At 63.9% G+C, this 56,622-nt stretch carries 52 protein-coding genes and 1 tRNA gene (1 of these 53 only partly in view); 31 read left to right on the top strand and 22 right to left on the bottom strand.

Annotated features, from left to right (window positions below):
- On the top strand, window positions 1–1,235 hold the 3' portion of the coding sequence (gene recQ / locus F6X61_RS17460; RefSeq protein WP_153787662.1) for a DNA helicase RecQ. 913 nt of this gene lie to the left of the window's left edge; 1,235 of the gene's 2,148 nt are visible here — the last part of the coding sequence; its start codon lies beyond the left edge, outside the window; its stop codon occupies window positions 1,233–1,235.
- A gap of 138 nt (window positions 1,236–1,373) precedes the next feature.
- On the top strand, window positions 1,374–1,811 hold the full coding sequence (locus F6X61_RS17455; protein ID WP_153787661.1) for a MarR family transcriptional regulator: 438 nt from the start codon (window positions 1,374–1,376) through the stop codon (window positions 1,809–1,811).
- 93 nt (window positions 1,812–1,904) lie between these two features.
- On the opposite strand, the gene F6X61_RS17450 is transcribed toward F6X61_RS17455, so the two are convergent.
- Window positions 1,905–4,091 carry a patatin-like phospholipase family protein gene (locus F6X61_RS17450; RefSeq protein WP_153787660.1) on the bottom strand — a complete coding sequence of 729 codons (2,187 nt, stop codon included), beginning with the start codon at window positions 4,089–4,091 and terminating at the stop codon, window positions 1,905–1,907.
- A 66-nt stretch (window positions 4,092–4,157) separates the two neighbouring features.
- Between F6X61_RS17450 and F6X61_RS17445 the strand changes: the two genes are divergently transcribed.
- Window positions 4,158–4,439 (top strand): SelT/SelW/SelH family protein, encoded by a 282-nt coding sequence (locus tag F6X61_RS17445; RefSeq protein WP_153787659.1) that lies wholly within the window; start codon window positions 4,158–4,160, stop codon window positions 4,437–4,439.
- Here F6X61_RS17445 and F6X61_RS17440 read toward each other — a convergent pair whose 3' ends face one another.
- Complete coding sequence (locus F6X61_RS17440) at window positions 4,440–5,330, bottom strand: DMT family transporter (protein ID WP_153787658.1); 891 nt, start codon at window positions 5,328–5,330, stop codon at window positions 4,440–4,442.
- Window positions 5,331–5,497: 167 nt separating this feature from the next.
- Window positions 5,498–6,265: an AraC family transcriptional regulator gene (locus tag F6X61_RS17435; RefSeq protein ID WP_153787657.1), complete on the bottom strand. Its 768-nt coding sequence runs from the start codon at window positions 6,263–6,265 to the stop codon at window positions 5,498–5,500.
- 124 nt (window positions 6,266–6,389) lie between these two features.
- Here F6X61_RS17435 and F6X61_RS17430 point away from each other — a divergent pair, with 124 nt between their 5' ends.
- Entirely contained in the window at window positions 6,390–7,205 is an 816-nt protein-coding gene (locus F6X61_RS17430) for a UDP-2,3-diacylglucosamine diphosphatase (protein WP_153787656.1), read from the top strand.
- Between the two features lie 96 nt (window positions 7,206–7,301).
- On the opposite strand, the gene F6X61_RS17425 is transcribed toward F6X61_RS17430, so the two are convergent.
- The gene (locus F6X61_RS17425; protein WP_125465053.1) at window positions 7,302–7,613 is read right to left on the bottom strand and encodes a DUF962 domain-containing protein; all 312 of its coding nucleotides are present in this window, start codon (window positions 7,611–7,613) and stop codon (window positions 7,302–7,304) included.
- 153 nt (window positions 7,614–7,766) lie between these two features.
- Here F6X61_RS17425 and F6X61_RS17420 point away from each other — a divergent pair, with 153 nt between their 5' ends.
- Window positions 7,767–8,813: an AraC family transcriptional regulator gene (locus F6X61_RS17420; RefSeq protein WP_153787655.1), complete on the top strand. Its 1,047-nt coding sequence runs from the start codon at window positions 7,767–7,769 to the stop codon at window positions 8,811–8,813.
- Here F6X61_RS17420 and F6X61_RS17415 read toward each other — a convergent pair.
- Complete coding sequence (locus tag F6X61_RS17415; protein WP_153787654.1) at window positions 8,770–10,224, bottom strand: TrkH family potassium uptake protein; 1,455 nt, start codon at window positions 10,222–10,224, stop codon at window positions 8,770–8,772. The genes F6X61_RS17420 and F6X61_RS17415 overlap by 44 nt on opposite strands.
- Window positions 10,225–10,427: 203 nt before the next feature.
- Between F6X61_RS17415 and F6X61_RS17410 the strand changes: the two genes are divergently transcribed.
- Window positions 10,428–10,985 carry an NAD(P)H nitroreductase gene (locus F6X61_RS17410; RefSeq protein ID WP_153787653.1) on the top strand — a complete coding sequence of 186 codons (558 nt, stop codon included), beginning with the start codon at window positions 10,428–10,430 and terminating at the stop codon, window positions 10,983–10,985.
- A gap of 132 nt (window positions 10,986–11,117) precedes the next feature.
- On the opposite strand, the gene F6X61_RS17405 is transcribed toward F6X61_RS17410, so the two are convergent.
- The 6 genes from F6X61_RS17405 to F6X61_RS17380 form a co-directional block, all read right to left on the bottom strand.
- A complete protein-coding gene (locus F6X61_RS17405) occupies window positions 11,118–12,506 on the bottom strand; it encodes a HAMP domain-containing sensor histidine kinase (RefSeq protein ID WP_153787652.1) in 1,389 nt (462 codons plus the stop codon).
- A gap of 12 nt (window positions 12,507–12,518) precedes the next feature.
- Complete coding sequence (locus F6X61_RS17400) at window positions 12,519–12,935, bottom strand: Spy/CpxP family protein refolding chaperone (RefSeq protein ID WP_110991940.1); 417 nt, start codon at window positions 12,933–12,935, stop codon at window positions 12,519–12,521.
- Window positions 12,936–13,169: 234 nt separating this feature from the next.
- A complete protein-coding gene (locus F6X61_RS17395) occupies window positions 13,170–13,847 on the bottom strand; it encodes a response regulator transcription factor (protein ID WP_153787651.1) in 678 nt (225 codons plus the stop codon).
- 7 nt (window positions 13,848–13,854) lie between these two features.
- Complete coding sequence (locus F6X61_RS17390; protein WP_153787650.1) at window positions 13,855–14,247, bottom strand: translation initiation factor 2; 393 nt, start codon at window positions 14,245–14,247, stop codon at window positions 13,855–13,857.
- Window positions 14,248–14,445: 198 nt separating this feature from the next.
- Window positions 14,446–14,745, bottom strand: a complete 300-nt coding sequence (locus tag F6X61_RS17385) for a YciI family protein (RefSeq protein WP_110991937.1) — start codon at window positions 14,743–14,745, stop codon at window positions 14,446–14,448.
- Window position 14,746: 1 nt separating this feature from the next.
- Window positions 14,747–15,343 carry a septation protein A gene (locus F6X61_RS17380; RefSeq protein WP_153787649.1) on the bottom strand — a complete coding sequence of 199 codons (597 nt, stop codon included), beginning with the start codon at window positions 15,341–15,343 and terminating at the stop codon, window positions 14,747–14,749.
- Between the two features lie 67 nt (window positions 15,344–15,410).
- On the opposite strand from F6X61_RS17380, the gene F6X61_RS17375 reads away from it, so the two are divergent.
- From F6X61_RS17375 to F6X61_RS17350, 6 genes are all read left to right on the top strand, one after another.
- Window positions 15,411–16,271 carry a PHP domain-containing protein gene (locus tag F6X61_RS17375; protein ID WP_153787648.1) on the top strand — a complete coding sequence of 287 codons (861 nt, stop codon included), beginning with the start codon at window positions 15,411–15,413 and terminating at the stop codon, window positions 16,269–16,271.
- A gap of 13 nt (window positions 16,272–16,284) precedes the next feature.
- Window positions 16,285–16,914 carry an L-threonylcarbamoyladenylate synthase gene (locus F6X61_RS17370; protein ID WP_153787647.1) on the top strand — a complete coding sequence of 210 codons (630 nt, stop codon included), beginning with the start codon at window positions 16,285–16,287 and terminating at the stop codon, window positions 16,912–16,914.
- A 125-nt stretch (window positions 16,915–17,039) separates the two neighbouring features.
- Window positions 17,040–17,738, top strand: coding sequence for a ScpA family protein (locus tag F6X61_RS17365; protein ID WP_178125842.1), 699 nt, complete (start codon window positions 17,040–17,042; stop codon window positions 17,736–17,738).
- Window positions 17,739–17,750: 12 nt separating this feature from the next.
- The gene (gene scpB / locus F6X61_RS17360) at window positions 17,751–18,509 is read left to right on the top strand and encodes an SMC-Scp complex subunit ScpB (protein ID WP_125859564.1); all 759 of its coding nucleotides are present in this window, start codon (window positions 17,751–17,753) and stop codon (window positions 18,507–18,509) included.
- Window positions 18,510–18,755: 246 nt separating this feature from the next.
- A complete protein-coding gene (gene rluB, locus F6X61_RS17355) occupies window positions 18,756–19,820 on the top strand; it encodes a 23S rRNA pseudouridine(2605) synthase RluB (RefSeq protein WP_153787645.1) in 1,065 nt (354 codons plus the stop codon).
- 791 nt (window positions 19,821–20,611) lie between these two features.
- Window positions 20,612–22,030: an amino acid permease gene (locus tag F6X61_RS17350; protein WP_153787644.1), complete on the top strand. Its 1,419-nt coding sequence runs from the start codon at window positions 20,612–20,614 to the stop codon at window positions 22,028–22,030.
- 169 nt (window positions 22,031–22,199) lie between these two features.
- On the opposite strand, the gene F6X61_RS17345 is transcribed toward F6X61_RS17350, so the two are convergent.
- Complete coding sequence (locus F6X61_RS17345) at window positions 22,200–23,084, bottom strand: LysR substrate-binding domain-containing protein (protein WP_153787643.1); 885 nt, start codon at window positions 23,082–23,084, stop codon at window positions 22,200–22,202.
- Window positions 23,085–23,314: 230 nt separating this feature from the next.
- Here F6X61_RS17345 and F6X61_RS17340 point away from each other — a divergent pair, with 230 nt between their 5' ends.
- Entirely contained in the window at window positions 23,315–26,335 is a 3,021-nt protein-coding gene (locus F6X61_RS17340; protein ID WP_153787642.1) for an FAD-binding and (Fe-S)-binding domain-containing protein, read from the top strand.
- 130 nt (window positions 26,336–26,465) lie between these two features.
- Here F6X61_RS17340 and F6X61_RS17335 read toward each other — a convergent pair whose 3' ends face one another.
- The 6 genes from F6X61_RS17335 to phhA form a co-directional block, all read right to left on the bottom strand.
- Entirely contained in the window at window positions 26,466–27,656 is a 1,191-nt protein-coding gene (locus F6X61_RS17335) for an MFS transporter (protein ID WP_153787641.1), read from the bottom strand.
- Between the two features lie 98 nt (window positions 27,657–27,754).
- The gene (locus F6X61_RS27285; RefSeq protein ID WP_256671375.1) at window positions 27,755–27,883 is read right to left on the bottom strand and encodes a hypothetical protein; all 129 of its coding nucleotides are present in this window, start codon (window positions 27,881–27,883) and stop codon (window positions 27,755–27,757) included.
- 195 nt (window positions 27,884–28,078) lie between these two features.
- Complete coding sequence (locus F6X61_RS17330) at window positions 28,079–28,882, bottom strand: tyrosine-protein phosphatase (RefSeq protein WP_178125839.1); 804 nt, start codon at window positions 28,880–28,882, stop codon at window positions 28,079–28,081.
- A 180-nt stretch (window positions 28,883–29,062) separates the two neighbouring features.
- Entirely contained in the window at window positions 29,063–30,262 is a 1,200-nt protein-coding gene (locus F6X61_RS17325; protein WP_153787639.1) for an amino acid aminotransferase, read from the bottom strand.
- Entirely contained in the window at window positions 30,262–30,618 is a 357-nt protein-coding gene (locus tag F6X61_RS17320) for a 4a-hydroxytetrahydrobiopterin dehydratase (RefSeq protein ID WP_110991926.1), read from the bottom strand. Before F6X61_RS17320 ends, F6X61_RS17325 begins: the two co-directional genes overlap by 1 nt.
- Before the next feature lie 42 nt (window positions 30,619–30,660).
- On the bottom strand, window positions 30,661–31,449 hold the full coding sequence (phhA, locus tag F6X61_RS17315; RefSeq protein WP_153787638.1) for a phenylalanine 4-monooxygenase: 789 nt from the start codon (window positions 31,447–31,449) through the stop codon (window positions 30,661–30,663).
- Window positions 31,450–31,705: 256 nt separating this feature from the next.
- Here phhA and F6X61_RS17310 point away from each other — a divergent pair, with 256 nt between their 5' ends.
- Window positions 31,706–33,265 (top strand): sigma-54-dependent transcriptional regulator, encoded by a 1,560-nt coding sequence (locus F6X61_RS17310; protein WP_153787637.1) that lies wholly within the window; start codon window positions 31,706–31,708, stop codon window positions 33,263–33,265.
- A gap of 124 nt (window positions 33,266–33,389) precedes the next feature.
- Here the strand turns inward: F6X61_RS17310 and F6X61_RS17305 are convergent, their stop codons facing one another.
- The gene (locus tag F6X61_RS17305) at window positions 33,390–33,644 is read right to left on the bottom strand and encodes a DUF2790 domain-containing protein (RefSeq protein WP_153787636.1); all 255 of its coding nucleotides are present in this window, start codon (window positions 33,642–33,644) and stop codon (window positions 33,390–33,392) included.
- Between the two features lie 409 nt (window positions 33,645–34,053).
- On the opposite strand from F6X61_RS17305, the gene acs reads away from it, so the two are divergent.
- The 6 genes from acs to argR all read left to right on the top strand — a co-directional run bounded on the left by acs (window position 34,054) and on the right by argR (window position 40,722).
- On the top strand, window positions 34,054–36,015 hold the full coding sequence (acs, locus tag F6X61_RS17300; protein ID WP_110991923.1) for an acetate--CoA ligase: 1,962 nt from the start codon (window positions 34,054–34,056) through the stop codon (window positions 36,013–36,015).
- A 575-nt stretch (window positions 36,016–36,590) separates the two neighbouring features.
- On the top strand, window positions 36,591–37,376 hold the full coding sequence (locus F6X61_RS17295) for an ABC transporter substrate-binding protein (protein WP_153787635.1): 786 nt from the start codon (window positions 36,591–36,593) through the stop codon (window positions 37,374–37,376).
- A 91-nt stretch (window positions 37,377–37,467) separates the two neighbouring features.
- The gene (locus tag F6X61_RS17290) at window positions 37,468–38,157 is read left to right on the top strand and encodes an ABC transporter permease (RefSeq protein ID WP_110991921.1); all 690 of its coding nucleotides are present in this window, start codon (window positions 37,468–37,470) and stop codon (window positions 38,155–38,157) included.
- Window positions 38,154–38,852: an ABC transporter permease gene (locus F6X61_RS17285; protein WP_153787634.1), complete on the top strand. Its 699-nt coding sequence runs from the start codon at window positions 38,154–38,156 to the stop codon at window positions 38,850–38,852. Before F6X61_RS17290 ends, F6X61_RS17285 begins: the two co-directional genes overlap by 4 nt.
- Window positions 38,853–38,874: 22 nt before the next feature.
- The gene (locus F6X61_RS17280; protein WP_110991919.1) at window positions 38,875–39,639 is read left to right on the top strand and encodes an ABC transporter ATP-binding protein; all 765 of its coding nucleotides are present in this window, start codon (window positions 38,875–38,877) and stop codon (window positions 39,637–39,639) included.
- A 102-nt stretch (window positions 39,640–39,741) separates the two neighbouring features.
- The gene (argR, locus tag F6X61_RS17275) at window positions 39,742–40,722 is read left to right on the top strand and encodes a transcriptional regulator ArgR (RefSeq protein WP_153787633.1); all 981 of its coding nucleotides are present in this window, start codon (window positions 39,742–39,744) and stop codon (window positions 40,720–40,722) included.
- A gap of 10 nt (window positions 40,723–40,732) precedes the next feature.
- Here the strand turns inward: argR and F6X61_RS17270 are convergent, their stop codons facing one another.
- Genes F6X61_RS17270 through F6X61_RS17260 form a run of 3 tightly spaced genes read right to left on the bottom strand, consistent with a single transcriptional unit; the run spans window position 40,733 to window position 43,555 of the window.
- Window positions 40,733–41,935 carry a radical SAM protein gene (locus F6X61_RS17270; RefSeq protein ID WP_153787632.1) on the bottom strand — a complete coding sequence of 401 codons (1,203 nt, stop codon included), beginning with the start codon at window positions 41,933–41,935 and terminating at the stop codon, window positions 40,733–40,735.
- Entirely contained in the window at window positions 41,922–43,001 is a 1,080-nt protein-coding gene (locus F6X61_RS17265; protein WP_153787631.1) for a hypothetical protein, read from the bottom strand. Before F6X61_RS17265 ends, F6X61_RS17270 begins: the two co-directional genes overlap by 14 nt.
- Window positions 42,998–43,555: a hypothetical protein gene (locus F6X61_RS17260; protein ID WP_153787630.1), complete on the bottom strand. Its 558-nt coding sequence runs from the start codon at window positions 43,553–43,555 to the stop codon at window positions 42,998–43,000. The genes F6X61_RS17265 and F6X61_RS17260 overlap by 4 nt, the downstream gene beginning before the upstream one ends.
- A 384-nt stretch (window positions 43,556–43,939) precedes the next feature.
- Between F6X61_RS17260 and F6X61_RS17255 the strand changes: the two genes are divergently transcribed.
- The 11 genes from F6X61_RS17255 (at window position 43,940) to F6X61_RS17205 (ending at window position 56,444) form a co-directional block, all read left to right on the top strand.
- Window positions 43,940–45,160 (top strand): aspartate aminotransferase family protein, encoded by a 1,221-nt coding sequence (locus F6X61_RS17255; RefSeq protein ID WP_153787629.1) that lies wholly within the window; start codon window positions 43,940–43,942, stop codon window positions 45,158–45,160.
- A gap of 149 nt (window positions 45,161–45,309) precedes the next feature.
- The gene (aruF, locus tag F6X61_RS17250; RefSeq protein ID WP_153787628.1) at window positions 45,310–46,329 is read left to right on the top strand and encodes an arginine/ornithine succinyltransferase subunit alpha; all 1,020 of its coding nucleotides are present in this window, start codon (window positions 45,310–45,312) and stop codon (window positions 46,327–46,329) included.
- Window positions 46,330–46,384: 55 nt separating this feature from the next.
- A complete protein-coding gene (gene astA / locus F6X61_RS17245) occupies window positions 46,385–47,413 on the top strand; it encodes an arginine N-succinyltransferase (RefSeq protein ID WP_153787627.1) in 1,029 nt (342 codons plus the stop codon).
- A complete protein-coding gene (gene astD / locus F6X61_RS17240; RefSeq protein ID WP_153787626.1) occupies window positions 47,414–48,877 on the top strand; it encodes a succinylglutamate-semialdehyde dehydrogenase in 1,464 nt (487 codons plus the stop codon).
- A gap of 23 nt (window positions 48,878–48,900) precedes the next feature.
- On the top strand, window positions 48,901–50,250 hold the full coding sequence (astB, locus tag F6X61_RS17235) for an N-succinylarginine dihydrolase (RefSeq protein WP_153787625.1): 1,350 nt from the start codon (window positions 48,901–48,903) through the stop codon (window positions 50,248–50,250).
- A 15-nt stretch (window positions 50,251–50,265) separates the two neighbouring features.
- Window positions 50,266–50,556 (top strand): topoisomerase II, encoded by a 291-nt coding sequence (locus F6X61_RS17230; RefSeq protein WP_110991912.1) that lies wholly within the window; start codon window positions 50,266–50,268, stop codon window positions 50,554–50,556.
- 10 nt (window positions 50,557–50,566) lie between these two features.
- A complete protein-coding gene (astE, locus tag F6X61_RS17225) occupies window positions 50,567–51,574 on the top strand; it encodes a succinylglutamate desuccinylase (protein WP_110991911.1) in 1,008 nt (335 codons plus the stop codon).
- A gap of 405 nt (window positions 51,575–51,979) precedes the next feature.
- Complete coding sequence (gene alaS / locus F6X61_RS17220) at window positions 51,980–54,604, top strand: alanine--tRNA ligase (protein ID WP_145964611.1); 2,625 nt, start codon at window positions 51,980–51,982, stop codon at window positions 54,602–54,604.
- Between the two features lie 83 nt (window positions 54,605–54,687).
- The gene (locus F6X61_RS17215; RefSeq protein WP_153787624.1) at window positions 54,688–55,923 is read left to right on the top strand and encodes an aspartate kinase; all 1,236 of its coding nucleotides are present in this window, start codon (window positions 54,688–54,690) and stop codon (window positions 55,921–55,923) included.
- A gap of 169 nt (window positions 55,924–56,092) precedes the next feature.
- On the top strand, window positions 56,093–56,281 hold the full coding sequence (csrA, locus tag F6X61_RS17210) for a carbon storage regulator CsrA (protein WP_003254503.1): 189 nt from the start codon (window positions 56,093–56,095) through the stop codon (window positions 56,279–56,281).
- Window positions 56,282–56,353: 72 nt separating this feature from the next.
- A tRNA-Ser gene (locus F6X61_RS17205) sits at window positions 56,354–56,444 on the top strand.
- The last annotated feature ends 178 nt before the right edge of the window (window positions 56,445–56,622 follow it).

Genomic DNA, 56,622 nt, shown 5'->3' with positions numbered 1-56,622 from the left:
TGCCCAAGTCGCTCGAGGCCTACTACCAGGAAACCGGCCGTGCCGGCCGTGATGGCCTGCCGTCGGATGCCTGGATGGCCTACGGCCTGCAGGACATGGTCATGCTCAAGCAGATGCTGCAGAACTCCGAAGGCGACGAGCGCCACAAACGCATCGAACAGCACAAGCTCGACGCCATGCTGGCGCTGTGCGAAGAGACCCGTTGCCGCCGCCAGTCGCTGCTGGCCTACTTCGACGAAGTGCTGGAGCAGCCCTGTGGCCACTGCGACAACTGCGTAGACCAGATCCAGACCTGGGACGCCACCGAGCCTGCCCGCCAGGCACTGTCGGCGGTGTTCCGCACAGGCCAGCGTTATGGCGTCGGCCATCTGGTCGACGTGCTGCTGGGCAAGGACAACGAAAAGGTGCGCAACTTCGGTCACGAGAAACTCTCGGTATACGGCGTCGGCAAGGCGCTGGCCGAGGCCGAATGGCGCTCGCTGTTCCGCCAGCTGGTGGCCCGCGGCCTGGTGGACATCGATCTTGAAGGCTATGGCGGCCTGCGCCTGTCCGACAGCTGCCGGCCGCTGCTGCGTGGCGAGGTGAACCTGCAGCTGCGTCGCGACCTCAAGCCACAAACCGTGGCCAAGTCGTCCGGCAGCAGCGGTGGCAGCCCGGCCAGCCAGTTGGTGCGGGCCGAGGAGCGCGGGCTGTGGGAGGCGCTGCGCACCCTGCGGCGCAAACTGGCCGAAGAGCACAGCGTGCCGCCCTACGTCATCTTCCCCGACTCGACGCTGCTGGAAATGCTGCGCAGCATGCCCACCAGCCTCAGCGACATGGCCCAGGTCAGCGGCGTCGGCGCCCGCAAGCTGGAGCGCTACGGTCAGGCCTTCCTCGAAGTGCTCAATGGTGCCGGCGGCACCGAGGAGGCACCGAAAGTGGTGCTCGACCTGCGCCACGAGCTGGTCAGCCTGGCCCGCGCCGGCATGACCCCGGCGCAGATCGCTGGCCAGCTCAACTGCAGCGAGAAGAACGTCTACAGCCTGTTGGCAGAAGCCATCGGCCGACAGGAGTTGAGCCTGGAGCAGGCGCTCGACCTGCCCGAAGAGCTGATGATGGAGGTGCAGGATGCCTTCCTCGATGGCGAGGGCGAGCTGCCGCCGGTCTCGGCAGTCGCGCCGCTGTTCGGCCCACGCGTTCCCGAAGGCGTGTTGTATTGCGTGCGGGCGGCGCTGGCATCGGAGTTCGGCTTGTGATCGCTGGCATTTGTGCCATTTGCTGACCTTTGTCAGGCGATTACAGGATTATCGGATATTTCCCAAGCGCTGAACCTTGCCTCATGGGCTGGGGCATGGTTAGCTGACTAATAATTAGTTCTATTCATTGAGTTGCTTATGCCCCTGACCGACAACCAACACCGCTTCGGCATGCAGCTGGCCCAGATGTCCCGGGGCTGGCGTGCCGAACTGGACCGCCGCCTCGCCGGGCTCAATCTTTCCCAGGCGCGCTGGTTGGTGCTGTTGCACCTGGCGCGTTTCGACGATGCGCCAACCCAGCGTGAGCTGGCCCAGAGCGTCGGGGTCGAAGGCCCGACCCTGGCCCGCCTGCTCGACAGCCTGGAAAGCCAGGGCCTGGTGCGGCGTCAGGCGGTGGTGGAGGATCGTCGGGCGAAGAAGATTGTGCTGTGCCCACCGGCCAAACCGCTGATCGATCAGATCGAGACCATTGCCAATGCTTTGCGCGTGGAGCTGTTCAGCGGGGTGGATGAAGCCGATCTGGAAGTGTGCATGCGGGTACACGCCAAGATTCTCGGCAATCTCGAGAAGTCCTGAGTCGCAGCCAAATCGCGGGGCAAGCCCGCTCCCACGCAGCGTCCACAGCGTGGGAGCGGCGGTGCGCCGCTGCGACTTGCCCCGCGATGCGTTCTAGAAGGTGTGCCCCAGATTCAGGTACACCGCCTGCTCATTCGCATCGTTGGCCCCATAGCTCAGGTTGAGCGGGCCGAGCGGCGTCTCCAGCCCGAGGAAGATGCTCGCGGCATTGATGTAGCCACTGTCGAATTCATTGTCGTTGTTCCACGCCCGACCTCTCTCCAGCGACCCGCCCACGTAAAGCGGGAAGTCCAGCGGCAGGTAGGCGCGTGGCGTCAGGCGGCGGTAATAGACCATGCGCAGCAGGCTCATGTTCTGCCCGGAAATCGAGTCCTGGCGAAAGCCCGACAGCTGCCGGGCGCCGCCGAACACGAAGCTCGATGTCACCACTTCGGCATCATCCAGCGTGCGCCCGTAGCGCCCACCCAGCACCAAGGTATTCGGTCCGCTGCTGAAGGCCTTGTCCAGGTTGAACAACCACTGCCGGTAGTCCTGGTCCGAATCCAGCGATTGGTCGTACTTGCGCGCGGTCAGGCCGATTTCCTCGCCGCTATGGGGGAAGTAGACATTGTCGAAGGTGTCGTACGAGTACTTGAGCTCGTAGAAGCCCTCGTTGAAGCTGACCTTGGGCAGGCTCTGGTCGCCGATGCGCACCTCGGCCTGGCCCCAGGCCTTGCCCACGCCCAGGCGCACTTCGCCGTAGGTGCTGATCTGCCGCCCGACGTTCAGGCCAAAGCCGTAGCGCTCCAGGCGGTATTCGGCCACCGGGTCGTTGTCCAGCGTGGCCTCGACGTTCTGTGAACCGAGGTCCAGATACGGGGCGATGAAGTAGCGCGAGCCAACGTCCAGCGGCTGGTAGAACTCGCTGTACAGCTCCTGCTGGTCGCCGATCTGGGCGCGGGTCAGCCATTCGGCGCCCAGGCGGTTGATGCCGTTGACCCGGTAGCTGGCGCCCAGGTTGAAGGCGCTGTCGCCGCGCAGGTCATCGGACAGGTTCAGGCCCAGGCGCAGGTAGTCGGTGCCGCCGCGCCGGCCGCGGGCCTTGATCACCAGGGTGTTGGCGTCGCCCTTGTGCACCACGCGGTATTGCACCTGGTCGAAATAGTCCAGGCCGTACAGGGTGCCCATGTCGGTCTGCAGGCGATCGAGTTGCAGCGGCTCGCCGATCGGTTGGCGGATGTAGTAACGGATCACGTCGTCGCTGACCTTGGAGTCGTTTTCCACCTTGATCGCAGTGATCACCGGGGTGCGCTGGCCGGGTGAGCGGGCCACCGCCAGACCGGCATCACCTTCGGCCTGGCGCAGCGCCGCCAGACGCGGGTCAAGGGCCCGAGTGGCGCGGTAGCCGGCGTCGATCATGTCGCGGGCGCGGCCGAAGTCGGTGACGCCGAAGCTGGCCAGCGGCGGCTGCACCAGGATGTCGTCGCGGGCCAGGCTGGCCAATTGTTCCTCGGAGTTGCGCCGGGTCATCAGGGTGATCGACTGGTTGAGCACGTCGACCACCGTGGCCAGCTGCTTGCGGTTGCGCAGCGGGGTGCCGATGTCGACCACGATGGCGATGTCGACACCCATCTCGCGCACCACGTCCAGCGGGATGTTGTCGGTCATGCCGCCGTCCACCAGCAGCCGGCCGTCCAGTTCCACCGGGGCGAACACCGCCGGGATCGACATGCTGGCGCGGACCACCTGGGGCAGGTGGCCGCGGCGGAACACCACTTTTTCACCGGTGGTGATGTCGGTGGCCACGGCGCGGAAGGGAATGGGCAGCTTGTCGAAGTCGCGGATGTCGGCGGTGTGCGCCAGCTTGCTCTCCAGCAGCAGCGAGAGGTTCTGGCCCTGGATCACCCCCAGCGGCAGGCCCAGGCTGCCATCGTCGCGAAAGCTCAGCTTCTGCTTGACCAGGAAGTCGCGGTCATCCTGCTTGCGGCGGAACGGGATGTCCTCGCGCGGCGGGGCGTCGGACAGCGCCTGCTGCCAGTCCAGGGTGGTCGCCAGTTTTTCCAGCTCCTCGACGCTGTAGCCCGAGGCGTACAGCCCGCCGACCACCGCGCCCATGCTGGTACCGGCGATGGCGTCGATGCGCACGCCTTGTTCCTCCAGGGCCTTGAGCACACCGATGTGCGCCAAACCGCGGGCGGCGCCGCCCGACAGCACCAGGCCGACCTTCGGCCTGGCAGGCTCGGCGGCGAACAGGGTGAGGGAGGTGAGCGTCAGCAAAAGGCATAACAGCAGGCGGCGCATCGTGAGTCTCAAAAGCAGCGGTAAAGACCGCTAGTATAAGCGGCCCTTCCTCTGGAGATGCCCGACATGGCCGACAGCAAACCGCAGATCGTCATTACCTACTGCACGCAGTGCCAATGGCTGCTGCGCGCCGCCTGGCTGGCCCAGGAACTGCTCAGCACCTTCGGCGACGAGCTTGGCCAGGTGGCGTTGGCGCCAGGTACCGGTGGCGTGTTCCGCATCACTTGCGACGGCGTGCAGCTGTGGGAGCGCAAGGCCGATGGCGGCTTCCCCGAAGCCAAGGTGCTCAAGCAGCGTCTACGCGACCTGATCGACCCCGAGCGCGACCTGGGCCACAACGATCGCTGATCAGGCGCTTTCCACCACGGCGCGCGGTTTCACCGGCTGCTCGGCGGCCATGCGGCTGGACAGCACGATGGCGAAGATGATCAGCGCGCCGCCGGCGAGCATGCGCAGGGTGGGGGTTTCGGCGAACACCACCCAGGCCACGGCGATGCCGTAGACCGGCTCCATGCCGAACACCACCGCCGCGGTGCGGGCCTTGATCACGGCCAGGCTGGCGACAAACAGGCTGTGGGCGACGCCGGTGCAGAACACCCCCAGCAGGGCGATCCACAGCCAGTCCATGGGCGCTACGCTGGCCAGCCCCGGGGCGGCGAAGGGCAGCAGGCACAGGCTGACCACCAGGTTCTGCCACAGCGCCGCCTGTACCGCCGGCAGGCGCCCGGAACCTGCGCGGTTAGTCAGCGACAGCAGCGAGAACAGCAGCCCCGAAAGCAGCGCCCAGAGCAGCCCGCCGGTGGCCTCGCTGGCCAGGTCGAAATCTGGGGTGACCAGCACCAGGCCGATGCTCACCAGCACCACCAGTACGGCCTCGTTGCGCCGGATACGCTCACGGAACAACAGGCCTTCGAGGATGACCGTGAAGGCCGGGAAGCTGGCAAAGCCCAAGGTGGCGATGGCCACGCCCGCGACCTTGACCGCGACGAAGAAGCTCACCCAGTGCCCCGCCAACAATACGCCGCCCAGCAGCAGGCGGCGCAGGTCGCGCCCGCCCAAAGGCTGCCAGGCCTGACGTGCCAGGCTGGCGAACAGGCCCAGGGCGAGCACGGCGAAGGCGGCGCGGCCGAAGACGATGATCGACGGGCTGGCACTGGCGGCCAGTTTGCCGAACACGCCGGTCAGGCCGAAGAACAGCGCGCCGATGTGCAGGGCGCCGAGGGCGGTGCGGTGGTTCATGGTGGTCCTTGGGTTGTTTGCGCTTCATCACTGGCCCTATCGCGGGGCAAGCCCGCTCCCGCGCTAAAGGCAGGTTCCACTGTGGGAGCGGGCTTGCCCCGCAATAGGGTCGGTACAGGCGCCCAGTGTAAAAGGCCGGTTCGCCGGTGTCTGTCGCGCATCTCGCGTCAGTTATCGCCGGGCTCGCGCCGCAACGCCGAGGGTGTACAGCCAAATGCCCGCATCACCGCCGCACTGAAGGCACTCTGGGACTCGTATCCCACCCGCGCGGCGATCTCGCCCACTGGCAGCAGGGACTCGCGCAACAACTGCCGGGCCATGAGCAGCCGTCGCTGGCGGATGTAGTCCATCGGCGTCATGCCGCATTCCGCACTGAACCGCGCATGCAGCCGAGCGCTGGACAGCCCGGCCAGCCGCGCCAGGTCAGCGACCTGCAGTGGGTAGGCGGCGTGCTGGTCGATATGGGCGTCGAAGGCTGCATAGGGCAGGCGAGTGCTGGCGGCTATCGGCGCGGCGGCCTGCGGGTTGAGGCTGGCCAGCAACAGCACCGCTCCCTGGCGGGCGATCAATGGGTCGTCCATCGGGCTGGTCGCCAGCCAGTCCACCAACTGCTGCTGGCGGTTGTCCAGGCCCAGCGCACCGGGGCGATCGAGCAGGCGGCGGCTGGCATCGGCATGCGCCCCCAACTGTTCGCCGAGCCAATGCTCGCCCGGCACATCCAGCACCAGGCAGTGACTGCCGGCGGCGCTGCCGCAGGTATGGTGGGCGCCGGCAGGCACCACCATCAGGGCCTGGCGATCAACCCGCGCACCCTGGCCCTGCACCTCGAAGTCCAGCCGCCCGCGCAGGCCGAACACCAGTTGCGGGTGCTCGTGGCTGTGGGCGATCAACTCGTCACGGTAGTGACGCAGCGAGAGCAGCGGGCCGGTGGTCATGGTGGGTCCTCGTAGGGCAGGGCAAGAGTGTACACCCGGCAAGGTGCGATCAGTCGTCATCGGCCTGCCACCAACCTGTCACCTGTGCCTGCCAGTCTCCAGCAAACTGTGCCGGAGCCTGCCCATGACCCATGCCGAAACCGTCCGCCCGTCACGCAAGCAGCGTGTACGTACCCTGTGGATCTCCGACGTGCACTTGGGCACCCGGGATTGCCAGGCCGAACATCTGTCGCACTTTCTCAAGGGGTATCAGGCCGACCGCATCTACCTGGTCGGCGACATCATCGATGGCTGGAAGCTGCGCGGCGGCATCTATTGGCCCCAGGCGCACACCAACGTCATTCGCCGCCTGCTGACCATGAGCAAGCGCGGTACCGAAGTCATCTACGTCACCGGCAACCATGACGAGTTCCTGCGCCGCTATTCCAAACTGATCCTCGGCAATATCCAGTTGGTGGACGAAGCCGAACACCTCACCGCCGATGGCCGTCGCCTGCTGGTGATCCACGGCGACCAGTTCGACGTGATCACCCGCTATCACCGCTGGCTGGCGTTCCTGGGCGACCGCGCCTACGAATTCACCCTGGTGCTCAACCGCTGGCTCAACCACTGGCGCGCCCGCTACGGCTATGGTTACTGGTCGCTGTCTGCCTACCTCAAGCACAAGGTCAAGGGCGCGGTGAGCTTCATCAGCGATTTCGAGGATGCGATTGCCCACGAGTGCACCCGGCGAGGCTTCCAGGGCGTGGTCTGCGGGCATATACACCATGCCGAGATACGCATGGTCGGCGAGGTGGAATACCTCAACTGCGGTGACTGGGTGGAGTCGTGCACGGCGCTGATCGAGCATTGGGACGGGCAGATCGAGCTGTACCGCTTCGCCGATGCCCAGGCGCGCGAGGTGGCGCAGCGGTTGGCGGAGCTTGGCGAACCGGCGTGAATCGTGCTGGCTTTATCGCTGGCAAGCCAGCTCCCACTTCGATCGCGCGCACTCCTGCGGGAGCCGGCTTGCCGGCGATGAGGCCGAAACTTGCAATCAGAGGCTGAGCCGGCCCAGAAGAATGTCGCGAAACATGGCGAAGTCGCCGATCAGGCTGTACCAGGGGTGGGTGAAGGTGGCTGGGCGATTTTTTTCGAAGAAGAAGTGGCCGGCCCAGGCGAAACCGTAGCCGGCCAGAGGCACGGCGAGCAGCAGCAGCCACTTGCCGCTGGCGAGGGTGTAGGCGAGCAGGGCGATCACCAGGCTGGTACCGACGAAGTGCAGGCGGCGGCAAGTGGGGTTGCTGTGCTCGCCCAGATAATAGGGATAGAACTCGGCAAAACTGCGGAACTGCGCTGTGCTGGTCATGGCTGTGCTACCGAAGCTGCTGTTGAAGACAGGATACACGGCGTGGAGCCTGAATCGAGTCTAGAGTCAGCTGATGCGCTGGCCAGTGACAATTGGCGCCAATTGAGTATCCTTTCGATTCACCGCAGGAGCGGTCAGCACAAGAAGCCTGTCATGAGTGAGAGAACCACTTCAGCCAGCTGGGCATCAGGGATCGTCAAGGCGCTTGAGCTGGAGGGGCTCGACTGCCCGGCCATGTTCAGGCAACTGGGACTTGATTTTGCCGCCCTCGAAGATCCCGATGCGCGCTTCCCCCAGGACGCCATGACCCGGTTGTGGCAACTGGCGGTCGAGCTGTCCGGCAATGAAGCCATCGGCCTGAACATGGCCCGGGTGGTGCGCCCGGCTTCGTTTCATGTGGTCGGTTATGCGCTGATGTCCAGCCGCACCCTGGCCGAAGGTTTCGAGCGCCTGGTGCGTTACCAGCGGATCATTGCCGAAAGCTCGGACCTGAGCTTCCGCCTCGGGCCGGAAGGTTATTCGCTGATCCTGACCGTGCACGGCGACCACCTGCCACCCACCCGGCACAGTGCGGAAGCCTCGCTGGCGTGCGCCCTGGCGCTGTCGACCTGGCTCAGCGGGCGGCCGATCCAGCCGCGTCGGGTACTGATCCAGGGCCCGCAGCCGAAAAATGTCGAGCCATACAAGGTGGCGTTCCACGCACCACTGGTATTCGGCGCGCCCCATGATGCGCTGGTGTTCGAGCGCGCCGACATGGAGGCGCCTTTGCCCACCGCCAACGAAGCCATGGCCATACTGCATGATCGTTTTGCCGGCGAATACCTGGCGCGATTTTCGGAGAGCCGGGTCACCCACCGTGTGCGCCAGGTGCTGTGCCGCATCCTGCCGCAAGGCGAGCCCAAGCGTGACACCGTGGCCCAGGCCCTGCACCTGTCCCAGCGCACTCTGCAGCGGCGCCTGCAGGACGAGGGCACCAGCTTCCAGACCCTGCTCGACGACACCCGTCGTGAACTCGCCGAGCAGTACCTCGCCCAGCCGGGTACCACCTTGCTGGAAACCGCCTACCTGCTGGGGTTTGCCGACCCGAGCAACTTCTACCGGGCATTCCGCCGCTGGTTCGATGCCACCCCCAGCGAGTACCGCGCGCGCTTGACCCTCAGTGACGCCAGAACGCTGGCATGCACAACACCAGCACCGTGATGATCTCCAGCCGGCCCAGCAACATGCCGCCGGCCAGGATCCACTTGGCGGCATCCGGCAAGGTGGCGTAGTTGCCGGCCGGGCCGATCACCTCGCCCAGGCCCGGCCCGACTCCCGAGACGGTGCCCGCGGCACCGGTCAGCGCGGTCATCCAGTCGACGCCCAGCAGCGACAGCAGCAGGGCGATGATGCAGATGGTGATGGCGAAGAAGAACGAGAAGGTCAGGATCGAACGCACGATCTCTTCGTCGAGGCGGTGGCCGTTGTACTTCTGCTTGATCACCGCGCGCGGGTGGATCAGCTGGTTGAGGTTGGCCTTGAGCAGGATATAGGCCACCTGGAAACGGAAGATCTTGATGCCACCGGCGGTCGAGCCCGAACAGCCGCCGACGAAGCCCAGGTAGAAGAACAGCATCAGCGAGAAATTACCCCACAGGCTGTAGTCGCCCAGGGCGAAACCGGTGGTGGTGACCACCGAGGTGACGTTCAGTGCCACGTGGCGCAAGGCATCGAGCCAGTGCAGCTCGGTGGTGGCCCAATACCAGGTGCCCAGCACCAGCCAGGTGGCCACCAGCATGCCGAGCAGGCCCTGGACCTGCTGGTCCTTGATCAGCGCCTTGCGGTGGCCGCGCAAGGTGGCCACGTAGAGGGTGAACGGCAAGCTGCCGAGGATCATCACCACCACCGCGACCCAGTGCACCGCCGGGATGTCCCACTTGGCCAGCGACTGGTCGGAGGTGGAGAACCCGCCGGTGGAGATCGCCGACATGGCGTGGTTGATCGCATCGAACAGGCCCATGCCCGCCCACCAGAACGCCAGGCTGCCGAACACCGTGATGCCGACATAAACCCCGACGATCGACTTGGCGACCATGTGCGAGCGCGGCATGACCTTCTCCGAGCGGTCGGACGACTCGGTCTGGAACAGGCGCATGCCACCGATGCGCAGCAGCGGCAGGATCGCCACCGCCATGCCGATGAAGCCGATGCCACCCAGCCAGTGCAGCATCGAGCGCCACATCAGGATGCCGGGCGACATGTTGTCCAGCCCGCTGAGCACCGTGGCGCCGGTGGCGGTAATGCCCGACATGCTCTCGAAGAAGGCGTCGGTATAGCTGATGTGCTGGGTGAGCAGGAACGGCAGGGCGGCGAACACGCACACCACCAGCCAGCTGCTGACGGTCAGCAGGTACATGTCGCGCGGGCGCAGGTGCACGTGCTCGGGGCGGCCGGGCACCACCAGGCCGAGGCCGGCGATGAAGGTGATCAGGCTCGACCAGAGGAACGACGGCATGTCGCCGGTGCGTTCGAAGACCACCAGGGTCGCCATGGGCACCACCATGCTCACCGCCAGGGTGATCAGGAAGATGCCGATGATGAAACCAATGATCCTTAAGGTCGGCAACGCCATGTGATCTGCCCTGACTCGCAACGGAAAGGGCGCCATTCTACCTGTGGACCGTGTCTTGTAAACGTACGATCAGTTGATGCGTGGGAGCGGGCTTGCCCCGCGATGGCATCGAGCTGGAATGCATCGCGGGGCAAGCCCGCTCCCACGTTGCCTTGCGGTTGGTGCAGAATGGCGGCACTTTCAACTTGCCAGGAGGGAAGCCGATGGAGGCTCTCGACGCATTGCTCAACCGTGTATCCGTGCCACGCCTGACGGAGCCCGCGCCCAACGCCGCACAGCGCGAGGCCCTGTTCCAGGCGGCGCTGCGTGCGCCGGACCATGGCCAGCTGCGGCCCTGGCGTTTCCTGACCATCGAAGGGCAGGGCCGCGAGAAGCTCGGCGAGCTGTTCGCCGAGGCGGTACAGGCCAAGGGTGATGCCTCCCAGGCTGCGTTGGACAAGGCCCGGGCCATGCCGCTGCGCGCGCCGCTGTTGATCGTGGTGATCGCCAAACTTCAGGATCACTTCAAGGTGCCGAAGATCGAGCAGCGCCTGGCCGCCGGTTGTGCGGCCCACGGGATCCTGATTGCGGCGCATGCCCAGGGGATCGGCGCGGTATGGCGCACCGGCGACATGGCCTTCGATGCCCATGTGCACAAGGGCCTTGGGCTGACCGAGAATGAAGAACTGATCGGCTACCTGTACGTCGGCACGCCTATGGCCGAGCCACGCACCGCGCCGATCCTGGAAACCGCCGAGTACGTCAGCGCCTGGGGTGAGTGATTGAGCGGGGGGCCGCTTTGCGGCCCTTCGCGGGTAAACCCGCTCCCACAGGATCGCGCGCGCGTTGAGAATGGCGCAGTCCTGTGGGAGCGGGTTTACCCGCGAAAAGCTGCATGGCCGCTCAGGGGTATGTCAGCCAGCGTTGACTTCACAGGGCAACGCCAGCGTCGCCACAAACCCACCCTGCGGATGATTCGCCAGCGTCAGGCTGCCGCCATGACGCTCCGCCGCCTTGCGCGCGATCGCCAGCCCCAACCCATGCCCCGGTGCTTCCTGCCCCGGGGCGCGGAAGAACGGCTCGCCCAACTGCGCCAGATGTTCTTCTGCCACCCCCGGCCCATGGTCACGCACGCTCACGACAATACGCTCCTGTTCACGGTGGGCATCGATTTCGATCGGTTGCCCCTGCGGGTTGAAGCGCAGGGCATTGCGCAGCAGGTTGTCCGCCGCTCGCTCGATCAAGGTCGGCCAGCCTTGCAGGGTCAGCCCTGGCTGCATCTGCAGGCGCACTTCCTGATCCGGCGCCGCCAACTGGGCGTCTTTACGCACGCCACCCAGCACGGCATTGAGGTCCACGGGCTCGGCATGCGCCTGCTCGGCATCGACCCGGGCCAGCACCAGGATTTCACTGATCAGGTCTTCCAGGCGGTCGCATTCACGGGTCAGTCGTGGCCACAGGGCCTGGCGCTGTTCGGGCCCGGCGCGTTCGGCCAGGGCAAGGGCGACGCGCAGGCGCGCCAGGGGCGAGCGCAATTCGTGTGACACATCGCGCAGCAACTGGCGCTGGCTGCCGATCAGGCTCTGCAGGCGTGCGCCCATCTTGTTGAAGTCGTTGGCCAGTACGCCGAACTCGTCGCGGCGCACGGCCAGGCGCGCCAGGCTGTTCTGTTGGTAGCTGGTCTGCCCCAGGTCATGCACCGCGCCGCGCAGACGGCTCAGCGGGCGGGTGATCGACAGGGTCACCAACAGGCTGAACAGGGTCAGCACCACCAGCGCGATGCCCAGCGCGCTGAGCGGCCAGATCAGGCTTTCGCGGTGCCAGGCGGCCAGTTCCGGGTGGGGGATACGGTAGATCAGCAGATAGGTTTCGCCGCTGGTGGGGCTGGTGTATTCCTCGGTCAGGCGGCGCCAGGGCAGGCGGCGTTCGTCGTTGTGCTGGCGCGCCTCGAAAGCGGCAGCGCGGCGCGGGAAGGTACCGGGCACCACGGCATCGCCACTGTCGTCGAGCACTTGCACGTCGATCTTGTAGCGTTGCTTGCGCCGCTCGAGGAAGCGTTGCGACGACTCCAGGCCTTCCTGCTCGTAATGCTGCACCCAGCGGCTGGCCAGGGTGTTCAGGCCGGGGTGGCGGCTGAGGATCCAGGTGTCCTGGTTGAGCATGTGGCCGAGCAGGATCGACAGGCCGGCGACCAGGGCGATGGCCAGCCAGAAGCTGGCCAGGATGCGCCAGAACAGTGAACGCAAGACGAGCACCTCCGCAAAATGGCAAAAGCCCGGCCCGCGAGGGCGCGGGCCGGGCATGGGGTGGACAGCTTACTGGGCCTTGGTGCCTTTTTCAGCCTTCCAGGCCTGGAACTCTTGCCACTCGGCTTTGCGCGCGGCGCGTTCCTTCTGCAGTTCGTCGAACTTCTTCTGCTGGTCCGGCTTGAGCAGGGCGCGGATCTGGCCTTCGGTCTTGTCGTGGCTGGCCTTGATTTCGTCCTTCATGGCCTTCTGCTCGGCAGCTGGCAGTTTGTTCATGTAGCGCTCGGTGATGTCGCGGCGTTGCTGCATCTGCTCGCCCATCAGCTTGCCGATCTGCTGGCGCTGGTCGCGGCTCAGGTCCAGTTGGGCGAAAGGCGCGTCACCGCGATGATGCGGGCCGTCGTGACGCGGGCCGCCTTCAGGCATGGCCATGGCCACGGTCGGCAGGGCGGCGGCGAACATCAGGGCGATAAGGGTCTTGCGCATGGTGTCTCTCCTTTCAGGGGCCGGTGGTTACCGGATGAGCCCAGTCTAGGGAGATCAAGGTCAAGGGCGGTCAGGCGAGGGTAAAGGCTGGGTAAAGATCAACGGAGCCGCTGGACGTTCGTGGGAGCGGGCTTGCCCCGCGATGGCGTCGGCGCAACCACCCGGGTTTTCCCTGCCAACGCTATCGCGGGGCAAGCCCGCTCCCACGTAGCGTCGCTCCCACGCTGAATCCTGTCAGAGGCTGTAGTAGTAACCCCGGCTACGCAGTGCGACGATGCGCGGGCGGCCGTCGGCGTGCGGGCCGATCTTCTTGCGCAGGTTGCTGACATGCATGTCCAGGCTGCGGTCGTAGAGGGTGAGCTTGCGGCCCAGGCCGATCTGCGCCAGCTCCTGCTTGTCCAGCGGTTCACCGGGCTGGCGCAGCAAGGCTTCGAGGATGCGGCTCTCGGACAAAGTAAGGGTCATCTCGCGTTGGTCGATGCTGACCACCCCGCGTACCGGGCTGAAGACCATGTCGCCGACCTCGATCTGCGAGGTGGGCGCGCTGGGGTGGCTGCGGCGCAGCACTGCGCGCAGGCGAGCGGTGAGCTCGCGAGGGTCGCAGGGTTTGGCCAGGTAGTCGTCGGCGCCGAGCTCCAGGCCCAGGATGCGGTCCAGCGGCTCGCCACGGGCCGAGAGCATCAGCACCGGCAGGTCGGCGTGTTCGTTGCGCAGCTGCTTGAGCAGTTCCAGGCCGCTGCCATCGGGCAACATCACATCCAGTACCACCGCTGCCGGAGCGTGGGCGGCCAGGGCCTGGCGCGCGCTCAGGCCATCGTGGCAGGCGCGCACCTCAAAGCCTTCCTGGGTCAGCCAGCTGCCAAGCAGCTCACACAGCTCCTGGTCATCATCAATCAGTAACAGCTCGCTCATGTCTCACTCAATTCAACCATTGCCGGCGTCGTCTGTGACCGCCGCTGGCTAAGATACCGCAGACTACCGACAACAGTGCAACGGCCGAGCCGATCAGGAACCATTGTTGCTGGTCGGTGAGCAGGCGTTGCACAGGATTGGCCGCGGCCTGCAGCTCCTTGATGGCCAGCTTCAGGCGCTGGTTGTCCTGGCGCAGGCGGCTCAGTTGGGCACTCTCGCGCTCGCTGTCCTGGCTCTGCATTTGCTGGGCCAGCAGAGTACGTTGTTTCTCGCTCTCTTCCAGGCGCTGCTGCAGCTCGGTGATCCGCGCTCCGGCTTCCAGCGACAACGGCTGTTCGGCCGCGGCGAAAGGGGATAGCAGCAACAGGCAAAGCAGCACGGACATCGGACCTTGACGCATTGGGACTCCTGATTCTTGTCGGTTCAGGAGGTTGTCGGCCGGTCGTCGCAATTTATGAATAGTGCAGTGCGGGGGTGTAGCTGGGAGCAGCTGCGTGGGAGCGGGCTTGCCCCGCGATAGCGATAGCTTGGACTGGCGCAATCGCGGGGCAAGCCCGCTCCCACGAAGCTGCACCCACAACAACTACTCAAAAGCCTGTTACGGCAGGACTTGCTTGAACGGCTTGACCACGACCTTGTCGTAGACGCCGGCAGCAATGTACGGGTCGGCGTCGGCCCAGGCCTGGGCGGCGGCCAGCGATTCGAACTCGGCGACGATCAGGCTGCCGCTGAAGCCGGCGGCGCCCGGGTCGTTGCTGTCGATGGCCGGGTGCGGGCCGGCCAGGACCACGCGGCCTTCGGCCTTGAGCTGTTGCAGGCGCTCGATGTGGGCAGGGCGGGCGGCCAGGCGTTTTTCCAGGGAGTTCGCGACGTCGCTGGCGATGATGGCGTAGAGCATGTCAGTCCTTGGGTTTGGAAGTGGAGGGGTCGGTGTCGTGCAGGTGGCGCGAAAGGTATACACCCTGCGCCACCAGGAAGATCACGGTCATGCCCAGGCTGCCGAACACCTTGAAGTCGACCCAGAAGTCCTGGAAGGTGAAGGCGACGAACAGGTTGGCGGCGCCGCAGACCAGGAAGAACAGGATCCATGCCAGGTTCAGGCGGGTCCAGACTGTTTCTGGAAGTGTCAGGGCGTGGCCCATGATGCGTTTGATCAGCACCCGGTCACCGATGAAGTGGCTGCCGGCGAAGGCCAGGGCAAACAGCCAGTTGACCACCGGCGCCTTCCACTTGAGGAAGGTTTCGCTGTGGAACGCCAGGGTCAGCCCGCCGAACACCAGGCAGGCAACCAGGGTCAGCAACTGGCCTTTCTCGAGCTTGCGGTGGCGCAGGAACAGCGCGCCGTAAACCACCAGCGAACTGAGGATAAGCATCGCCGTGGCGCTGTAGATACCGCCGAATTCAAAGCTGTGGCCTGCGAATTCGACCGGGCGCGGGTCCAGTTTGTAAACGATGAAGAACAGCAGCAGCGGGATGAAATCGATGAATTGTTTCACAGTGGCAGCCAGAAGCGGGATGTGACGGCATAATAACAAACATCGATTCCGGCGAAAGCGCTCCACCATGAATGTTGATCTGCACTGTCACAGCACGGCCTCCGACGGCGCCCTGTCGCCCACGGCACTGGTCGCCCGGGCCCATGAGCATGGGGTGCGGACCTTGTCGCTCACCGACCACGATACCCTCGAAGGGCTGCCCGAGGCCCGCCAGGCCTGCCTCGACAATGGCATGCACTGGGTCAGTGGCGTGGAGCTGTCGTGCACCTGGGGCGGCGCGACCATCCATGTGCTGGGTTACGACTTCGCCCTCGATGCACCGCCTTTGCTCGAAGCCATCGAAAACCTCCACCGTGGCCGCTGGCTGCGCGCCGAAGAGATCGATCGCAAGCTGGCCGCCAAGGGCATGCCCGGGGCGCTCGAAGGTGCACGGGCGGTGCAGCAGGAACTGGGCGACAGCGGCAACGCCCCGGCACGCCCGCATTTCGCCGAGTTCATGGTGCGCGCAGGCTTCGTCAAGGACCGCGGCGAAGCGTTTCGCAAGTGGCTGGGCGCCGGCAAGCTGGGCGACGTCAAGTTGCACTGGCCGACACTCGAGGAAACCGTCGCCACGCTGCGCCAGTCCAATGCGTGGGTGAGCCTGGCTCATCCCATGCACTACGAACTGACCCGCAGCAAGCGCAGACGGCTGATTGCCGACTATATTCAGGCAGGTGGGCAGGCACTGGAAGTGGTCAATGGGATGATGCCGCCCGAGCAGGTGGGGACGATGTCCATCCTCACCCGTGAGTTCGGCCTGCTGGCAAGCGCTGGCAGTGATTTCCACGGCCCCGGCACCTGGGGCGAGATCGGTGCCTACCGGCCATTGCCTGAGGACTTGCCACCCCTGTGGCGCCGATTCCGACATGAACAGCCTATGGCGGTATGAACAGGACGACTTCGTGAGCCAATTTTTCCAGATTCATCCGGAGAACCCGCAACCACGTTTGATCCGCCAGGCGGTGGAGATCATCCGTAAAGGCGGCGTGGTGGTCTACCCGACCGATTCGGCCTACGCCCTGGGTTGCCAGATCGGCGACAAGGCGGCTATCGAACGGGTGCGGCGCCTGCGCGGCCTGGACAAGTCGCACAACTTCACCCTGATGTGTTGCGACATGTCGCAACTCGGGTTGTATGCCAAGGTCGATACCGGCACCTTCCGCCTGCTCAAGGCCCATGTGCCAGGGCCTTATACCTTCATCCTCAACGGCACCCGCGAGGTGCCGCGCCTGTTGCTGCACGAGAAGCGCCGGACCATCGGCCTGCGTGTGCCGGACCATGCCATTACCCTGGCGCTGCTGGCCGAGCTGGGCGAGCCGTTGATGAGCGTGAGCCTGATCCTGCCGGGCGATAGCGAGCCGATGACTGACCCTTATGAAATCCGCGAACGGCTGGAGCACCATGTCGACCTGGTCATCGACGGCGGTTTCGGTGACCTGAAGGCCTCCACCATCATCGACCTGTCCGGCGACGAGCCTTCGCTGATCCGCGAAGGCTGCGGCGACCCCAGTCCCTTCCTGGCCAACGCGTGAGCCAGGTGGAAGCGCCCGAGGCGCCGGCCGTGGAGGCCGAGACGCCTTTCCAGCTGCAGTTGGCCCTGGTCTATGGCGAAGCCCTGACCGAGTTGCCGGTCGATCTGTACATCCCGCCGGACGCCCTGGAGGTCTTCCTCGAAGCCTTCGAAGGCCCGCTCGACCTGCTGCTGTACCTGATCCGCAAGCAGAACGTCGACATCCTCGATATCCCGGTGGCGGAAATCACCCGCCAGTACATGAGCTATGTCGAGCTGATGAAGAACGTGCGCCTGGAGCTGGCCGCCGAGTACCTGGTGATGGCTGCGATGCTCGCCGAGATCAAATCGCGCATGCTGCTGCCGCGTTCCGCCGAAGTGGAGGAGGACGAGGGCGACCCGCGCGCCGAGCTGATCCGCCGCCTGCAGGAGTACGAGCGCTTCAAGGCCGCCGCCGAGGGCATCGATGAGTTGCCACGAGTTGGTCGCGAGGTGCTGGTGCCGCAGTTGGATGCGCCACAGGCCAAGGTGCGCAAGCTGCTGCCCGATGTCGCCCTGGAAGAGATCCTGTTGTCCATGGCCGAGGTCATGCGCCGCAACGACTTGTTCGAAAGCCACCAGATCACCCGCGAGGCCCTGTCTACTCGCGAGCGCATGAGCCAGGTGCTCGAACGCCTCAAGGGCGGCGAGTTCGTGCCCTTCGTCGAGCTGTTCAGCGCCGAGGAAGGCAAGCTCGGGGTGGTGGTGACCTTCATGGCGATTCTTGAGCTGGTGAAGGAATCGCTGATCGAACTGGTGCAAAATGAGGCTTTCGCCCCGATCCACGTCCGCGCCCGGGCAGAGTGACCTGACGACCCCATGAACCTGAACGAACCCCGTGAACTCGCGTCGCTGATCGAGGCTTTCCTGCTTGCCTCGGGCAAGCCGCAATCCCTGGAGCGCCTGTACGAACTGTTCGAAGAGGCCGAGCGTCCGGCGCCGGCTGTCTTCAAGAAGGCCCTGGAGGTGCTCGGCAAGTCTTGCAATGGCCGCGCCTTCGAGCTCAAGGAGGTGGCCACCGGTTACCGCCTGCAGATCCGCGAAAGCTATGCGCCCTGGGTCGGCCGCCTGTGGGAAGAGCGCCCGCAGCGCTATTCCCGTGCCTTGCTTGAAACCATTGCGCTGATCGCCTATCGCCAGCCCATTACCCGTGGCGAGATCGAGGATGTGCGGGGGGTAGCGGTGAACAGCAACATCATCAAGACCCTGATGGAGCGTGAGTGGATCCGTATCGTCGGTTACCGTGAGGTGCCCGGGCGGCCGGCCATGTTCGCCACCACCAAGGCATTCCTCGATCACTTCAACCTCAAGAGCCTCGATCAGCTCCCGGCGTTGGCCGAGTTGCGCGAGTTGGAGCCAGAGGCGCCACTCGACGACCCGGACGAGGCGCCAGTGCCCGCGCACTTGCAGGCCTTGGCCGATGCCAGCCTGGGCGAGGAGGGTGAAGCGCCAGCGCCGAAGGATGAAACCAGTTTCCGCTCGCTGCTGGTGGAGCTGGATGCGATGGAAGAGGGGCTCAAGACTGATTTCGATGATTTGCGCGAAGAGCCTGAAGCGCAAGCCAAGCTGGAGCCCTGATGCTCATGTGTCTGCTGCGCCGGCCTCTTCGCGGGTGAACCCGCTCCCACAGGGGATGCGGGCCCCTGTGGGAGCGGGTTTACCCGCGAAGAGGCCATGCAGTGCCATCTGGCAGAAAACGCCCCTCAACCTCAAAAAACAGCCTACCCTCCAGTGCGTTCCCGCGCCGAACCGCGTATGATGCGCGCCCCTTTGGCGCATCCGTCGCCAAAAACCGCTTTCACTAATACACCGGGAGGTGCCCAGATGAGTGAGCAAGACCTGCAGGACCAACAACCCACCCCTCCGTCCGGCGAAAAGCTGCAGAAAGTGCTGGCGCGCATCGGCGTGGGCTCGCGTCGTGACGTCGAGGCCTGGATCGCCCAGGGCCGTATCAAGGTCAACGGTGTCGAGGCCACCCTGGGCCTTCGCGTCGACCTGCACGACGCCATCACCGTCGACGGCAAGCTGATCAAGCGCGTCGAGGCCGCCGAAGCGACCCGCCGCGTGATCATGTACAACAAGCCCGACGGCGAAATCTGCACCCGTGACGACCCGGAAGGCCGCCCGACCGTGTTCGACCGCCTGCCGCGTCCGAAAGAGGGCCGTTGGATCAACATCGGCCGCCTGGACATCAACACCACCGGCCTGCTGCTGTTCACCACCGACGGTGAACTGGCCAACCGCCTGATGCACCCGTCCTACGAGATGGACCGCGAGTACGCCGTGCGCGTGCGTGGTGAGGTCGACGACGACATGGTCGAGCGCCTCAAGGCTGGCGTGATGCTCGAGGATGGCCCGGCCAAGTTCACCGACATCCAGAAGGCTCCGGGCGGTGAAGGCTTCAACCACTGGTACCACTGCGTGGTGATGGAAGGCCGTAACCGCGAAGTGCGTCGCCTGTGGGAGTCGCAAGGCGTGGTGGTCAGCCGCCTGAAGCGCGTGCGTTTCGGCCCGGTGTTCCTCAACTCCGACCTGCCGATGGGCCGCTGGCGCGAAATGAGCCAGGGCGAGATCGATATCCTGGCCGCCGAAGTGGGTCTGCAGCCGGTGGCACTGCCAACGCTGAACCTCAAGGCCAAGGACAAGATGGAGCGCATGCAGCGCAAGTCGACCCGCCCATTGGGTCGTGGCGAGCGTGTGCGCACCCTGCGTCCGGCCGGTGAAGGTCAGGCCGAGCGCCCTGCGCGTGCGCCGCGTGAAGAGGCTGCGCCGCGCAAAGGCAACCGTGGCAGCGCGGTGGCCGAGCGTCCGAGTGAGATGCGCAAGCGTCCCGCCCGCCCGGACGGCGACAAGCCGGCCGGCCGTGGTCGTGGCAAGCCGCGTGGCTGATCGGCCCGTGTAGCGAAAGAGCCAGCCTTCGGGCTGGCTTTTTTGTGCCCGCGAATTGGCACGGGCTCTGTAGGAGCAACAGTCTTGCTCAACTGCTAAAGCTAGCGCGATCTTGTGGGAGCGGGCTTGCCCCGCGAATACGGGCGAAGCCCGTGCCATCCTGCGCGACCCTTTCGCGGCGCAAGGCCGCTCCTACAGGTGTAGGGCTGTAAACTGGCCCAAATAACTGATTCAAAAGAAATTTCTTTAGGTTTTGGAAAGTTTTCGAACCGCCTTGTAAAGAAAACTGTACGAATCGTGGCAAAATTCCCGGCCAAACCCGATTTTTCCTACCGCTGTAAACAGAACTTGCCGCGCCCGCCGTTCCAGAGCCATCCGCCCTCGATTCGCCCCCTTGTCCAAACCCCGCCCGCACGTTGATATAGCGCCATTGCCGTGTGCAACGCCTGGCCAAAGAGCCCGGTAACAGAACAACAAATGGAGGCGCCATGTACGCCGATCACTCCGCCTTTTCAGGCCTTCGCCCCAGGACCGCTGCGTTTTTTCCACAGGAAACGATGCAACGCGTTGACGCCTGCGCGTTTGCAGGGGTATACAATGCGCCGCGTTTTACCTGTGACCCCCTTGCGTACCGCGCACTCTTGCTGACACCCGGTTGATTCGCCCTGGGCCCTGCCCATCGCGACAGACCCGTCCAAGAACCCAAGGTAACCACCTTGCCCATTCCGCTGCGCCACGAGCGCGGTGGGTCCGATTCCGTCACAGATAAAAACAAGCAGGTGACTTCGTTCATGAGTGGACATACCTCACAGTCCGGCGAGCTCAAGCGTGGCTTGAAGAACCGCCATATCCAGCTGATCGCCCTGGGCGGCGCCATCGGCACCGGATTGTTCCTCGGCTCGGCCGGCGTGATGAAATCCGCGGGTCCGTCGATGATCCTCGGCTACGCCATCTGCGGCTTCATTGCCTTCATGATCATGCGCCAGCTGGGCGAGATGATCGTCGAGGAGCCGGTGGCCGGCTCCTTCAGCCACTTCGCGCACAAGTACTGGGGCGGTTTCGCCGGCTTCCTGTCGGGCTGGAACTGCTGGGTGCTGTACATCCTGGTCGGCATGTCGGAACTGTCGGCGGTGGGCAAGTACGTCCATTACTGGTGGCCGGAGATCCCGACCTGGGTCACCGCGGCAGGCTTCTTCCTGCTGATCAACGCCATCAACCTGATGAACGTTAAGTTCTTCGGCGAGGCCGAGTTCTGGTTCGCCATCATCAAGGTGGCCGCCATCGTCGGCATGATCGGCCTGGGTGCCTACCTGCTGACCAGCGGTAGCGGTGGCCCTGAGGCTACGGTCACCAACCTGTGGGCCCATGGCGGCTTCTTCCCCAATGGGGTCAGCGGCCTGGTGATGGCCCTGGCGTTCATCATGTTCTCCTTCGGTGGCCTGGAAATGCTCGGCTTCACCGCTGCCGAGGCCGACAAGCCGAAGACCGTGATCCCCAAGGCCATCAACCAGGTCATCTACCGTATCCTGATTTTCTACGTCGGTGCCCTGGTGGTACTGCTGTCGCTGACGCCGTGGGACACCCTGGTCGCCAGCATCGACGCCTCCGGTGGCAGCTATGGCAGCAGCCCGTTCGTCCAGGTGTTCTCGTTGCTGGGCAGTGACGTGGCCGCGCATCTGCTGAACTTCGTGGTCCTGACCGCGGCACTGTCGGTGTACAACAGCGGCACCTACTGCAATGCCCGTATGCTCCTGGGCATGGCCGAGCAGGGCGATGCCCCGGCGGCCCTGGCCAAGGTGGACAAGCGCGGTGTGCCGGTGCGTTCGATCCTGGTGTCGGCGGCCGTGACCCTGATCGCGGTGCTGCTCAACTACCTGATGCCGCAGAATGCCCTGGAGCTGCTGATGTCGCTGGTGGTAGCGACCCTGGTGATCAACTGGGCGATGATCAGCTACTCGCACCTGAAGTTCCGCCAGCACCTCGACCGTACCGGCCAGAAGCCGCTGTTCAAGGCGCTGTGGTACCCCTACGGCAACTATGTGGTGTTGGCGTTCGTGGTGCTGATCCTGGGCATCATGCTGCAGATCCCGGGCATTCAGGTGTCGGTGTATGCGATGCCGGTATGGCTGGTGGTGATGTATGTGGCCTATATGCTCAAGAGCAAGCGTGGGTCGCAGGCCAACGGTGCGGCTGGCACTGTTGCCAAGTAAGCGCTGAGGCTGGTTGAAGAAACCCGATGCCGGGAGACTGGCATCGGGTTTTTTGTTGTTGGCGCTGACGCCATCGCGGGGCAAGCCCGCTCCCGCGAGGCTTTGAGCTGTGCGGCTTCTGTGGGAGCGGGCTTGCCCCGCGATGGCGTCGGTATTGGTGCTGGATGACTCAGATCTGTTCCAGCAACCAGCCACGAAACGCCCGCAATGAGGGTAATGCCTCATTCCTCGGCGGATAGATCAGGTAATAGCTGCGCTGGCTGGCGAACGGCACGCCTGGGCTGAACAGCTCGCCACTGGCCAGTTCCTCGGCTACCAGAATCCTGGGCACCAGGCCGATCCCTATCCCCGCCCGTACCGCCTGGATCAGGTGCGACGTCAGCTCGAAGCTCGGCCCCAGGCGCATCGCGCGGTGGGGCAGGGCGTGGTGGGAGAACCATTCACCCCAGGCGTGGGGGTTGTTGGCAACGTTGAGCAGCACCTCTTCGCTGATCCGCGCCGGGTTCCAGTGTTGGCCATCACGAGCGCTTTCCGGTGGCAGGATCACCACCAGTTCCTCGGCATGCAGGCGATGGCAGATCAGCCCCGGCAAGTCGTGGCTGGCCACGCCGATGGCCGCGTCGATCTCACTGGTGTCGAAATTGATCGCTTCGATACGTGAATGAATATGCACCAGCATCCCCGGGTGGGCACTGTAGAAGGCATGCAGGCGTGGCAGCAGCCATTTCGAGCCGAAGGTCGGCAGGGTAGCCAGGCGCAGGGTGCCGACCCCGGACTGATAGGCCAGCGCCTGCAATGTGGCGCTGCGGATGCGCCCCAACGCCTCGCTCAGCTCGCGCTGGTACAGGCGCCCGACATCGGTAAGCAGTACCTGGCGGCCCTCGCGGCGGAACAGGGTAAGCCCCAGTTGTTGCTCCAGCGCCTGCACCTGGCGGCTCACCGCGCTTTGCGTAAGCGAAAGCTCCGCGGCGGCGCGGGTGTAGCTTTCGTGCCGGGCGGCGGCCTCGAATGCCAGCAGCAGCGACATCGATGGGGTGAGGTGGCGGTAATTCATTCATAAAACTCATTGATAGCGGCAGGAATATCCGTTTGCCCCTGGCGCGAAACTACAGGAACATTGGCTCATTCGTCATCCGCTTGAGTGTCATTCATACCGGATGAACAGGAAATGCTCATAATCGTGGGAGCGGGCTTGCCCCGCGATGGCTTCAAGCCTGCTCCCCCGATGACAACTGCGTCGCGCCTGAAACCGTGAACAAGTCCATATCAAGAGGCCATCCAACGATGATCGCCCAGCTGCTGCCCCGTGCGCCTGCCGCCAACTACCCCGAATTCCTCGAAGCCCTGAAAAACAGTGGCTTCCGTGGCCAGATCAGTGCCGACTACGGTACCCGTACCGTGCTGGCCACCGACAACTCGATCTACCAGCGCCTGCCCCAGGCGGCGGTGTTCCCGCTGGACGCCGACGATGTGGCGCGGGTCGCCACGCTGATGGCCGAATCGCGCTTTCATGGCATCAAGCTCACCCCGCGCGGTGGCGGTACCGGCACCAACGGCCAGTCGCTGACCGATGGCATCGTCGTCGACCTGTCGCGGCACATGAACAAGATCCTCGAAATCAACGTCGAGGAGCGCTGGGTGCGGGTGCAGGCCGGCACGGTCAAGGACCAGCTCAACGCCGCGCTCAAGCCCCACGGGCTGTTCTTCGCCCCCGAGCTGTCCACCTCCAACCGCGCCACCGTGGGCGGCATGATCAACACCGACGCCAGCGGCCAGGGCAGTTGCACCTACGGCAAGACCCGCGACCACGTGCTCGAGCTGCACAGCGTGCTGCTCGGTGGCGAACGCCTGCACAGCCTGCCGATTGACGATGCCACGCTGGAACAAGCCTGCGCGGCGCCCGGCCGGGTGGGCGAGGTTTACCGCATGGCCCGCGAGATCCAGGAAACCCAGGGCGAGCTGATCGAAAGCACCTTCCCCAAGCTCAACCGCTGCCTGACCGGCTACGACCTGGCGCACCTGCGCGACGAGCAGGGCCGTTTCAACCTCAATAGCGTGCTGTGCGGCGCCGAGGGCTCGCTGGGCTACGTGGTCGAAGCCAAGCTCAACGTGCTGCCGATCCCCAAGTACGCCGTGCTGGTCAACGTGCGCTACACCAGCTTCATGGACGCCCTGCGCGACGCCAATGCCCTGATGGCGCACAAGCCGCTGTCGATCGAAACCGTCGACTCCAAGGTGCTGATGCTGGCGATGAAGGACATCGTCTGGCACAGCGTCGCCGAATACTTCCCGGCCGACCCCGAGCGCCCGACCCTGGGCATCAACCTGGTGGAGTTCTGCGGTGACGAACCTGATGAGGTCAATGCCCGGGTCCAGGCCTTCGTCGCGCACCTGCAGGCCGACAAGGGTGTCGAGCGCCTGGGCCACACCCTGGCCGAAGGTGCCGAGGCGGTAACCCGGGTGTACGTGATGCGCAAGCGTTCGGTGGGCCTGCTGGGCAACGTCGAAGGCGAAGTGCGTCCGCAGCCGTTCGTCGAAGACACCGCCGTGCCCCCGGAGCAGTTGGCCGATTACATTGCCGACTTCCGCGCGCTGCTGGATGGCTATGGCCTGGCCTACGGCATGTTCGGCCACGTCGATGCCGGCGTGCTGCACGTGCGCCCGGCGCTGGACATGAAAGACCCGGCCCAGGCCGCGCTGGTCAAGCCGATCTCCGATGCGGTGGCGGCGCTGACCAAGAGCTACGGCGGCCTGCTGTGGGGCGAGCATGGCAAGGGCCTGCGCTCGGAATACGTGCCGGAGTACTTCGGCGAGCTGTACCCGGCCTTGCAGCGCCTGAAGGGCGCGTTCGACCCGCACAACCAGCTCAACCCCGGCAAGATCTGCACCCCGCCGGACAGCGCCGAGGGCCTGACCCCGGTCGATGGCGTGACCCTGCGCGGCGACCTTGACCGGACCATCGACGAGCGCGTCTGGCAGGACTTCGGCAGCGCCGTGCACTGCAACGGCAACGGCGCCTGCTACAACTACGACCCCAACGACGCCATGTGCCCGTCGTGGAAGGCCACCCGTGAACGCCAGCACTCGCCCAAGGGCCGTGCTTCGCTGATCCGCGAGTGGCTGCGCCTGCAGGGCGAGGCCAACATCGACGTGCTGGCCGCCGCACAGCGCAAGGCCTCCTGGCTCAAGGGGCTGCCGGCGCGGCTGCGCAACCGCCGTGCGCAGCAGCAGGGGCAGCAAGACTTCTCCCACGAGGTGTACGACGCCATGGCCGGCTGCCTGGCGTGCAAGTCCTGCGCGGGGCAGTGCCCGATCAAGGTCAACGTGCCGGACTTCCGCTCGCGCTTCCTCGAGCTGTACCACGGCCGCTATCAGCGCCCGCTGCGCGATTACCTGATCGGTTCGCTGGAGTTCAGCATTCCGTACCTGGCCCACGCCCCAGGCCTGTACAACGCGGTGATGGGCTCGAAATGGGTGAGCAAGCTGCTGGCCGACCAGGTAGGCATGGTCGACAGCCCGCTGATCAGCCGCTTCAACTTCCAGGCCACCTTGACCCGTTGCCGCGTGCAGGTGGCCAGCGTGCCGGCCCTGCGCGAGCTGACCCCGGCCCAGCGCGAGCGCAGCATCGTGCTGGTGCAGGATGCCTTTACCCGCTACTTCGAGACGCCGCTGCTGGCCTCGTTCATCGAGCTGGCCCATCGCCTGGGGCACAAGGTGTTCCTCGCGCCCTACAGCGCCAACGGCAAACCGCTGCATGTGCAGGGCTTCCTCGGTGCCTTCGCCAAGGCGGCCATCCGCAACGGTACCCAGCTCAAGGCCCTGGCCGACTGCGGCGTGCCGCTGGTGGGGCTGGACCCGGCGATGACCCTGGTGTATCGCCAGGAGTACCAGAAGGTCGACGGCCTGGAGGGCTGCCCGCAAGTGCTGCTGCCCCAGGAATGGCTGATGGACGTGCTGCCCGAGCAGGCGCCGGCCAAGGCGGGCAGCTTCCGCCTGATGGCCCACTGCACCGAGAAGACCAATGTGCCGGCCAGTACCAAGCAGTGGGAGCAGGTGTTCGCGCGGATGGGTCTGAAGCTGGTCACCGAGGCCACGGGGTGCTGTGGCATGTCGGGGACCTATGGGCACGAGGCGCGTAACCAGCAAACCTCGAAGACCATCTTCGAGCAGTCCTGGGCGACCAAGCTGGACAAGGACGGCGAGGCGTTGGCGACCGGTTATTCGTGCCGCAGCCAGGTCAAGCGCATGACCGAGAAGCAGTTGCGCCACCCGCTGGAGGTGGTGCTGCAGTTCGCCCAGCGCTGACCGGCGCTAATCCTGCACCGGCCTCTTCGCGGGTAAACCCGCTCCCACAGGAATTCGCTTTTCTCAAGAAAGGCGCAGTCCCTGTGGGAGCGGGTTTACCCGCGAATAGGCCGGTGCAGGTTTGTACCGTTCAGTTGTTCTGGCGCATCCGCCGCGCCTGGCGGTACAGATACAGGCTCAACACCAGCCCGCACGCCGACGCCCCTGCCGCAAACAGGAACATCGAGGCAAAACCGAACCCCGCCGCCACCGCGCCCACCAGCGGCCCGGTAATCCCCAGCGACAGGTCGATGAACAGCGAGTAGGCCCCCACCGCCGCGCCGCGGTTGGCCGCCGATACCTGGTTCACCGCCTCGACGCCCAGCGCCGGGAACACCAGGGAGAAGCCGAAACCACTGAGCGCCGCGCCGGCCAGGGCCATCTCGGCGCTCGGTGCCAACCACAGCATCAGCAACCCAAGGGTCTCCACCGACAAGCAAACGATTGCCACGCGAAAACCACCCAGCCGGTTGATCATGTTGCCGAACAGCAACCGCGCACTGATGAAGCTGGCGCCGAACAGGCTCAGGGTCAGCGCCGCGTTGGGCCAGTCGCGGCTGGCGTAGTACAGGGTGATGAACGTGGCGATGGTGCCGAAGCCGATCGAGCCCAGGGCCAGCCCCGAGCCATGGGGGAACACCTTGCCCAGCACTTGCAGGAACGGCAGGCGCACCCCGCTGACCACAGGCGCAGCGCGCTTGGGCCAGGCCAGCAGCAGACCGAGTACACCCAGCAGGATGATGCTCGCGCCCATGCTCCACAGTCCCAGGTGCTTGACCATCAGCACCCCGAGCGGCGCGCCGATGGCCAGTGCGCCATAGCTGGCGATGCCGTTCCAGGAAATCACCTTGGCGGTGTTGCCCGCGCCGACCCGGCCGATGCCCCAGCCAATCGAACCCGAGCCCACCAGGCTCTCCGCGCTGCCCAGTACCAGGCGGCCGATCAGCAGGCAGGCCAGGCTCAGCCATGGCCAGGGTGTGAGGAAGTGGCAGGCGAGCATGAACACGCCGCTCAGGCCGCAGCCGGTCAGGCCCCACATCACGGCTTTCTTGCTGCCGAGGTTGTCGATGATGCGGCTGGCGGTGGGGCGGCTGAGCAACGTGGCCAGGTACTGCACACTGATCACCAGGCCGGCGATGACGGCGCTGAAGCCCAGTTGGTTGTGCACATAGCCCGGCAACACGGCCAGGGGGATGCCGATGTTCAGGTAGCCGATGAAGGTGAAGAGGACGATGGAGACGACTTGCAGGGTGACCGCAAGGGGGCGGGGTGAATCGGGCATGGGGCCTTCAGTGGGTAGAGGTTCTGGACGGTGTGAAAACGCGATGGCGGGGAGTTTCCCACAGGCCAGCCGTTTTCACACTGTCGGGGTCTGCGCGGTTATTCCTGGTCAGCGCTGGATTGATCGTCACCGTGCGGTTCGACGGCAGGCGTCGGTTCGGCGTGGGCGGCAACGGATTGCTCTTCGGGGTTCAGGCTTGGGAAGGGAAGATTCGGGATTTCATGCATCTCGTCGTTCCTCGCAAGTGTGAGTGAAAAGACTGCGCGTGGCGCGTGTGTGGCTTCGAAAAGCAGGGGCAGGATACAGCAGTGAGGATGACAGTTTGAGATTTTTCCGCCCCGCGGGTCGGTTTTTATGGGCGGATATCGGCCAGGATGGCGAAGCGCCGCCAAGTCAAGGCGGCGCTTCGGTGCAGCGGAGGGTCAGGCGATCAATTTTCGGCGCAGGGTAAGAATGGTCTGTGAGTCGAGGTCCAGCCCTGTGGCCAGATAGCGTTGCATGTCGCCGTAGCGGGAGTGGACTTCGTCAAGGCCTGCTTGCAGATAGCTGGCATCCACCGTCATGCCGGGTGCGTACAAGGCGGCCATGGCCGGGGGCAGTGTGGCCAGCTTGCGTGCCACTCGCTCGGCGGTATAGGCATTGGTGGCCAGGTAGTCGCCCATGATCGTGGCATCGTCGGCACCCGCAATGCTCTGCAGAAGGGCTGCGACCCACCCGGTCCTGTCCTTGCCGGAAGCGCAGTGAAAGATTGCCGGGCCATCGCATCGGGCGAGTTCGGTGAGCAGCGTGCCGAGCTTCTCCCGAACCTGCGGATTGGCGACGAATGCTTTGTTGGCGCCTTGCATCAGCGCTACCACATCGGCGGGACTTTCGATTTTCAGCTCTTCGGCTTCTGGGCCGGTCATGTGGCTTTTCAGGACGTCGATCTGCCTGTAGGCGGCGCCGTCCGGCAGCAGGTCGGGCTCGTTGGCGATCTCATTGGTAGTGCGCAGATCGAAAACATGGGAGATGCCCAGGCTGCTCATGGCCTGCCAGTCCTCGTCATTGGTGGTGAGTGCATTGGCGCGATAGAACATGCCGGGCCTCATCGGCCCGTTGCTGGTCTGGTAGGCGTGGTGGGTGCCGGCGACGTCGCGAAAGTTGTCTACGCTGCCAAACCTCGGGGTATTCAGGTAAGTGGCTTCGATGCCTTGGAGTGTTTGGGGCAGGGTGCTGTGCAAAAACATGTGTAGCCTCGTCATCACTGGATTGAAGAGGCTAGGTTGCCGGGCGCGGAGTGACCGCAAGAGAGGTAATAACGGTGTGCTTCGATAGGAAAAATCGACGTGGATAGAAGGAGCGTTCTTGAAGGAGGGGTGTGTTTCCCTGCTTGAAACAAGGGCACCGCGTCAGCGGTGCCCTTGTTTTCAGTTACTGCGGCAGGCGTCGGCGATAGCTGCTGCCAACTGCTCCAGGCGCTGGGTATCCGCGCCGGCGATGTTCGCCCGGCCGGTGCCGACCATGTATACGCTGTGCTTTTCCCGCAGCAGGCGTACCTGTTGCGGATTCAGCCCGGTATACGAGAACATCCCGCGTTGCGCGGCAATGTGCGCGAAGCGCTCGGCCAAGCCGTGTGGCGCAAGAGCCTGCACCAGGCCCTCACGAAGCTCGGCGATGCGCTGGCGCATGGCGTCGACTTCTTCGACCCACAGCGCCTTGAGCGCCGGATCGCCGAGAATCTCGGCTACCACCGCGGCGCCGTGGTCCGGTGGCGTCGACCACAGGTTGCGGGCAAGCAGCGCCAGCTGGCTGCGCACGTCCTGCAGTTTCTCGGCGTCGTGGCTGCACACCAGCAGGGCGCCGGTGCGGTCGCGATACAGGCCGAAGTTCTTCGAGCAGGAGCTGGTGATCAGCAGTTCCGGCAGTTCGGCGGCGAACAGGCGCACCGCCCAGGCGTCTTGTTCCAGGCCATCGCCGAAACCCTGGTAGGCGAAGTCGATCAGCGGCAGCAGGTTGCGCCGCTTGACGATCTCCAGCACCGCGCGCCAATCGTCCTGGCCCAGGTCGAAACCGGTGGGGTTGTGGCAGCAGGCGTGCAGCAGTACCACATCGCCGTGCGGCGCCTGCTCCAGGGCGGCGAGCATGCCGGCGACGTCCAGGCGATTGTCCGCGCCCACATAGGGGTAGTGCGACACCTTCAGGCCAGCGCCGGCAAAGATCGTCTCGTGGATCGGCCAGGTCGGGTCACTCAGCCACAGACCGCGGCCCGGCAGGCAGTGGGCGATGAATTCCGCCGCCAGGCGCAGTGCGCCGGTGCCACCCGGGGTCTGGGTGGCGCCGGCGCGCTGGCTGGCCAGCAGCGGCGAAGCGTTGCCCAGCACCAGTTCGCTGATCAGGCGGCCAAAGGCTGCGTCGCCGTGGCCGCCGATGTAGCTTTTGCTGGCTTGCTGGGCGATCAGGCGTTGTTCGGCCTGTTTGACCGCCGAAGGGATCGGCGTCAGGCCCTGGGCGTCCTTGAACACACCGACACCCAGGTCGAACTTGGCCGGATTGTCATCGCGCGCGTAGGCCTCCATCAGCCCGAGGATCGGGTCGCCAGGGACCCGTCCGATCGCCGCGAAGTGCATCACTTGCGCCCTTCGGCGGTCTCGGCGACCTTGTCGGTGCGCGCGCACATGATGAAATCGTTGCGGTGCAGGCCTTTGATCGAGTGGCTCCACCAGGTCACGGTGACCTTGCCCCACTCGGTCATCAGGCCAGGGTGGTGGCCTTCGGCTTCGGCGATTTCACCCACGGCGTTGGTGAAGGCCAGGGCGTGCTTGAAGTTCTTGAACAGGAATACGCGCTCGAGCTCCATGTGGCCGTCGCGCACTTCGATGTTCCAGTCCGGGATCTCGCGGATCAGTACCGCCAATTCTTCGTCGGAGACTTTCGGTGCATCGGCGCGGCAGGCTTCGCAGTGGGCTTGGTTCAAGGCATTCATGGTGAGTATTTTCCGTTTTGAGTTGTTATCGACGAAGGCGGCTCAGGCGGCGGCCTTGGGTGGAAACTTCGGTGCGTGCAGGCCCAGCTGCATGGCTTGGTGGACCATGGCCATGATGTCTTCGTGGGCCAGGTCGAACAGGCGCTTCATGTTCGGCAGGACGAAGTACAGGGGCTGCAGGATGTCGATGCGGTACGGCGTGCGCATGGCTTCGATCGGGTCGAAGGCCTGGTGCTCGGGCTCGCCGGACAGGCTGTAGACGGTCTCTTTCGGCGAGGAGAGGATGCCGCCGCCGTAGATCTTGCGACCTTGCGGGGTTTCCATCAGGCCGAATTCGATGGTCATCCAGTAAAGCCGCGCCAGGTAAACGCGCTGTTCCTTGGTGGCCGCCAGGCCCAGCTTGCCGTAGGTGTGGGTGAACTCGGCAAAGAACGGGTTGGTCAGCAGCGGGCAGTGGCCGAAGATCTCGTGGAAGATGTCGGGCTCTTGCAGGTAGTCGAGTTCTTCCGGGGTGCGGATGAAGGTGGCGACCGGGAAGCGCTTGCTGGCCAGCAGTTCGAAGAAGGTCTGGAAAGGGATCAATGCCGGCACGCGGGCAACCTGCCAGCCGGTGGTGGCGCCGAGCACCTTGTTGACTTCGCCCAGCTGCGGGATGCGGTCATGGGGCAGCTTGAGCTGCTCGATGCCGTCCAGGTATTCCTGGCAGGCCCGGCCTTCGATGACTTTCAGCTGGCGGGTAATCAGGGTGTTCCACACCGCGTGCTCTTGCTGCGGGTAGTCGATAAACCCTTGCGCATCGGGCTCGCGGGCCACGTATTGCGTCTGTTTCATGCGGCGCTCCTGGTGAGGGCTTTCTTGTTATGTGCAGGACATGCATTAGGAATATCCCTACATCCGCCACTTTGCACGGGGTCGCGGGCTGCCATCGGGCCTGTGCGGTGTCGGTTTTTGTAACGATTATTTTACAAAAGCCCTGTCATCCCGGAAAATCACGCACATCGAGCTGGCCATCAAGTGGATTTTGTCAGCTTATCTTTACGACTTTTCCGCGTGCCGAAGAAAAACTTCGGCCGCTTCGAGAGCTTTCATGCGTATCAAAGTGCACTGCCAGAACCGTATCGGGATCCTGCGCGACATCCTCAACCTGTTGGTGGAGTACGGCATCAACGTGCTGCGCGGCGAGGTGGGGGGCGATCATGGCAACGCCATCTATCTGCACTGCCCGAACCTGATCAACATTCAGTTCCAGGCCTTGCGGCCGAAGTTCGAAGCGATTGCCGGGGTGTTCGGGGTCAAGCGGGTCGGGTTGATGCCCAGCGAGCGCCGGCACATGGAGCTCAATGCCTTGCTCGGGGCGCTGGACTTCCCGGTGCTGTCCATCGACATGGGCGGCAGCATCGTCGCCGCCAACCGCGGCGCGGCGCAGTTGCTCGGGGTGCGGGTTGATGAAGTGCCGGGCCTGCCGCTTTCGCGCTATGTCGAGGACTTCGACCTGCCGGAGCTGGTGCGCGCCAACAAGTCGCGCATCAACGGCCTGCGCATCAAGGTCAAAGGTGACGTGTTCCTGGCCGACATCGCGCCGCTGCAGTCGGAACACGACGAAAGCGAGGCGCTGGCCGGCGCGGTATTGACCCTGCACCGCGCCGACCGCATCGGCGAGCGCATCTATAACGTGCGCAAACAGGAATTGCGTGGATTCGACAGCATCTTCCAGAGCTCGCGCGTGATGGCTGCAGTGGTGCGTGAGGCCCGGCGCATGGCGCCGTTGGATGCGCCGCTGCTGATCGAGGGCGAGACCGGCACCGGCAAGGAGTTGCTGGCCCGCGCCTGTCACCTGGCCAGCCCGCGTGGCCAGGCGCCATTGATGGCGCTCAACTGCGCCGGCCTGCCGGAGTCGATGGCCGAAACCGAACTGTTCGGTTATGGGCCCGGGGCGTTCGAGGGCGCGCGTGCCGAAGGCAAGCTCGGGCTGCTGGAGCTGACCGCAGGCGGCACCTTGTTCCTCGACGGGGTCGGGGAGATGAGCCCGCGTCTGCAGGTGAAGCTGCTGCGCTTCCTGCAGGACGGTTGCTTCCGCCGGGTGGGCAGCGATGAGGAGGTTTACCTGGACGTACGGGTGATCTGTGCCACCCAGGTCGATCTGTCCGAGCTGTGTGCCCGGGGGGAATTCCGCCAGGACCTCTACCACCGGCTCAACGTGCTATCGCTGCACATCCCGCCGCTGCGCGAGTGCATGGATGGGCTGGAGGGGTTGGTGCAGCACTTTCTCGACCAGGCCAGTCGGCAGATTGGTTGCCCGATGCCGCGGCTGGCGCCGGCCGCGATGGACAAGCTCAGTCAGTACCATTGGCCGGGCAACGTTCGGCAACTGGAGAACGTATTGTTCCAGGCCGTGTCGCTGTGCGAGGGCGGGGTGGTGAAGAGCGAACATATCCGCTTGCCGGATTATGGTGCGCGCCAACCGTTGGGCGAGTTTTCACTGGACGGTGATCTTGCACAGATTGTCGGGCGTTTTGAAAAGGCGGTACTTGAAAGTTTGATGAGTGAATATTCAAGTAGTCGGGCGTTGGGTAAAAGATTGGGGGTTTCACATACGACGATTGCCAACAAGTTGCGTGATTATTCACTTAACAAGTCGGTAGATTGAGTTCGGGATTTTATAAGTCGTAATACGCATCGCGGGGCAAGCCCGCTCCCACAAAAGCCTGTACAAGGCTCGTGGGAGAGGGCTTGCCCCGCGATGGGCCCCAGTGGGGCCCTAATTCACGGGATCAGCCGTTGGAACAACCGTTGCCCATCACGCGGTATTCGAGAATGTGCTTCTGGCCTTGGGAGTCCTCGTAGGTCATACGGGCCGGCACCACTTCGCAGACATTGGGCACTTCGCTCATGGAAATAACGCGGGCGATGTCCAGGTGCTGCGAATAACTGTACTGTTCAACCGGAATCTGCTCGGCATCTTTTGCCTCGCCGGCCAGTGCCGCGCCGCAAAGACTGCCAAGTACCAATGCCAGTAAAGCTTTCATTTTCTATTTACCTGTCTAAGGTCGTGAGGGGGCACGCGGCGCTTGTGGCGCCGCGAGTACAACGGTTGTTCAACTATCAGGATGAGGTGCGGATCAACTTTGCCTTCGTGGGGGCTGTAACCAGAAGTTAATCGCGTTGCCGTTGCTGGCGAGTTGAATTTTAGGAGGGTGGCCGCAGCCGAAACAGATGGGGTTTTGATAAAGTCTTTTGACAGAATCTGTAACAATCCCTTGGCAGCATGCTCCGGTTTTTCTCGTGGATGGCTGTGTGCCATGAGTTAGAGCGGTCGAGCCTGATGGGGCGGTCTTCGCTGGGGCGCGTTACTACCAACGTCGAATGGCTTTTGCCGCTCTGGTACAGTTACAAACGGTTCCATACAAAAACAACTATTACACCGAGGTAACACAGATGAGTGCGGCTCCACTGTATCCCGTTCGTCCCGAGGTTGCGGCCACTACCCTGACCGACGAGGCCACCTACAAGGCCATGTACCAGCAGTCTGTGATCAACCCGGACGGCTTCTGGCGCGAGCAGGCCCAGCGCCTGGACTGGATCAAGCCCTTCACCAAGGTCAAGCAGACCTCGTTCGACGACCACCATGTCGATATCAAGTGGTTCGCCGACGGCACTCTGAACGTTTCCTCCAACTGCCTGGACCGCCACCTCGAAGAGCGCGGCGACCAGTTGGCGATCATCTGGGAGGGCGACGACCCTTCCGAGCACCGCAACATTACCTACCGCGAGCTCCACGAGCAGGTCTGCAAGTTCGCCAACGCCCTGCGTGGCCAGGACGTGCACCGTGGTGACGTGGTCACCATCTATATGCCGATGATCCCCGAGGCGGTGGTGGCCATGCTGGCCTGTGCCCGTATCGGCGCGATCCACTCGGTGGTGTTCGGTGGCTTCTCGCCGGAGGCCCTGGCCGGGCGCATCATCGACTGCAAGTCGAAAGTGGTGATCACCGCAGACGAAGGCGTGCGCGGCGGCCGTCGTACCCCGCTCAAGGGCAACGTCGACCTGGCCCTGACCAACCCTGAAACCAGCAGCGTACAGAAGATCATCGTGTGCAAGCGCACCGGCGGCGACATCGCCTGGCACCAGCATCGCGACATCTGGTACGAGGACCTGATGAAGGTCGCCTCCAGCCACTGTGCGCCGAAAGAGATGGGGGCCGAAGAAGCACTGTTCATCCTTTATACCTCCGGCTCCACCGGCAAGCCGAAGGGTGTGCTGCACACCACCGGTGGTTACCTGGTGTATGCCGCGCTGACCCATGAGCGGGTGTTCGACTACCGCCCGGGCGAGGTGTACTGGTGCACCGCCGACGTGGGCTGGGTCACTGGCCACAGCTACATTGTCTATGGCCCGCTGGCCAATGGTGCTACCACGCTGCTGTTCGAAGGTGTGCCGAACTACCCGGACATTACTCGCGTGTCGAAGATCGTCGACAAGCACAAGGTCAATATCCTCTACACCGCGCCGACCGCGATCCGCGCCATGATGGCCGAGGGCGAAGCCGCAGTGGCCGGCGCCGACGGTTCCAGCCTGCGCCTGCTGGGTTCGGTGGGCGAGCCGATCAACCCCGAGGCCTGGAACTGGTACTACAAGACCGTCGGCAAGCAGCGCTGCCCGATCGTCGACACCTGGTGGCAGACCGAAACCGGTGGTGTGCTGATCAGTCCGCTGCCGGGCGCCACCGCGCTCAAGCCGGGTTCGGCGACCCGCCCGTTCTTCGGTGTGGTGCCAGCCCTGGTGGACAACCTGGGCAACCTGATCGATGGCGCGGCCGAAGGCAACCTGGTGATTCTCGATTCGTGGCCGGGTCAGTCGCGCTCGCTGTATGGCGACCACGACCGCTTTGTCGACACCTACTTCAAGACTTTCCGTGGCATGTACTTCACCGGTGACGGCGCCCGTCGCGACGAGGATGGCTACTACTGGATCACCGGCCGGGTGGATGACGTGCTGAACGTGTCCGGCCACCGCATGGGCACCGCCGAGATCGAAAGCGCCATGGTTGCCCACCCGAAAGTGGCCGAGGCCGCGGTGGTGGGTGTGCCGCACGACATCAAGGGGCAGGGCATCTATGTCTATGTCACCCTCAATGCTGGCGAGGAATCGAGCGAGCAACTGCGCCTGGAGCTGAAGAACTGGGTGCGCAAGGAGATCGGCCCGATCGCTTCGCCGGACGTGATCCAGTGGGCGCCGGGGCTGCCGAAAACCCGTTCGGGCAAGATCATGCGCCGCATCCTGCGCAAGATTGCCACGGCCGAGTACGACGCGCTGGGTGATATCTCCACCCTGGCCGACCCAGGCGTGGTGCAGCACCTGATCGATACCCACAAGGCGATGAGCCTGGCTTCGGCCTGATCCACCGGATCGCGGGGCAAGCCCGCTCCCACGACCCAAATCTGCGTGGGAGCGGCGGTTCGCCGATGCGACTTGCCCCGCGATTGCTTCCCATCAATGCAAACCCCGCCGGGCAACCGGCGGGGTTTTTGCTTTACTGAATGGACTGTTACCCGACATTCATCGGTAACCGTGGCTGTAGGTGATTTCGCACAGAAATGGGGCTTGTGGAAACATCCCTGACACATCGCGGTGCGATTTTTCAGCCATTTTGTGCAGCGTGGCACGCTGCACTTGCCGGAATACAAGGGTTTGCCAATAATAGGCGCGCTTATTGCTTTGGATATAGGTTATTTCTCTTTTGCTCTTGCATAATCAGCGAGAGCTGTCAATATCGCCCGCCGCGGTTTCAAGCGCTTCTGTAACTAGTTGTCGCTTTGAAGAAATATCGACTACCGGGCTGTCGCTAAAATGCCACTCACTCGCTCGTGGTCTGCGACCTTGGTCGAAACCTGCGCGGCTCGCGTTGTACCCATTCGCATATCGGGCAGCCGTTACACCTGCCTTGTATTGCCCCGTACCGATGGAGTTACCTGATGAAGAAGCTTGCACTGCTTGGCGCCCTGGCGCTTTCCGTGTTTTCCCTGGTATCGCAGGCCGATGAGAAGCCGCTGAAGATCGGTATCGAAGCCGCCTACCCACCCTTCGCCTTCAAGCAACCCGACGGCAGCATCGCCGGCTTCGACTACGACATCGGCAACGCCCTGTGCGAAGAGATGAAAGCCAAGTGCACCTGGGTCGAGCAGGAATTCGATGGCCTGATCCCGGCGCTGAAAGTGCGCAAGATCGACGCCATCCTGTCGTCCATGTCGATCACTGACGATCGCAAGAAGTCGGTCGACTTCACCAAGCGCTACTACCTCACTCCGGCTCGCCTGGTGATGAAGGAAGGTTCCACTGTCAGCGCCAGCCTGGATGAACTCAAGGGCAAGAAGATTGGTGTTCAGCGTGGCTCGATCCACGACCGCTTCGCCAAGGAAGTCCTGGCCCCGAAAGGCGCCACTGTCGTCCCATACGGCACCCAGAACGAAATTTACCTGGACGTGGCGGCCGGTCGCCTCGACGGCACCGTGGCCGACGCCACCCTGCTCGAAGACGGCTTCCTGAAAACCGACGCCGGCAAGGGCTTCGCCTTCGTCGGCCCGTCGTTCACCGATGTGAAGTACTTCGGTGATGGCGTGGGTATCGCCGTGCGCAAGGGTGACGACGCCAACCGTGAGCGCATCAACAAGGCCATCGACGCGATCCGCGCCAACGGCAAGTACAAAGAGATCGAGAAGAAGTACTTCAACTTCGACATCTACGGCCCAGACGCTCAGTAAGACGTCGGGTTTCACCTGTGCAATGGTGCAAACAGCAGAATCTCTGAGGTTTGCACCATTTTTCATTCCCAAGCCCTGAGGAATTGCAATCATGTTGAAAGGCTATGGGGCAGTCATCCTCGATGGGGCGTGGCTGACGCTGCAGCTCGCCCTGTCGTCGATGGCCCTGGCCATCGTCCTCGGCCTGATCGGTGTGGCGCTGCGCTTGTCGCCGGTGCGCTGGTTGGCCTGGCTGGGTGACCTGTATTCCACGGTGATCCGTGGCATCCCTGACCTGGTGTTGATCCTGCTGATCTTCTACGGCGGCCAGGACCTGCTCAACCGGCTGGCGCCGCTGCTGGGCTATGACGACTATATCGACCTGAACCCGCTGGTGGCCGGTATCGGCACCCTGGGCTTCATCTTCGGGGCCTATCTGTCGGAAACCTTCCGCGGCGCCTTCCTGGGCATCCCCAAGGGGCAGGCCGAGGCCGGTGCGGCGTATGGCATGAGCAACCTGCAGGTGTTCTTCCGCATCATGGTGCCGCAGATGATTCGCCTGGCGATCCCGGGTTTCACCAACAACTGGCTGGTGCTGACCAAGGCGACCGCGCTGATTTCGGTGGTCGGCCTGCAGGACATGATGTTCAAGGCCAAGCAGGCGGCCGATGCCACCCGCGAACCCTTCACCTTCTTCCTGGCGGTGGCGGCGCTGTACCTGGTATTGACCAGTGTCTCGCTGCTGGCGTTGAAGTACCTCGAGAAGCGCTACTCGGTTGGCGTCAAGGTGGTTGAACTATGATCTTTGACTACAACGTCATCTGGGAAGCCATGCCGCTGTACCTGGGCGGCCTGCTGACCACGCTGAAGCTGCTGGCGCTTTCGCTGCTGTTCGGCCTGCTGGCGGCCATTCCGCTGGGCTTGATGCGGGTTTCCAAGCAGCCGGTGGTGAACATGACCGCCTGGCTGTACACCTACGTCATTCGCGGCACGCCGATGCTGGTGCAGCTGTTCCTGATCTACTACGGCCTGGCCCAGTTCGAGGCGGTGCGCGAAAGCTTCCTGTGGCCGTGGCTGTCCAGCGCGACCTTCTGCGCCTGCCTGGCGTTTGCCATCAACACCAGCGCCTACACCGCCGAGATCATCGCCGGCAGCCTCAAGGCCACGCCCCATGGCGAGATCGAGGCGGCCAAGGCAGTCGGCATGTCGCGCTTCAAGATGTACCGTCGCATCCTGCTGCCGTCGGCCCTGCGCCGGGCGTTGCCGCAGTACAGCAACGAGGTGATCATGATGCTGCAGACCACCAGCCTGGCGTCGATCGTCACCCTGATCGACATCACCGGTGCCGCGCGCACGGTCAATGCCCAGTACTACCTGCCTTTCGAGGCCTACATCACGGCGGGCGTGTTCTACCTGTGCCTGACCTTCATCCTGGTGCGCCTGTTCAAGATGGCCGAACGCCGCTGGCTCGGCTACCTGGCGCCGCGCAAGCACTGACCGCTCTGTGAGAACCGACAGCATGTACAAACTTCAAATCCAAGACCTGCACAAGCGCTACGGCAGCCACGAGGTGCTCAAGGGCATCTCCCTCGAAGCCAAGGCAGGCGACGTGATCAGCATCATCGGCTCCAGTGGCTCGGGCAAATCGACCTTCCTGCGTTGCATCAACATGCTCGAGCAGCCGCATGCGGGCCGGATCCTGCTCAACAATGAAGAGCTCAAGCTGGTGGCCGGCAAGGACGGCGCGCTCAAGGCCGCCGACCCGAAACAGCTGCAGCGCATGCGTTCGCGCCTGTCGATGGTGTTCCAGCACTTCAACCTGTGGTCGCACATGACTGCGCTGGAGAACGTCATCGAGGCCCCGGTGCACGTGCTGGGCGTGAACAAGAAGGAAGCGCTGGAAAAGGCCGAGCACTACCTGAACAAGGTCGGTGTCGCCCACCGCAAGGACGCATTCCCCGGGCACATGTCCGGCGGCGAGCAGCAGCGTGTGGCCATCGCCCGTGCCCTGGCCATGGAGCCCGAGGTGATGCTGTTCGACGAGCCGACGTCGGCACTGGACCCCGAGCTGGTGGGCGATGTGCTCAAGGTGATGCAGTCGCTGGCCCAGGAAGGCCGCACCATGGTGGTGGTCACCCACGAGATGGGCTTTGCCCGAGAGGTTTCCAACCAGCTGGTATTCCTGCACAAGGGCCTGGTGGAAGAGCGCGGCTGCCCGCGTGAAGTGCTGGTCAATCCGCAGTCCGAGCGACTCAAGCAGTTCCTCTCCGGCAGCCTCAAGTAAAGGCTGCACTTTGCACCATAATGGGGCATGCTGCGCTGCGCGCGCGGCATGCCTTGGCGCCACGAGCGCGAACCTTCCCCTCCAGGTTTCGGACCACGCCCTATGACCACCCAGCGAATCGGATTTCTCATCTGGCCCAGCACCAAGCCGCTGACCCTGGCGTTGGCCGACGAGGTGTTGCAGGTGGCCCAGCGGGTGCATCCGGACGTGGTCTACGAGCTGGTCTACTTGCAGGCCGAGGCCGGGCAGGAGGGCGCCTGGCGCCTGCCGGGCGAGGCCTGGAATGGCCGCTTGGAGGGCTGCCAGAAGTTGTTCCTGCTGGCCGACGAGCCGCCGGCGGCGATCAGTTCGGCGCTGTCGGCCGCACTCAAGCAGCTGGCGCGCAGTGGCTGCATGGTCGGCGGGCTGTCCGCCGGGGTCTATCCGCTGGCGTCGATGGGGCTGCTCGATGGGTACCGCGCTGCGGTGCACTGGCGTTGGCAGGACGATTTTGCCGAGCGGTTCCCCAAGGTGATTGCCACCAGCCACCTGTTCGATTGGGACCGGGATCGCCTGACCGCCTGCGGCGGCATGGCGGTGACCGACCTGTTGCTGGCGGTGCTGGCGCGTGACCACGGCGCCGAACTGGCGGGTGCGGTATCCGAAGAGCTGGTGGTCGAGCGTATTCGTGAAGGTGGTGAGCGCCAGCGTATCCCGCTGCAGAACCGCCTGGGTTCCAGCCATCCGAAGCTCACCCAGGCGGTGCTGCTGATGGAGGCCAATATCGAAGAGCCGCTGACCACCGACGAGATCGCCCAGCATGTGTGCGTGTCCCGTCGCCAGCTGGAGCGGATCTTCAAGCAGTACCTCAACCGGGTGCCGAGCCAGTATTACCTGGAGCTGCGCCTGAACAAGGCGCGGCAGATGCTGATGCAGACCAGCAAGTCGATCATCCAGATCGGCCTGTCGTGCGGGTTCTCCTCCGGGCCGCATTTCTCCAGTGCGTACCGCAACTTCTTTGGCGCCACGCCGCGTGAAGACCGCAACCAGCGGCGCAGCAGCAGCCCGTTCGAGCTGAGCTCGGCGCCGGCCGAGAAAGGCTGAGGTCGCTTGCTCAGCAGGCTCGGTCGATGCGCAGGTTGTGCATGTCCGGGCAGGCGGCGAGGATCCCGAGCGGTTCGTTTAGCAGGCGACGGGCCGTGCGGGCATAGAGTGGCGACCCAATGATGTCTTCGATGGGTTGCTCGGTAATATTGCCGAAAGCGATTTCGGGAAACTGCTTGGTCATTACCACCCGGCCGTCGATGTCGATATCCAGTTTCACGCCCATCTTGTAATAGGGATTTTCCGGCTGGTAGCGGCCCTGGTAATAATCCTGCAGTTGCTGGGGCGCGAGGTTCGGGCTGATCAGCACGGGAATCGTGCTGGGATGAGCCTTGATCCGGGCTATGGCGCCTTTGACCATGTTCAGATAATTGTCATCGAACTGGCCGAGATCGTAGCCGTCGGCCGAATGCGCCTGTTCGCCGTGTTCGGCGCAGAACTGGTTGAACTGTTTTCGGGCGGGCGCGTTGGCGATCCACAGGTGATTGAACACCATCCAGTCCACGCCCAGGGCCTCGCACTCTTCGATGATCGCTTCGCTGTGAAGCATGTTGCTGGCGAGCAGGGTCGATTCAACGCCGACTATCCAATCCAGGCCGTCGCGCTTGGCTTGGGCCAGGCGCCGAATGGCATCGGTGGTCACGGCATGGTAGCCATCGCCGCGTATGGCGTCGTGTACGGCCCTGGGGCCGTCGATCGAGATGAGGAAGGCCAGGCGGTCATGGTAGCGGCTCAAGGTGTCGAAGTGCTTGTCCAGCAGTGTGCCATTGGTGCAGATCACCATGGGGCAGCCCAGTTCTGCCAGGGTTTGCACGAAGCGGGAAAACTGTGGGTGGAGCATGGGTTCACCGCCCGTCAGCACGACTTCGCAAGGGTGTTGGCGGAGGAATTCGAACAGGTGATGGCACTCGTCGAACTCTAGGCGGGTTTTCTTCAGGTTGCGGTGGAAACCCGTGGCGCTGGCGTGGTCTATGCCGTCTTCGCGCCATTGGAAGCACATGGAACAGCGCAAATTGCAGGCGCTGAGCAGTTTCAGGGAAATCTTGGAGATGCCCTCGGTGCTGACCTGGCCGGTGTCTGCAAAGCCCTGGATGGCTGTTTTGAGGCGTTCGGCGCGTTCGATGTAGCGCGCCATGTAGCTGGCATTGCGCTGCAGAAAGCGCTGCCGGGCTGTGTCGCTGGGTACAGGCTGGGTAACTTCAGTGGTCCACATCGGAACGTTTCTCCATGCTCAGTAAGTAAGTGCTGATGGTCTGGGTAGCGTTTGTTGCGATCAGGGCGCGAGCGTTTCTGCTCAGGTGCACACCGCGGCTGGGGAGGCTGTCCAGGGCTTGGTTGAGCTGTTCGGGGGACGTCACGTCCAGCGCGGCGTCGTTATCGAGAAAATGCGCCGCATTGCAGCGTTCGTGCTCGGTGATTGGAGGGGCCAGCAGTAGCGGGCAGCCGTTCTGCGCGGCTTCGCTCAGGGTCAGGCCACCAGGCTTGGTGATGATCGCCCAGGCCTGGGCGTAGAGGGGGGTAAGGCCGGATTGTGTTGTGTGCAGTTGCAGGCGACCTGACTGAACGGCCTGGGCGTGCCGTTGCGCGAGTGTTTCGAGCAGGCCTGGATTGTCGCCGCACAGTGCAGTGACCCTGGTTACGGCGGGATGTGCCAGAGCCGGCTCGAGGCAATCGTAGGCGCTGCCAAGCCCCCATCCGCCACCGCAGACGAGCAGGTGGCCAGGTGAGGGGCGCGGGGTGGCCGGTGTGTGTTCCAGAGGGATGCCGAGTGGCAGCAGCGGTACGTTTCGTGCCCCAAGCCAGTCCAGCGTAGCGTTGTTCAGTCGTTGCGCAGTGATCAGTGCGTCGACCTCGATGCGCCAGCCTGGGGACGTGCAGTAGTCGCCGAGCACGCCCACGACCCGGTACCGCAGCCCAAGTCGGGAGCGCAGGTGCAAGAGAAAAAATGCCGCCAGGTAGCTGGTGGCCACCGCTACGCTGACCTGGCTGAGCGCTTGTCGCGCTTTCGGTGTCGGCCAGTGCAGCACGCTCAGCAGCCGGTACAGCAGGCGGAATCGCCAGGGCTGACGGAACCACAGGCTCAAGTTGTCCTGTTGCCGCTGGCAGTCGCTGCGGTAACGATCCAGCAACCTGTTGTGCAGCCACGCGGGGATGAGTTCGCGCAGCGAAATCACCGAGCTGCAATGCCCCGATGAGGCCAGCTCTGCCTGCAGTCGCCTGGCGATCACCAGTGGCCCGAGCCCGGCTTCGACATGCACCAGTGCAATGGTCGCGCTCACGCTGGGATGTGCCTGGCAGCGAGGCTGTCGCGCATTGCCTGTAGATCGATGAGTTGGATGCACATGTCGCTGCCCTGGCCATAGAAGTCTTTGAGCGTTGCGCTGTCGGTGGCGCCGAGCTTGCTCCAGATGGATTGCATGTTGCTTTTGCCGGGCGATGTGAAGGTTTCCACGTAGCCATGAGTGGCGTCGGTGTGCTGGAGGATGTGCAGGAGCGTGTCGAACTGAATGCGCATTTTCACCAGGCCTGGTAGAGAGCGTGCGGCGATGAAGAATCCGCCCCACACCACGTGCGGGGGGTCGCATCGGCGTTGCAGATAGCCGCACAGGCCAACCCGCTGGCCTTCGATGTGGTACTGGAAATAGCGCCGACCATCATCAATGCCGGCTGCTTGGCAGCGCACGTGGTACTGGCTTGTCGCCAGCGCCTCATGAGCCAGTTCTGTCGGCGCGTTAGCGTGTAGAAATGCCGGCAGTTGATCCAGGGTGAGCGCGCTGCGCTGTAGTCGTCCGGGGTTGGGGCGCGCTGCCATGCGGGCAAAATCGAAGCGCATTTGCTGGGGTCCTTGTAATAGCTTGATACGAGCGGCTGCTCAGTCATGCAGCGGGTAGATATGTTAAGGAGAGGAACTGGGCGCGAGATGTAAGGCGCACGCCCGATCCGTGTAGGGCCTTTCATGGATGTAAAGCAGTGGGGGGCTGGGTTATGCCCTGTGGCGCGCGCTTTGTGGGGGTGCGGGATTTTTTCCATCGGCTGCACAGCGGCGTTAAACTGCGCGATTGCGACAGTGTTTGTCGCATTGCCGAAAACCTGCTGAAAACAGGGTTTTGCGCTGTAACAAGTTGTCGCCTGGCAGCAAGGACAGGCGCCGATCAGTCCTTACAATCCCCCCATCGCTCGCCACTTCCAGGCCAGCGTTCCTCTTCAGGAGACTCAGATGTCCGTTGAGCAAGCCCCGGTGCAACGTGCCGATTTCGACCAGGTCATGGTCCCCAACTATTCTCCGGCGGCCTTCATTCCTGTGCGAGGCGAGGGCTCCCGAGTCTGGGACCAGTCGGGTCGCGAATTGATCGACTTCGCCGGCGGTATCGCCGTCAACGCCCTGGGCCACTGCCACCCGGCGCTGGTCAAGGCGCTGACCGAACAGGCCAACACCCTCTGGCACGTCTCCAACGTGTTCACCAACGAGCCGGCCCTGCGCCTGGCGCACAAACTGGTGGACGCGACCTTTGCCGAGCGTGCGTTCTTCTGCAACTCCGGCGCCGAAGCCAACGAGGCCGCCTTCAAGCTGGCCCGTCGCGTCGCCCATGACCGTTTCGGCCCGGACAAGCACGAAATCATCGCCACGGTTAACAGCTTCCACGGCCGCACCCTGTTCACCGTCAGCGTCGGTGGCCAGCCCAAGTACTCCGACGGTTTCGGCCCGAAGATCACCGGCATCAGCCACGTGGCCTACAACGACCTGGAAGCGCTGAAGGCACAGATTTCCGACAAGACCTGCGCCGTGGTGATCGAGCCGATCCAGGGCGAGAGCGGTGTGGTTCCGGCCGACAAGGCGTACCTGGAAGGCGCCCGCAAGCTGTGTGATGAGCACAACGCCCTGCTGATCTTCGATGAAGTGCAGACCGGCGTCGGCCGTACCGGCTCGCTGTATGCCTACCAGCATTACGGCGTCACCCCGGACATCCTCACCAGCGCCAAGAGCCTGGGCGGCGGCTTCCCGATCGGCGCCATGCTGACCACCAGCGAAATCGCCAAGCACCTGGCCGTCGGCACCCACGGCACCACCTATGGTGGCAACCCGCTGGGCTGCGCCGTCGCCTGCGCAGTGCTGGACGTGATCAATACCCCAGAGACGCTGGCGGGCATCAAGGCCAAGCACGAGCGCTTCAAGACCCGCCTGGAGAAAATTGGCCAGCAAACCGGCCTGTTCACCCAGGTGCGTGGCGTCGGCCTGTTGCTCGGCTGCGTGCTCAGCGACGCCTGGAAAGGCAAGGCCAAGGACATCCTCAACGCCGCCGAGAAGGAAGGCCTGATGGTGCTGCAGGCAGGCCCCGATGTGGTGCGCTTCGCCCCGAGCCTGGTGGTCGAGGATGCCGACATCGACGAAGGCCTGGACCGCTTCGAGCTTGCCGTGGCCAAACTGACCCAGGGCTGATCGCCCGGTAGTCCCTTCGCCCGCCTTGCGCACGATCAGGGCGGGCGAATCCTGAATTTCAATGCGGGCACCTGCTTGCAGGTAGTGGCGCGTGCCCGCTGTTTTCCCGTGCCGATTGATCGGCGCGCTTTCCCGAAAGGAGTGACACCATGCTGGTGATGCGCCCCGCGCAAATGGCTGATCTGAACGAAGTGCAGCGCATGGCTGCCGACAGCCCCATTGGTGTCACCTCGCTGCCGGACGACGCCGGCCGCCTGGGCGACAAGATCGCCGCCTCGGAAACCTCCTTCGCCGCCGAAGTGAGCTTCAATGGCGAAGAGAGCTACTTCTTCGTGCTCGAAGACAGCGCCACCGGCAAGCTGGTCGGCTGCTCGGCCATCGTCGCCTCTGCCGGCTACTCCGAGCCGTTCTACAGCTTCCGCAACGAGACCTTCGTGCATGCCTCGCGCGAGCTGAAGATCCACAACAAGATCCACGTCCTGTCACTGTGCCACGACCTCACCGGCAACAGCCTGCTGACCAGCTTCTATGTGCTGCCGGAGCTGGTGAACAGCGCCTTCGCCGAACTCAATTCCCGAGGCCGTCTGCTGTTCATGGCCGCGCACCCGGAGCGCTTCGCCGAGTCGGTGGTGACCGAAATCGTCGGCTACAGCGACGAGCAGGGCGAGTCGCCGTTCTGGGACGCCATCGGGCGCAACTTCTTCGACCTCAACTATGCCGACGCCGAGCGCCTGTGCGGCCTGAAGAGCCGTACCTTCCTCGCCGAGCTGATGCCGCACTACCCGATCTATGTGCCGCTGCTCCACGATGAGGCCCAGGAAGCGATGGGCCAGGTGCACCCGCGTGCGCAGATCACTTTCGACATCCTCATGCGTGAGGGCTTCGAGACCGAGCACTACATCGACATCTTCGACGGCGGCCCGACCCTGCATGCCCGTACTTCGGGCATCCGCTCGATCGCCCAGAGCCGTGTGGTGCCGGTCAAGCTTGACGAAACGCCGGTCAAGGGCGGCCGCCCGTACCTGGTGTGCAACGGCCAGTTGCAGGACTACCGCGCGGTGCTGCTGGAGCTGGACTGGGTGCCGGGCAAACCGGTCAGCCTGAACAGCGAAGCCGCCGATGCCCTGGGCGTCGGCGAGGGTGCCAGCGTGCGCCTGGTAGCGGTCTGATTAGCCGGAACAGAGAGTTTCGCGGCGGGCACAGACCGCCGCACAAGGAGATAGCATGATCGTTCGTCCTGTACGCAGCAGCGATTTACCCGCGCTGATCGAATTGGCCCGCAGCACCGGCACCACCGGGCTGACCACGCTCCCGGCCAACGAAGAACGCCTTGGCCAGCGTGTCGGCTGGGCCGAGAAGAGCTTCCGCGGTGAAGCCGAGCGCGGCGACACCGACTACCTGTTCGTGCTGGAGAACGACGAAGGCCTGGTGGTCGGCATCAGTGCCATCGCCGGCGCCGTTGGTTTGCGTGAGCCCTGGTACAACTACCGGGTGGGGCTGACCGTCAGCGCCTCGCAGGAGCTGGGCATCTACCGCGAAATCCCCACGCTGTTCCTGGCCAACGACCTGACTGGCAACTCCGAGCTGTGCTCGTTGTTCCTGCGCAGCGACTATCGAAGCGGCCTCAACGGCCGCCTGCTGTCCAAGGCGCGGATGCTGTTCATCGCCGAGTTCCCGCAACTGTTCGGCAACAAGATCATCGCCGAGATGCGCGGCATGTCCGATGAATCCGGGCGCTCGCCATTCTGGGAAAGCCTGGGCCGGCACTTCTTCAAGATGGAGTTCAGCCAGGCCGACTACCTTACCGGGGTGGGCAACAAGTCGTTCATCGCCGAACTGATGCCCAAATTCCCGCTGTACACCTGCTTCCTGTCGCAGGCTGCGCGCGACGTGGTCGGCCGCGTGCACACCGACACCGAGCCTGCGCTGGCCATGCTCAAGCGCGAAGGCTTCAACTACCAGGGGTATGTCGACATCTTCGACGCCGGCCCGGCCATCGAGTGCGAAACCTCGAAGATCCGTGCGGTGCGTGAAAGCGAAACCCTGGTACTGGCTGTCGGCACGCCGGGTGACGACGCCACTCCTTACATCATTCATAACCGCAAGCGCGAAGACTGCCGCATCACTGCCGCGCCGGCGCGCCTTGCCGCAGGCACCCTGGTGGTCGATCCGCTGACCGCCAAGCGCCTGCGCCTGGGCGCCGGCGACAATGTGCGCGCGGTGCCGCTGTCCGCCGGCCGGGAGGCTCAGTAAATGACCACGCATTACATCGCAGGCAAATGGCTGGCTGGTCAAGGCGAAGCCTTGCAGTCGCTCAATCCCGTCACCCAGGCGGTGGTCTGGGCCGGGCAGGGCGCCGATGCCGCTCAAGTTGCAGCGGCAGTGGACGCGGCGCGCCAGGCGTTCCCTAACTGGGCGCAGCTGAGCCTGGACGCGCGTGTCGCGGTGCTCGAGGCGTTCGCCGAAAAGCTCAAGGCCCGTGCCGAGGAGCTGGCACGCTGCATCGGTGAAGAAACCGGCAAGCCCTTGTGGGAATCGGCCACGGAAGTCACCAGCATGGTCAACAAGGTGGCGATCTCGGTACAGAGCTACCGCGAACGTACCGGCGAAAAGAGCGGCCCGCTGGCCGACGCCACGGCCGTGCTGCGCCATAAGCCCCATGGTGTGGTGGCAGTGTTCGGCCCGTACAACTTCCCCGGCCACCTGCCCAACGGCCACATCGTCCCGGCCTTGCTGGCGGGCAACTGCGTGGTGTTCAAGCCAAGTGAACTGACCCCAAAGGTTGCCGAGTTGACCGTGCAGTGCTGGATTGAAGCCGGGCTGCCTGCCGGTGTACTCAACCTGGTGCAGGGTGCTCGCGAAACCGGCGTGGCGCTGGCTGCCAACCCGGGTATCGATGGCCTGTTCTTCACCGGCTCCAGCCGCACCGGCAACTTGTTGCACCAGCAGTTCGCCGGGCGCCCGGACAAGATCCTGGCCCTGGAGATGGGCGGCAACAACCCGTTGGTGGTGGACGAGGTCAAGGACCTGGACGCTGCGGTCTACACCATCATCCAGTCGGCGTTCATTTCCGCCGGCCAGCGCTGCACCTGTGCCCGGCGCCTGTTGGTGCCCCAGGGCGCCTGGGGCGACCAACTGCTGGCGCGCCTGGTCGAGGTCAGCCGCAGCATCAGTGTCGGCGCTTTCGACCAGCAGCCGGCACCCTTCATGGGCTCGGTGATTTCGCTGCAGGCCGCCCGCGCGCTGGTCGCTGCCCAGGCTGACCTGCTCGCCAAGGGCGCCGTGGCGCTGCTGGAGATGACCCAGCCACAGGCCACAGCGGCATTGCTGACCCCGGGCATCATCGATGTCACCGCCGTGACCGGCCGCCCGGACGAAGAATTCTTCGGCCCGCTGCTGCAGGTGATCCGCTACAGCGATTTCGACGCGGCGATCAACGAGGCCAACAACACCCAGTACGGCCTGGCCGCTGGGCTGCTGTCGGACTCCAACGCCCGTTACCAGCACTTCTGGCTGCGCAGCCGCGCCGGCATCGTCAACTGGAACAAGCAGCTGACCGGTGCCGCCAGCAGCGCGCCGTTCGGCGGTGTGGGTGCCAGCGGCAACCACCGCGCCAGCGCTTACTACGCGGCCGACTATTGCGCCTACCCCGTGGCTTCGCTGGAGACCGCGAGCCTTGTCCTACCGGCCACCCTGACGCCGGGCGTCACCCTATAACAACAGGTCTCGGAGCCTTGCCGATGAAATCCTACGAAGTGAATTTTGATGGCCTGGTGGGGCCGACCCACAACTACGGTGGCCTGTCCTACGGCAACGTGGCCTCGCAAAGCAACAGCCAGCAGGGCTCCAACCCGCGCGAAGCAGCGCGCCAGGGCCTGGCCAAGATGAAGGCGCTGATGGAAATGGGCTTCCAGCAGGGCGTGCTGGCGCCGCAGGAGCGCCCGGATGTGGCGGCCCTGCGCAGCCTGGGCTTTACCGGCAGCGACGCCGAGGTGATCCAGCGCGCGGCGAAAGAAGCCATGCCATTGCTGGTCGCCAGTTGCTCGGCCTCGAGCATGTGGGTGGCCAACGCCGCCACGGTCAGCCCCAGCGCAGACACCGCCGACGGCCGCGTGCACTTCACTGCCGCCAACCTCAACTGCAAATACCACCGCAGTATCGAACACCCGACCACCAGCCGTGTGCTGGGGGCCATGTTCAATGACGACAAGCACTTCGCCCACCATGCCGCGCTGCCGGCGGTGGCGCAGTTCGGTGACGAAGGCGCGGCCAACCACACGCGGTTCTGCCGAAATTACGGCGATGCCGGCGTCGAGTTCTTCGTCTATGGCCGCAGCGCTTTCGACAGCCGCTATCCGGCGCCGCAGAAGTACCCGGCGCGCCAGACCCTGGAAGCCTCGCAGGCAGTCGCCCGGCTGCACGGCCTGCGCGACGATGGCGTGGTCTACGCTCAACAGAACCCGGCGGTGATCGACCAGGGCGTGTTCCACAACGATGTGATCTCGGTGGGTAACGGCGAGGTGCTGTTCTACCACGAGGACGCCTTCCTCGAGACCGACGCCGTGCTCGGCCAGCTGCAGGCTAAACTGGCCGGCAAGGGTGGCCAGTTCCAGGCCATCTGCGTGCCGCGCTCGGCGGTGACGGTGGAGGACGCAGTGCGTTCCTACCTGTTCAACAGCCAGCTGCTCAGCCGCGCAGACGGTTCCATGCTGCTGGTGGTGCCGGAAGAGTGCCGCAACAACGAACGCGTCTGGGCGTACCTGGGCCAGTTGACCAGCCAGGGCGGCCCGGTGAAGGAGGTCAAGGTGTTCGACCTCAAGCAGAGCATGCAGAACGGCGGTGGCCCGGCTTGCCTACGTTTGCGTGTGGCCTTGAAGGAAACGGAACTGGCGGCGGTCAATCCAGGCGTTATCATGACCGCCTCGCTGTACGACACCTTGGTGCAGTGGGTCGACAAGCACTACCGCGATCGCCTTGGCGAGGCGGACCTGGCCGACCCGCAGTTGCTGATCGAATGTCGTACGGCATTGGATGAGCTGACCCAGATCATGAAGCTGGGCTCGGTGTATCCGTTCCAACGCCAACCTTGATAGAGAGAAATTGCAATGTCCGACGCCCTGCGCCTGATCCTGGAAGATGAAGACGGCACCCAGCTGGAAACCTCCTGCACGCGCTTTGCCGTGGTCTGGCAAGGCAAGGAAGTGTGGATCCAGCAGGACGGCCGCGGCCAGCTGCTGATCGGTGTCGATGTCGACGAGAACGACACCGAGTACGCCAACCTGCTGTTGCGTCCGATGGCTACCAACCTGGTCAGCCTGCAACTGGAAATGGAGCCGGCAGAGGTCGGTGATGACGACGATCACGTCCATGGCCCGGACTGCGGCCACCACCACTAAGGAAGTGCCTATGCTCGCCCTCGGCAAACTGCTTGAGCTGACCCTGACCGATCACGAACCGGCCGAGAAGACCCAAGTGACACCCAAGGGCGCGCGTTTGCGCTGGCTGGGGGAGGGCGCACTGGAAGTGCGTCCGCCCGAAGGCGATGACAGCGGGCTGGATCTGCTGCTGTCGGCCGGGATTCACGGCAACGAGACAGCGCCAATCGAGCTGCTCGAGCGGCTGCTGCATGGTGTGGCCAACGGCAAGATCAAGCCCCGTGCGCGGGTGTTGTTCCTGTTCGGCAACCCGGCGGCGATCCGCAAGGGCGAGCGCTTCATCGAGCAGGACATCAACCGCCTGTTCAATGGCCGGCATGAGCTTTCCAGTGGCTTCGAGGCTTTGCGCGCCGCTGAGCTTGAGCAGTTTGCCCGGGTGTTCTTCAGCAAGCCGGAACGCACCCGCCTGCACTACGACCTGCATACCGCGATCCGCGGTTCCAAGATCGAGCAGTTCGCCTTGTATCCCTACAAGGAGGGCCGCACGCATTCCCGGCGTGAGCTGGCTCGCCTGGCTGCGGCGGGGATGGAGGCAGTGCTGCTGCAGAGCAAGTCTTCGATTACCTTCAGTGCCTTCACTTATGAACAGCTGGAGGCCGAGGCCTTCACCCTCGAACTGGGCAAGGCGCGGCCATTCGGGCAGAACGAAGGCGTCAATCTCGACAAGCTCGAAGAACGTCTCATCCAGATCATCGAAGGTACCGAGCCTGAGACCGGCGACTCGCTCGACGGCCTGAAGCTGTTCAGTGTTGCCCGTGAGATCATCAAGCACAGTGACAGCTTCCACCTGCATCTGCCGGCGGACATCGAGAACTTCTCCGAGTTGAGCAAGGGCTACCTGCTGGCCGAGGACCTGGCCGAAACGCGCTGGGTGGTGGAGGAGGAGGGCGCGCGGATCATCTTCCCCAACCCCAAGGTGAAGAACGGGCTGCGCGCCGGGATCCTCATCGTGCCGGACTCGGGGCAGCGGTTGGCCTGATACCGGCAATTGCAGGCACCTGAATCTGGCGTGGGAGCGGGCTTGCCCCGCGATCACGTCTGGCCTGGCGAGCACGTTGGCGCTGCCGGTGCTGATCGCGGGGCAAGCCCGCTCCCACGTTGCGAGGTCAGACTGCTTTTGGATCCCTTCGGTGATGAAATTCTTTTAATTCACCAAGCTGTTAATTTTCCCCGCCCCAGGACCCTAATTGGCTTGCCAGTAGCGAAACGCTGGCTTTAGCATCGCGGTCATGCCGTTTTCAATTGCTGTAGTCCGACAAACCGTCCAATCGACGGTTTCTATCGCATAAACACACTGCACCGAGACTGCAGGACCGATATAATGCGGCCCTTTGCCGTCGTTTCGTCGATTCGACGTGTGGCCGCCGTTTCCGTGGAAGAACCTATGAAAAGCGCAGAAATCCGTGAAGCCTTCCTCCGCTTCTTCGAAGAGCAGGGACATACTCGCGTTGCCTCCAGCTCCCTGATCCCGGGCAATGACCCGACCCTGCTGTTCACCAACGCCGGCATGAACCAGTTCAAGGACTGCTTCCTCGGCCAGGAAAAGCGCGCCTACACCCGCGCGGTGAGCAGCCAGAAGTGCGTACGCGCTGGCGGCAAGCACAACGACCTGGAAAACGTCGGCTATACCGCCCGTCACCATACCTTCTTCGAGATGCTGGGCAACTTCAGCTTCGGCGACTATTTCAAGCGTGACGCCATCACTTTCGCCTGGACCTTCCTGACTTCGGACAAGTGGCTCAACCTGCCGAAGGAGAAGCTGTGGGTCACCGTCTACGCCAGCGACGACGAGGCCTACGACATCTGGACCAAGGAAGTCGGCGTGCCCGCCGAGCGCATGGTACGCATCGGTGACAACAAGGGCGCCCCGTACGCCTCGGACAACTTCTGGACCATGGGCGACACCGGCCCGTGCGGCCCGTGCACCGAGATCTTCTACGATCACGGCGCCGACATCTGGGGCGGCCCACCCGGCTCGCCGGAAGAAGACGGCGACCGCTACATCGAGATCTGGAACAACGTCTTCATGCAGTTCAACCGCACCGCCGATGGCGTCCTGCACCCGCTGCCAGCACCGTCGGTGGACACCGGCATGGGCCTGGAGCGCATCAGTGCGGTGATGCAGCATGTGCACTCGAACTACCAGATCGACCTGTTCCAGAGCCTGTTGGCCGCGGCCGCCAAGGCCATTGGTTGCAGCAACGACGAGCAACCTTCGCTGAAAGTGGTCGCTGACCATATCCGTTCCTGCGGCTTCCTGATCGCCGACGGTGTGCTGCCGTCGAACGAAGGCCGTGGCTACGTGCTGCGCCGCATCATTCGTCGCGCCTGCCGCCACGGCAACAAGCTGGGCGCCACCGGCAGCTTCTTCCACAAGATCGTTGCCGCGCTGGTCGCCGAGATGGGCGAAGCCTTCCCTGAGCTGAAAAGCCAGCAGGCGCACATCGAGCGCGTGCTCAAGACCGAAGAAGAGCAATTCGCCAAGACCCTGGAGCAGGGCCTGCGCATCCTCGAGCAGGACCTGGCCCAGTTGCAGGGCAAGGTCGTACCGGGCGACGTGGTGTTCAAGCTGTACGACACCTACGGCTTCCCCATGGACCTCACCGCCGACATCGCCCGCGAGCGCGAGCTGACCATCGACGAGGCCGGCTTCGAGCGTGAAATGGAGGCCCAGCGTGAGCGTGCCCGCTCCGCCAGCGCTTTCGGCATGGACTACAACAGCCTGGTCAAGGTCGATACCGCCACTGACTTCCTCGGCTACGATGCCACCGAAGGGCAGGGCAAGGTCATTGCCCTGTACAAGGACGGCCAGGCGGTCGAGCAGTTGGGCGAAGGCGAAGAGGGCGTGGTGATCCTGGATCGCACCCCGTTCTACGCCGAGTCCGGCGGCCAGGTGGGTGACTGCGGTTACCTGCAGGCCGGCGCCGCGCGCTTCGATGTGCGCGACACCACCAAGACCGGTGGCGCCTTCCTGCACCACGGCGTGGTTGCCAGCGGTGCACTGACCGTTGGCGCAGCCGTCGATGCGCGCGTCGATGCCGATGTCCAGCACGCTACCTCGCTGAACCACTCCGCCACCCACCTGCTGCACGAAGCACTGCGTCAGGTACTGGGCGAGCACGTACAGCAGAAGGGCTCGCTGGTCGACAGCCAGCGCCTGCGTTTCGACTTCAGCCACTTCGAGGCCGTCAAGCCTGAGCAGATCAAGGCGCTGGAAGACATCGTCAATCGTGAAGTGCGCCGCAACACCGAGGTGCAGACCGAGCTGACCGACATCGAGACCGCCAAGGCCAAGGGCGCCATGGCGTTGTTCGGTGAGAAGTATGGCGACACCGTGCGCGTGCTGAGCATGGGCGGTGATTTCTCCGTCGAGCTGTGCGGTGGCATCCACGCCAAGCGCACGGGCGACATTAGCCTGTTCAAGATCATCAGCGAAGGTGGCGTGGCCTCTGGCGTGCGCCGTATCGAAGCGGTCACCGGTGCCGCCGCGTTGGCCTACCTGAACGCTGCCGAAGAGCAGGTCAAGGAAGCCGCGCAACTGGTCAAGGGCAACCGCGACAACCTGATCGACAAGCTGTCGGCTGTGCTCGAGCGCAACCGTCAGCTGGAAAAGCAGCTGGAACAGCTGCAGGCCAAGGCCGCCAGCGCCGCCGGGGACGATCTCTCCAATGCGGCCGTTGAGGTCAAGGGCGCCAAGGTGCTCGCCGCCCGCCTGGATGGGCAGGATGGCAAGGCCTTGCTGGCGCTCGTCGATCAGCTGAAGAACAAGCTCGGCCATGCAGTGATCCTGCTGGGCAGCGAGCATGAGGGCAAGGTCGTGCTGGTGGCTGGCGTGACCAAGGACCTCTCCGGCCAACTCAAGGCTGGCGATCTGATGAAGCAAGCCGCTGCGGCGGTGGGTGGCAAGGGTGGTGGTCGCCCGGACATGGCCCAGGGTGGTGGCGTCGACGTCGCCGCGCTGGACAATGCCTTGGCCCTGGCTGTGCCGTTCGCCGAGCAGGGACTTTGAGATGAGGCGGCCGTCGGTCTAGTCGGCGGTCGCTTCATGTTGGATTGTTTTTTGGGGCCCCCTGGGGCTGAGGCACCTTTGAAATGGCGTTGATCGTACAGAAATTTGGCGGCACCTCTGTCGGTTCCATCGAGCGGATCGAGCAGGTAGCCGACAAGGTCAAGAAATTCCGTGAGCAAGGCACTGACCTGGTGGTGGTGCTGTCGGCCATGAGCGGCGAAACCAATCGCCTGATCGACCTGGCCAAGCAGATTACCGACAAGCCAGAGCCTCGCGAGCTGGACGTGATTGTTTCGACCGGTGAGCAGGTCACCATCGCCCTGTTGACCATGGCGTTGATGAAGCGTGGCGTGCCTGCGGTGTCGTACACCGGCAACCAGGTACGTATCCTCACCGACAGCGCGCACAACAAGGCGCGCATCCTGCAGATCGACGACCAGAAGATCCGCGCCGACCTCAAGGCCGGCCGAGTGGTCGTGGTTGCAGGTTTCCAGGGTGTTGACGAGCACGGCAACATCACCACGCTCGGCCGCGGTGGCTCCGACACCACCGGTGTGGCGCTCGCAGCGGCCCTGAAGGCCGACGAATGCCAGATCTACACCGATGTCGACGGCGTCTACACCACCGACCCGCGTGTCGTTTCCCAGGCCCAGCGCCTGGAGAAGATCACCTTCGAGGAGATGCTGGAAATGGCCAGCCTCGGCTCCAAGGTGCTGCAGATCCGTTCGGTGGAGTTCGCCGGCAAGTACAACGTCCCGCTGCGCGTGCTGCACAGCTTCAAGGAGGGTCCGGGTACCCTCATTACCATTGATGAAGAGGAATCCATGGAACAGCCAATCATTTCCGGTATCGCCTTCAACCGTGATGAGGCCAAGCTGACCATTCGTGGCGTCCCGGACACTCCAGGCGTTGCCTTCAAGATCCTCGGCCCGATCAGCGCGGCGAACATCGAAGTCGACATGATCGTGCAGAACGTTTCGCACGATAACACCACCGACTTCACCTTCACCGTGCACCGCAACGAGTACGAAAAGGCACTGAGCGTGCTGGAGAACACCGCCCGTGAGATCGGTGCGCGTGAAGTGGTGGGTGATACCAAGATCGCCAAGGTGTCGATCGTTGGCGTTGGCATGCGTTCGCACGCCGGTGTTGCCAGCCGCATGTTCGAAGCCCTGGCCAAGGAGAGCATCAACATCCAGATGATCTCCACCTCCGAGATCAAGGTCTCGGTAGTGATCGAAGAGAAGTACCTGGAGCTGGCCGTTCGCGCGCTGCACACTGCGTTCGAACTCGATGCTCCTGCCCGACAGGGCGAGTAAGACGTTGCCTGGAAGGGCGCGGCTTGCCGCGCCCTTTGCGTTTCTGGCTGCCAGTCGCGCCCTTGTCCAGGTGCAGCTGGCGGTTTGTCCGGGCCAGTGCCGTCGTCCGCGGCCGGGCCCTGCTTAATCAAAGACTGTTGTCCCTGAAGTTACATGTGAGGAGAAAACTATGCTGATTCTGACTCGTCGGTGCGCCGAGAGCCTGATCATTGGTGACGGTGAGATCACCGTGACGGTCCTGGGTGTCAAAGGCAACCAGGTGCGTATCGGCGTGAGCGCGCCAAAGGAAGTGGCCGTTCACCGCGAGGAAATCTACCTGCGGATCAAGAAAGAGAAGGACGAGGAGCCAAGCCTTTAATTTTTTTGAAGTTTTTTTCAAAAAAAGGGTTGCAAACGAGGAAGGGTGTGTTTAATATTCGCCTCGTGTTGCGGTGAGGTGGCCGAGTGGCCGAAGGCGCTCCCCTGCTAAGGGAGTATACCTCATAAGGGTATCGGGGGTTCGAATCCCCCCTTCACCGCCATTATTTGCGTAGGGCGCTGTAAACGGTAAGAACGCTAAGTAGTTGATTTTAAACGAAAAAGTTCTTGCAAAAATGTTTCGGCGACCTATAATGCGCGGCAAGACACGGACTCATAGCTCAGCTGGATAGAGTACTCGGCTACGAACCGAGCGGTCGGAGGTTCGAATCCTCCTGAGTC

It is taken from the genome of Pseudomonas sp. EMN2, assembly GCF_009650555.1.
Taxonomy (GTDB): domain Bacteria; phylum Pseudomonadota; class Gammaproteobacteria; order Pseudomonadales; family Pseudomonadaceae; genus Aquipseudomonas; species Aquipseudomonas sichuanensis.
Note: the sequence above shows the minus strand (reverse complement) of the source record. Positions and strands in the feature narration are given on the sequence as shown.

Coding starts and splice junctions, on each gene's coding strand:
- F6X61_RS17455 (WP_153787661.1), top strand. CDS start 1,374: ATGCCCCTGACCGACAACCAACACCGCTTCGGCATGCAGCTGGCCCAG.
- F6X61_RS17450 (WP_153787660.1), bottom strand. CDS start 4,091: ATGCGCCGCCTGCTGTTATGCCTTTTGCTGACGCTCACCTCCCTCACC.
- F6X61_RS17445 (WP_153787659.1), top strand. CDS start 4,158: ATGGCCGACAGCAAACCGCAGATCGTCATTACCTACTGCACGCAGTGC.
- F6X61_RS17440 (WP_153787658.1), bottom strand. CDS start 5,330: ATGAACCACCGCACCGCCCTCGGCGCCCTGCACATCGGCGCGCTGTTC.
- F6X61_RS17435 (WP_153787657.1), bottom strand. CDS start 6,265: ATGACCACCGGCCCGCTGCTCTCGCTGCGTCACTACCGTGACGAGTTG.
- F6X61_RS17430 (WP_153787656.1), top strand. CDS start 6,390: ATGACCCATGCCGAAACCGTCCGCCCGTCACGCAAGCAGCGTGTACGT.
- F6X61_RS17425 (WP_125465053.1), bottom strand. CDS start 7,613: ATGACCAGCACAGCGCAGTTCCGCAGTTTTGCCGAGTTCTATCCCTAT.
- F6X61_RS17420 (WP_153787655.1), top strand. CDS start 7,767: ATGAGTGAGAGAACCACTTCAGCCAGCTGGGCATCAGGGATCGTCAAG.
- F6X61_RS17415 (WP_153787654.1), bottom strand. CDS start 10,224: ATGGCGTTGCCGACCTTAAGGATCATTGGTTTCATCATCGGCATCTTC.
- F6X61_RS17410 (WP_153787653.1), top strand. CDS start 10,428: ATGGAGGCTCTCGACGCATTGCTCAACCGTGTATCCGTGCCACGCCTG.
- F6X61_RS17405 (WP_153787652.1), bottom strand. CDS start 12,506: ATGCCCGGCCCGCGCCCTCGCGGGCCGGGCTTTTGCCATTTTGCGGAG.
- F6X61_RS17400 (WP_110991940.1), bottom strand. CDS start 12,935: ATGCGCAAGACCCTTATCGCCCTGATGTTCGCCGCCGCCCTGCCGACC.
- F6X61_RS17395 (WP_153787651.1), bottom strand. CDS start 13,847: ATGAGCGAGCTGTTACTGATTGATGATGACCAGGAGCTGTGTGAGCTG.
- F6X61_RS17390 (WP_153787650.1), bottom strand. CDS start 14,247: ATGCGTCAAGGTCCGATGTCCGTGCTGCTTTGCCTGTTGCTGCTATCC.
- F6X61_RS17385 (WP_110991937.1), bottom strand. CDS start 14,745: ATGCTCTACGCCATCATCGCCAGCGACGTCGCGAACTCCCTGGAAAAA.
- F6X61_RS17375 (WP_153787648.1), top strand. CDS start 15,411: ATGAATGTTGATCTGCACTGTCACAGCACGGCCTCCGACGGCGCCCTG.
- scpB (WP_125859564.1), top strand. CDS start 17,751: ATGAACCTGAACGAACCCCGTGAACTCGCGTCGCTGATCGAGGCTTTC.
- rluB (WP_153787645.1), top strand. CDS start 18,756: ATGAGTGAGCAAGACCTGCAGGACCAACAACCCACCCCTCCGTCCGGC.
- F6X61_RS17350 (WP_153787644.1), top strand. CDS start 20,612: ATGAGTGGACATACCTCACAGTCCGGCGAGCTCAAGCGTGGCTTGAAG.
- F6X61_RS17345 (WP_153787643.1), bottom strand. CDS start 23,084: ATGAATTACCGCCACCTCACCCCATCGATGTCGCTGCTGCTGGCATTC.
- F6X61_RS17340 (WP_153787642.1), top strand. CDS start 23,315: ATGATCGCCCAGCTGCTGCCCCGTGCGCCTGCCGCCAACTACCCCGAA.
- F6X61_RS17335 (WP_153787641.1), bottom strand. CDS start 27,656: ATGCCCGATTCACCCCGCCCCCTTGCGGTCACCCTGCAAGTCGTCTCC.
- F6X61_RS27285 (WP_256671375.1), bottom strand. CDS start 27,883: ATGCATGAAATCCCGAATCTTCCCTTCCCAAGCCTGAACCCCGAAGAG.
- F6X61_RS17330 (WP_178125839.1), bottom strand. CDS start 28,882: ATGTTTTTGCACAGCACCCTGCCCCAAACACTCCAAGGCATCGAAGCC.
- F6X61_RS17325 (WP_153787639.1), bottom strand. CDS start 30,262: ATGCACTTCGCGGCGATCGGACGGGTCCCTGGCGACCCGATCCTCGGG.
- F6X61_RS17320 (WP_110991926.1), bottom strand. CDS start 30,618: ATGAATGCCTTGAACCAAGCCCACTGCGAAGCCTGCCGCGCCGATGCA.
- phhA (WP_153787638.1), bottom strand. CDS start 31,449: ATGAAACAGACGCAATACGTGGCCCGCGAGCCCGATGCGCAAGGGTTT.
- F6X61_RS17310 (WP_153787637.1), top strand. CDS start 31,706: ATGCGTATCAAAGTGCACTGCCAGAACCGTATCGGGATCCTGCGCGAC.
- F6X61_RS17305 (WP_153787636.1), bottom strand. CDS start 33,644: ATGAAAGCTTTACTGGCATTGGTACTTGGCAGTCTTTGCGGCGCGGCA.
- acs (WP_110991923.1), top strand. CDS start 34,054: ATGAGTGCGGCTCCACTGTATCCCGTTCGTCCCGAGGTTGCGGCCACT.
- F6X61_RS17295 (WP_153787635.1), top strand. CDS start 36,591: ATGAAGAAGCTTGCACTGCTTGGCGCCCTGGCGCTTTCCGTGTTTTCC.
- F6X61_RS17290 (WP_110991921.1), top strand. CDS start 37,468: ATGTTGAAAGGCTATGGGGCAGTCATCCTCGATGGGGCGTGGCTGACG.
- F6X61_RS17285 (WP_153787634.1), top strand. CDS start 38,154: ATGATCTTTGACTACAACGTCATCTGGGAAGCCATGCCGCTGTACCTG.
- F6X61_RS17280 (WP_110991919.1), top strand. CDS start 38,875: ATGTACAAACTTCAAATCCAAGACCTGCACAAGCGCTACGGCAGCCAC.
- argR (WP_153787633.1), top strand. CDS start 39,742: ATGACCACCCAGCGAATCGGATTTCTCATCTGGCCCAGCACCAAGCCG.
- F6X61_RS17270 (WP_153787632.1), bottom strand. CDS start 41,935: ATGTGGACCACTGAAGTTACCCAGCCTGTACCCAGCGACACAGCCCGG.
- F6X61_RS17260 (WP_153787630.1), bottom strand. CDS start 43,555: ATGCGCTTCGATTTTGCCCGCATGGCAGCGCGCCCCAACCCCGGACGA.
- F6X61_RS17255 (WP_153787629.1), top strand. CDS start 43,940: ATGTCCGTTGAGCAAGCCCCGGTGCAACGTGCCGATTTCGACCAGGTC.
- aruF (WP_153787628.1), top strand. CDS start 45,310: ATGCTGGTGATGCGCCCCGCGCAAATGGCTGATCTGAACGAAGTGCAG.
- astA (WP_153787627.1), top strand. CDS start 46,385: ATGATCGTTCGTCCTGTACGCAGCAGCGATTTACCCGCGCTGATCGAA.
- astD (WP_153787626.1), top strand. CDS start 47,414: ATGACCACGCATTACATCGCAGGCAAATGGCTGGCTGGTCAAGGCGAA.
- astB (WP_153787625.1), top strand. CDS start 48,901: ATGAAATCCTACGAAGTGAATTTTGATGGCCTGGTGGGGCCGACCCAC.
- F6X61_RS17230 (WP_110991912.1), top strand. CDS start 50,266: ATGTCCGACGCCCTGCGCCTGATCCTGGAAGATGAAGACGGCACCCAG.
- astE (WP_110991911.1), top strand. CDS start 50,567: ATGCTCGCCCTCGGCAAACTGCTTGAGCTGACCCTGACCGATCACGAA.
- alaS (WP_145964611.1), top strand. CDS start 51,980: ATGAAAAGCGCAGAAATCCGTGAAGCCTTCCTCCGCTTCTTCGAAGAG.
- F6X61_RS17215 (WP_153787624.1), top strand. CDS start 54,688: ATGGCGTTGATCGTACAGAAATTTGGCGGCACCTCTGTCGGTTCCATC.
- csrA (WP_003254503.1), top strand. CDS start 56,093: ATGCTGATTCTGACTCGTCGGTGCGCCGAGAGCCTGATCATTGGTGAC.